The following is a 56,353-nucleotide window of genomic DNA, read 5'->3' on the forward strand; positions in this document are numbered from 1 at the left end:
GGCAGCGCCGGGAAGGCCGATCCCTGTTCCATGAGCGCCGCGGTGAGCACCCGCCCGGCGGCGATGCCGTCGAGCAGCGCGTCCTGCTGGTCGGTCGAGCCGAGCGCGAGCACCGGGAGCACGCCGAAGCCCAGGGTCGCGAGGGCCGGGACCGGCGCGGCGCCGCGCCCGACCTCGGTGAGCATCGTCGCGACCTCGAGCACCCCGAGGCCGTCGCCGCCGAGCCGCTCCGGCACCGCGAGGGAGAGCAGGTCCGCCTTCGCGAGCGCCTGCCACAGCTCGGGGCTGAAGCCGCCGGTGTCGGCGGGATCGGTGTGCTCGCGGGCCAGCAGGCCCACGACGATCTCCGCCACCGTTTCTTGTGTCTGATCCAGAGAGAAATCCACGTTGCCGATCCCGCCTACGATTTAGAACGTGTTCCAGTTGTATCACCTGCAGGGTAACGGAGAAAGTCCCCCGCGATCGAGAACAAGTTCACCTCCTCCCGGACGCCACGGCAACCATCGTTCCGGCCGCGCATTCGGAGAGCCGCCCCGCCGGTCCGCCACCGCTGCCGACAACTCCTGTTCGGAGACGACCCACTCGCGGAGTGGTCGGTGTGACCGAGTCGACAGCACCACTCCCGCGCGGATCCGGTCGATACGCGAACACCCGCCCGGGGCGTCCGGGCGGGTGTCGTTCGCAACGTCGGTCCTCCGTCAGCCGCGGGGCAGCCCCAACAGCTGCTCGGCCGCGACGGTGAGCAGGATCTGGGTGGTACCGCCCGCGATGGACAGGCAGCGAGTGTTGAGGAACTCCCGCGTGAGCGGGCCCTCGACCCAGCCGGCTTCTCCCGCGAGCTCGACGGCGAACTCCGCGACGCCCTGACGGTTCCGCACACCGACGAGCTTGCGCACGCTCGACGCCGGCCCGGGGTCCTGGCCGTCGAGCTGACGCAGCGTCGTGCGGAGCTCGAGCAACGAGCCGACAAGCGCCTCGGAGATCAACGCGCCCAGGTGATCGGCGGTCACCGCGTCGGGCTCGCCCGCCAGCTCGAGCAGCTCCTCGACGGCCTTGCCGAGCGACGACCCGCCGCTCATCGCGACCCGTTCGTTCGCGAGCGTCGTGCGGGCCAGCTTCCAGCCGCCGTTCACCTCGCCGACCACGCACTCGTCCGGGATCACCACGTCGTCGAGGAACACCTCGTTGAACAGCGCGTCGCCGGTGATCTCGCGCAGCGGCGAGATCCGGATGCCCGGGGTCTTCATGTCGAGTAGGAAGTACGTGATGCCCTTGTGCTTCGGCGCGTCCTTGTCGGTGCGGGCCAGGCAGATGCCCCAGTCCGCCTCGCGGGCGAGCGACGTCCACACCTTCTGCCCGTTGAGCTTCCAGCCACCGTCGACCTTCTCCGCGACCGTGCGCAGCGACGCCAGATCCGAGCCCGCGCCAGGCTCGGAGAACAGCTGGCACCACGTGATCTCGCCGCGCAGCGTCGGCAGCGCGAACCGTTCGATCTGCTCCTGGCTGCCGTGTTCGAGAACCGTCGGGACCGCCCACCAACCGATGACGAGGTCCGGTCGCTCGACGCCGGCCGCCGCCATCTCCTCGGCGATGAGGATCTGCTCGGCGGCGCTCGCCCCGCGGCCGTACGGACGCGGCCAGTGCGGCGCGGCGTACCCCGACTCGGCGACCGCGACGCGGCGCTCCGCCTCCGGCACCGCCGCGAGCGCGACGACGTCGTCGCGGATCGCGGACCGCTCCGACTCGAGTTCGGACAGGTCGATCGTCAGGTGGCGGCGTGCGCCGGCGCGGGTCAGCTCGGTCACCCGGGCGCGCCAGACGTTGCTGCCCCCGAGGAACTGCTTGTTCGAGACCGCGCGCCGCAGGTAGTAGTGCGCGTCGTGCTCCCACGTGAAGCCGATGCCGCCGAGGATCTGGATGCAGTCCTTGGCGTTCTGGACGGCCGCGTCCAGCGCGACGGCAGCCGCGACCGCCGCCGCGACGGGCAGTTCGGACGTGCCGGCATGTGCGGCGTCGGGGTCCGGCAGCGCGTCCTCGGCCGCGACGGCAGCGTCCCACGCGACGGCGCGCGCCTGCTCGACGCGGCACAGCATTTCGGCGCACAGGTGCTTGATCGCTTGGAACGAGCCGATCGGCTTGCCGAACTGCTCGCGGATCTTGGCGTACTCGACCGCGGTCCGCAGGCTCCAGCCCGCCACCCCGGCCGCCTCCGCCGCGACCAGCGTGGCCGCGAGGTCACGAACCAGTTCCTGCGCGACACCGGTGACGACCCGATCGGACGCCACGGCGACGCCGTCGAAGCGGACCCGAGCCACGCCACGGCTCTTGTCGAGGATGTCGAGCGGCTCGACCGTCAGCCCCGCGGCCGCACCGTCCACGAGACACCACACGACATCGGAACCGGAGCGTGCCGGCACCAGCACCGCGACGCCGGGCTCACCGCCGAGGGCGTTGCCCCCGTCACCGGACAGGACGAGTCCGCCGTCCGCGTCGGGGGTCGCCTCGAGCGCCGGGGTGTCGAGCACCACCGAGACCGGCAGTTCGCCCTCGGCGATCTGTCCGGCCCACGCCTTCGCGGCGGCGCCGTCGCAACGTCCGAGCACGAGGCCTGCGAGCGCCGTCGGTAGAACGGGTCCGCCCACGAGCTCGACGGCCGACTGCTCCAACATCGCAGCGAGATCCACGATCTGTCCGCCGACCCCGCCGACCGACTCCGGAACACCCACGGCAAAGAGCCCCAACTGCGCCACCGAGGGCCAGGTCCGGCGCCAGAAGTCCGCAGGTCCCTCGCGTAAAATGGCAAGCGGGGCCGCTGAGCGCGCCCACGCCTGAATCGACTCCTGGACGGCCTTCTGTTCGTCACTCGTGGCGATTGTCACAACGGCTACCCACCTTTCGTGGATGACATATTCATTTAGAACGTGTTCTAATATGCTCGGCCGTCAAGAGTCAAGGCGTGAAGGAAACTGTCGATGACCACCTCATCTCGATCCCGCTCCACCGGGGGTTCGGTCTCGACCCTCAGCGAGGACGATCTCAGCTCGAACGCTCAGCGCGAGCGCCGCAAGCGGATCCTCGATGCAACCCTGACGCTCGCGTCCAAGGGCGGCTACGAGGCCGTGCAGATGCGTGCGGTCGCCGAGCGCGCCGACGTCGCCGTCGGCACCCTGTATCGCTACTTCCCGTCGAAGGTGCACCTGCTGGTGTCGGCGCTCGCCCGCGAGTTCGAGCGGATCGAGTCCAAGGGCAAGATCCCCCCGGGCCACAGCCCGCTCGAGCGGATGCAGCTCATCCTCGGCCAGATCACCAAGGCGATGCAGCGTGATCCCCTCCTCACCGAGGCGATGACCCGCGCGTTCATGTTTGCGGACGCGTCCGCGGCGGCCGAGGTCGACCAGGTCGGCAAGCTCATGGACACCCTGTTCGCCCGGGCCATCACCGACGGCGATCCCACCGAGGAACAGCTCGCGGTCGCACGCGTCATCAGCGACGTGTGGCTCTCGAACCTCGTGGCGTGGCTCACTCGCCGGTCCTCGGCCACCGACGTCGCCAAGCGCCTCGAACTGACCGTGGAACTGCTGCTCGGCGACGGGTCGAAGACTCCGTTCTGACCGGTATCGGTGCCCCGGTACCGGAACGCGACGCGCCAGCCCGTCCGCAATCGCTTAGGTTTGAACCTGTGAGCGCTCTGGATCTGCCGATCGAACTTCGCCGGGCCCTGTCCACCGTGGCCCGGACTCCTCGCCTGCTCGTCGCGTCCGACTACGACGGCACCATGGCGCCTATCGTCAACGACCCCGAGAAGGCCTATCCGCACGCGGAGTCGGTGCGCGCACTGCGCGCGCTGGCCGGCCTGGCCGCCACCACCGCCGCCGTCATCTCCGGGCGGGCGCTCAAGGACCTGGCGACGCTGTCCCGGCTGCCCGCCGAGGTGCAGTTGGTCGGCAGCCACGGGTCGGAGTTCGACGTCGGATTCGTGCACGCGATCGACGCGAACGCCCGCAAACTGCTGAGCGAGGTCACCGCGGAGTTGTCCCGGATCGCCGATCTGCACCCCGGCGTGACCGTGGAGACCAAGCCCGCCAGTGCCGCCCTGCACGTGCGCAACGCGAGCCCCGAGGCGGGCGCGAAGGCACTTGCCGCCGTCCACGCGGAGGCCGCGCTGTGGACCGGCGTGCAGGTCACCGAGGGCAAGGCCGTCGTCGAACTCGCGGTCGTCGCGACCGACAAGGGCAACGCCCTCGACATTCTCCGCCACCAGGAGGCCTCCACGGCCGCGGTGTTCTTCGGCGACGACGTCACCGACGAGAAGGCGTTCGGGCGCCTCCAGGGCCCCGATCTCGGCATCAAGGTCGGCGAGGGCGACACCCTCGCCGAGTACCGCGTCAGTTCCACCGAGGACGTCGCGGCCGCGCTGGCCTTCCTGCTCGAGGAGCGGCGCACCTGGCTCTCCGGCGCCGACGCCCCGCCCATCGAGCGGCTGACGATGCTCGCCAGCCCCCGCTCGGTGGCGCTGATCACCCCCGACGCGAACATGACGTGGCTGTGCCATCCCGAGCCGGATTCGGCCGCGGTGTTCGCCCATCTGCTCGGCGGCACCGAGGCCGGCCACTTCAGCGTCGGCCCGCAGCGCGAGGCGCTGCCGCTGAGCCAGCAGTACATCGACGGGACCATGACGGTGCAGACGCGCTGGTCCAGCCTCACGGTCACCGACTACCTGCCGCACGACGTGCAGCCGAGCCGCACCGATCTCACCCGCGTCATCACGGGCCGCGCGAAGGCGGTCGTCAGCTTCGCGCCCCGACCGGAGTTCGGTCAGGTTCCCGTGCAGCTGGAGCCGGAGACCGACGGACTTCGAGTCTCCGGCACGAGCGAGCCGATGGTGCTGCGCTCGCCCGGGGTGCACTGGGACATCACGAGCGACGGCACCCAGCAGACCGCGCATGCGGTCGTCGACCCCTCCCAGGGGCCGGTCGTTCTCGAACTGCGTTGCGGTACCGAGGATCTCGGACCCTCACTGCTGTCCGAGCCGGAGCGCCGGGAGATCGCCGAATCCTACTGGCGCGACTGGGCGCAGACGCTCGACCTGCCGCCGCTCAAGCCGGATCTGATGAAGCGGTCCGCCCTCACGCTGCGCGGGCTGGTGCACGCGCCGAGCGGCTCGATCCTCGCGGCCGCCACGACGTCGTTGCCGGAGGAGATCGGCGGCGTCCGCAACTGGGACTACCGCTACTGCTGGCTGCGCGATGCGGCACTGACCGCGTCGGCACTCGTCAGCCTCGGCTCCCTCGCGGAGGCCGAGAACTATCTCGAGTGGGTGCACGGCGTCCTCGAGACCCTGCACGGCCCGGAGCGACTGCACCCGCTCTACACGCTGTACGGAACCGGGCTACCGCCCGAGGCCGTGATCGACTCGCTGCCGGGGTACGCCGGATCCCGGCCGGTCCGCGTCGGTAACGCCGCCAACCAGCAGGTGCAGCTGGACGTCTTCGGCCCCATCGTCGACCTCATCTCCAATCTGGCCCTGGCCCGGCAGAAGAAGGGCATCACCGGGTCGGACGCACTCACCGACCGCGACTGGGAACTCGTGTCCGCGATGGTCGAGGCCGTCGAACGGCGCTGGAGCGAACCCGACCACGGCATCTGGGAGATCCGCGACAACCCCCGGCACCACGTGTACTCGAAGGTGATGGGGTGGCTCACCGTCGACCGCGCCCTCACGCTGGCCGAGAACTTCGGCCGTCCGGCGCGCGAGACGTGGGCGGCGCTGCGCGAGGAGATCGCCGAGGAGGTGACCGAGAAGGGGTGGAACGCGGACGTCGAGTCCTACACCGCCGCCTACGACGGCACCGACCTCGATGCCGCGACGCTGCACATCGGGCTGTCCGGGCTGATCGACCCGAAGGACGAGCGGTTCGCCGCAACGGTGGTCGCGACGGAGGCCGAGCTGCGCAGTGGCTCCACCGTGTACCGATACCACCACGACGACGGGCTGCCGGGCATCGAGGGCGGCTTCCATCTGTGCGCGGCGTGGCTCGTGGAGGCGTATCTCCTGATCGGCCAGCGGTCCGACGCCGAGGCCCTGTTCAAGCAGTTGGTGAACGCGGCGGGGCCGACGGGACTGTTGGCGGAGGAATACGATCCCGTGGCCGAGCGCTCGCTGGGCAACCATCCGCAGGCGTACAGCCACCTGGGGCTGTTGCGGTGCGCGCAACTGCTGAGTGCCGACGCAACGCGGTAGGGGTCTGTCGCTGTGAAACCTGTTGCTCGGCGGTCGATTCGATCCGGAGGGCGCTACGGCTCGGGCGGAGAGGCCGCGGTGTGACCGCGCACCAATTCGGTCTCGAGCATCTCGACGGTCGTGACACCGGAGTCCGAGCCGGACATCAGTAGCGCTCCGGCCCGCCGGCCCTTGTCCTCCTGCGGCTGACGGACCGTCGTCAGGCCCTCGCGCAGCGCCTCCTCGATCCCGTCGAAGCCGGTGATCGACAGGCGGCCGGGGACGTCGAGGCCCTCGCACCGCGCCCAGTCGAGCGCGCCGAGTGCGAGCACGTCGGTGGTGCACACCAGCGCCGTGATGTTCGGGTTCACCGCGAAGGCCTGCGCCGCCGCGGAATGACCCGACTGCGCCGTGTGCTCGTAGCGTTCGATGACGGCGAGCGACGACGGATCCAGCCCGGCATCGGACATCGCGTCCCGCACACCGGCGATCCGCTCGCGCTGGACGTGGAAGTTGGGGGCGTACAGGCGCTCGCCGGTCACCACCCCGTCCGCACGATCACGACCGAGCCGCATACAGAGGACGCCGATCTCCCTGTGCCCCAGCGAGATCAGGTAGTCGGCAACCTTCCGCATCGCGCCGCGGTCGTCGATACCGATGAGCGAGGCGCCCGGGAGCTCGCGGGGCTGGTCGCAGATGACGGTCGGCAGGTGCCGCTCCCGCACGGCAGCAAGGTAGGGATCGTCGTCGGCCACGGAGTACACGACGAAGCCGTCGACACCGGCCTGCTGCACCACCGCTGCGGCCTCGACGTCGTCGCGCCCGGGCCCCGCCGGAATGAGCAGCAGCCCCTGTCCGGCGGTCTCGCACGATTCGGTGAGGCCCGCGAGGAAGCTCATCGCGGCGGGGTCCCGGAACGAATAGCTGAGGGCCTCGGTCAGCAACAGCCCCACCGCGCCCGCGCGACGGGTACGCAGCGAGCGGGCGACCGGGTCGGGGCCCGGGTATCCGCGGCGCTTCGCGGCCTGGAGCACGCGTTCGCGCAGTTCGGCCGACAGCTGATCGGGACGGTTGTACGCATTCGAGACCGTCGTCCGCGAGACCTTCAGCTCGGCGGCGAGCGACGCCAGAGTGGCTTGGCGACGTGGCTGTCGAGACCTTGGCATAACGGGACGGTAGCGGTTCGGCGGCCCCAGGGCGAACCGGAACTTGCCCCGGAACGATACGACCTGCACGGTTTCCGCTAAAGTGAAACGGAAACGATTACCAATAAGGTTGTGGCCCGGCACCGGGTCGACGCTCATCCGAGTCGTGATCAGGAGAAGAACAAGTGCGCATGCCTCGAAGGTTCCGTGCCTCACGAACCACAGCGGCGGCCCTCGGTGCTGCCCTCACCGCCCTGGCCCTCACGGCCTGCGGCACCTCCCCCGGCTCCGACGGCGAGATCCGTGTCGTCGCGTCCACCAACGTGTGGGGCAGTGTCGCGCAGGCCGTCGCGGGCGACCGACTCGAGGTCACCTCGATCATCACCGAACCGTCGGCCGACCCACACTCCTACGAGGCCAGCCCCGCCGACGCCGCGAAGATCACCGATGCGTCCCTCGTCGTCCTCAACGGCGGCGGGTACGACCAGTTCGTCGAGGACGTCCTGAAGTCGGCCGGGGACAAGCCGACGGTCGACGCGTTCGATCTGTACGAGGAGCGCACCGGCACGCACGCCACCGAGTCCGCCGAGGAGCACGCGGGCCACTCGCACGGTTCGGTCAACGAGCACGTCTGGTACGACGTCCCCACCGTCGACGCCACCGCCGACGCGATCGCCGTCGAACTCGGCAAACTCGATCCCGAGGGCGCCGACGTCTACACCCGCAACGCGGAGGCGTTCCGCGTGCAACTGCGTCAGGTGTCCGAGAACACGGCCGCGATCGCGGCTACCCATCGCGACGCGCCCATCGCGCAGACCGAACCCATCGCGCACTACCTGCTGCAGGCCGCAGCGTTGAAGGACGTCACCCCCGAGGCGTTCACCAGTGCGATCGAGAACGGCACCGACCCGTCGCCGGCGTCGATCGCCGCGACGCGTGAGCTGCTGGCGGACAAGAAGGTGCGCGTCCTCGTCTACAACTCGCAGACCGTCGACAAGGTCACCGAGAACATCCGCGAGAACGCCGAGAACGCGGGCATCCCGGTCGTCGAGGTCACCGAGACCCTGCCCGAGGGCATGGACTTCGTGCAGTGGCAGACCGCTACCGCGCAGTCGCTCGCCGACGCCCTGAACGGGGCGTCGTGAGCGGCACCCCCGCGGTCGAACTGCGCGACGCCTGCCTGGCATTCGGTGAGCGCACGCTCTGGTCCGGCCTGAACCTGGCGGTCGAGCAGGGCGAGTTCATCGCAGTCCTGGGGCCCAACGGCTCGGGCAAGACGTCGCTGCTCAAGGTCCTGCTCGGACAGCTCGCGCCGACGTCCGGCACCGTCCGGATCGCCGGCACCCCGGCCAGGGCCGGTAACGCCCACGTCGGGTACGTCCCGCAGCAGAAGTCCCTCGACGAGGGGCTGCCGCTCCGCGGACGCGACCTCGTCGGGCTCGGTGTCGACGGGCACCGCTGGGGTACCGGGCTGTTCGGGCGCGCCAGGCGGCGCGCGATCGTCGACTCCGCCATCGCGCAGGTCGGCGCCGAGGCGTACGTCGACGCACCCATCGGGTCGATGTCGGGCGGCGAACAGCAGCGGCTGCGGATCGCGCAGGCCCTCGTCGGCGATCCCAAGGTGCTGCTGTGCGACGAGCCACTACTCAGCCTCGACCTCGCCAACCAGCACCGCGTGTCCGAACTGATCGACCGCCGGCGCCGCGACCACGACACCGCGGTCCTCTTCGTCACCCATGAGATCAACCCGATCCTGCCGCTCGTCGACCGCGTCCTCTATCTGGTCGACGGCAAGTTCCAGATCGGGACGCCCGAGGAGGTCATGACCTCCGAGGTGCTGTCCGACCTGTACCGCACCGACGTCGAGGTGCTGCACGTGCGCGGCCGCCTCGTGGTCGTCGGCACCGGCGACGCCATCGATGCGCTCGGCAGCGGCGGCGGCCCCCGCCCCGGCGAGGGCGTCCACCACACCGAGGACCACGCATGAGCAACAAATTCACCGACGCGATGTCACACCTGTTCGACTTCTCCGCGACCGCCGACCTGCTGCGCTACGACTTCGTGCAGCAGGCCCTGATCGCCGGCGCGATCCTCGGCCTGCTCGCCGGCGTCATCGGCCCGCTGATCGTGAGCCGGCAGATGTCGTTCGCGGTGCACGGGACGTCGGAGCTGTCGCTGACCGGCGCGTCGGCCGCGCTGCTCATCGGCGTCGGGGTCGGGATCGGCGCCGTCGTCGGATCCGTCGTCGCCGCCGTGCTGTTCGGTCTGCTGGGAACCAAGGCGCGCGAACGCGATTCGGTGATCGGCGTGATCATGGCGTTCGGCCTGGGCCTGTCGGTGCTGTTCCTGTGGGCGTACGACGGCCGCACCGGCACCAGCTTCTCGCTGCTGGTGGGTCAGATCGTGGCGCCCGGCAACTCGGGACTGGCGCTGCTGCTCGGTTGCGCGGTCGTCGTCCTCGGCACATTGTCGGTGATCTACCGGCCGCTGCTGTTCGCGAGCACCGACCCCGAGGTCGCCGCGGCCCGGGGCGTGCCGGTCCGGGGTCTGTCGATCGTGTTCGCGGTCCTCGTCGGCATCACCGCCGCGCTGGGCGTGCAAATCGTCGGCGCCCTGCTCGTCATGGCGCTGCTGATCACCCCGGCCGCCGCGGCCGGGCACGTCACCGCGAACCCGCTCAAGGCGACGGTCCTGGCGGTGCTGTTCGCCGAGCTGGCCGCCGTCGGCGGCATCCTGCTCTCGCTCGCGCCTGGCGTTCCGGTGTCGACGTTCGTCACCACGATCTCGTTCGTGATCTACCTGGTGTGCCGCGCGATCGGCGCGTCACGGCGACGGTCGGCGGGGCGCGTGGTCGTCCCGGCCGGAGAGCACGTCCACGCCTGACAACGCCCGGACGCGGGAAAGCGCTACCACTCGACGGGTCGTCGGGCGGTAGCGCTTTCTCGTTCAGGGCAGTGCTACCGCTCAGCGGGCTGTGCCTCGTAGGTGACCCAGTTCGTTCGCTTCGCGAGCGTGTCGTAGAGCGCCTGCGCCTGATGGTTGTCCTCGGCGGTCACCCACTGCACCACCGAGCGTCCCTCGGCCGCGGCCATTTCGGTGAGCCGTCCGATCAGGGCCCGCCCCACACCCCGGCCGCGGGCGGCGGGGTCGGTGAACAGGTCGTCGAGGAAGAGGCCGGTGGTGCCGGTGTACGGGGAGGAGAAGCGGCGGTGGTGCGCGAAGCCGAGAACCGCGCCGTTCGATTCCGCGATCAGAGCCTTGCACTCGTGCCGCGGGTCCATCAGCCAGCCCCAGGCGCGGGACACGACCGTCTCGGATTCGGGCAGCTCGTAGAACGCGCGATACGCGCGGAAGAGGACACGCCAGCGTGCCTCGTCGGCAGGGAGGAGAGGCCGGATCGTCGTGGTGGTTGTCATGGGTGTGCTCCTGTCGGTGGTCGAGGTCGATGCGCTGTGGGTGGAACGCCGCGCTACCGGCAGGCGGCAGCGATCAGTTCCCGGAGGTGGGCGGCTTCGGGCTCCCCGAGGGGCAGCTGAGGCAGCCGAGGGGGCCCCGCCTCGACGCCGATGCTGCGGAGACCGGATTTGATCGTGGTCGGGAGACCGCGGCTGACGATCATGTCGAGGACGGGGCGGATCCGGAGGAAGAGTTCGGTGGCCTCGTCGTCCCGCCCGGCGGCGATCGCACGGTGGAACTCGACGATCCGGTCCGGGATCAGACACGGCGCGGCCGTGCACCAGCCCGCGGCACCCGCCCGAAACGCCTTCTGCGCAAGCGGGTTACTGCCGTTGAAGAACGGCAGTTCGCCACCACTGAGGTCGCCGAGCCGGTGCATGCGCGAGATGTCCCCGCTGGACTCCTTGACCATCGTGATGTTCTCGACGGTCGAAACGAGGTCGAACAGGAACTCCGCGGACAGGTCGATACCCGTGGTCGCCGGGTTGTTGTAGACCATCACCGGGATGCCGACCGCGGCTGCGACGGTGGTGAAATGCTGCCGGACCTCCTCCTCGGTGAGACGCCAGTACGAGATCGGCAGCGCCATCACGGCTGTGGCGCCGAGACGCTCCGCGATCTGCGCCCGCCGGACCGTGCCGGCGGTCGTCAGGTCGGAGACCCCGACGACGGTCGGCACCCGGCCGTCGACGTGCCGGACGGTTTCGGCCGCGACGGTGATCCACTCGTTGCGGTCGAGGTAGGCGCTCTCCCCGGTGCTCCCCAGGGGCGCGATCGCATCGACACCCGCGCCGATCATGCGGTCCAGCAGCAGATGCAGGACGTGGACGTCGATCCTGCCGGGGTCGCGAGCGTCGAACGGCGTCACGGGATACGCGACGATTCCACGGATGGTGGTCAAGGTGCACTCCAAGCTGGTTCGGTGATTGTCGGTCGTCGAGTCAGTGGCGGTCGATCGCGTCCGGGTGCGAGCGCAGGGCCTTGCGGGCGTAGTAGGCGAAGTTGGCTTCGCTGCGCCGCGGGGTCAGCGTCCAGTCGTGCGCTTCCTTCGCCAGCCGCGGCGGCAGCGGCTTGATCTCGCCGGCCGCCATGGCGAGCAGTTGCAGTCGCGCCGCACGTTCGATCAGGTGGGCCATCGAACAGGCCTCCTCGACGGTGGCCCCCACGACCAGCTGCCCGTGGTGCGCGAGCAGGATCGCGCGCTTGTCGCCCAGTGCGGTGGAGATGATCTCGCCCTCCTCGTTGCCGACGGGAACACCCGGCCAGTCGGGCAGGAAGGCGCAGTCGTCGTAGAGCGGGGCGGTGTCCATCTGCGAGACCTGCAGCGGGATCTCGAGCATCGACAACGCGGCCGCGTGCAGCGGGTGCGTGTGGACGATGCAGTTCACATCGGGTCGTGCCCGGTAGATCCAGCTGTGGAATCTGTTGGCCGGATTGGCCATTCCGCTCCCCTCGATCACCTCCAGATCCTCGTCGACGAGCAGCAGATTGCCCTCGGTGATCTCGTCGAATCCCAGACCCAGCCGCTGGGTCAGGAACGTTCCCGGCCGGGTGCCGCGCGCGGAGATCTGGCCTGCCAGTCCGGAGTCGTGACCGGCGTCGAACAGAGCGCGGCACGTGAGGGCGATCTTCTGCCGGTCCGTCCACTGTGTCGTCGGCACCTCGGTGAGCATCGCCGCCTTCGCGGTTTCCATCAGCTCGGTCTTGCCGAGGTTCATCGTCGTCGCCATCGTCGGGCTCCCTTCAACCGAAACGAGTGAGTGACACATTGAGCACTATATGACACAAGGTGTCCTATCGTGCAACCGAGTAGATCGATCGTTAGGGTGGGAGGGCGCGCGGAGACGCCTGTCTCCGCCGCGCCGGAGCGAGAGGGAGGTTTCGACGGATGGCGGCGCTACTGAGGTCGCATCGACGCCGGGCAGGCCTGACGTTGGAGGCGTTGGCCGAGGACACCGGCCTGACCAAGAGCTACCTGTCGAAGATCGAGCGGGGAATCAGCACGCCCTCGATCGCGGTGGCACTCAAGATCGCCCGCGCCCTGGACGCCGACGTCAGCCAACTGTTCTCCGACACCCCCGACAACAGCGTGATGGCGATCGAGCGGTGCGACGAGCGCGCGCAGGTCGACGACGGCGACGACGGCGCGGTCTACGATGCGATCGCCACCCGCATGATCGGTAAATCGATGCAGCCGTTCATCGTTCATCCGACAACACAGGCCCGATCCGACTACATGGAGCACCCCGGCGAGGAGTTCGTGTTCGTCAAGGAGGGCACGGTCGAGGTGAGCATCCCCAATCAGGTCATCACCCTCGACGCGGGCGACAGCCTCTACTTCGACGCGAACACGCCCCATCGTGTCCGATCCGTGTCGCCGTCGCGAGCAGTCCTGGTGGTGGTCGTCCACGACCGGGACGGCAGTTCCACGCCGTAGACGCACGCGCCGCCGAACCGGATCCGGTGGTGAAAGCATCTCCGCCTCCGGGGTCGGGTGCTACCACACCGAACTAGGATCGAAGTGTGGGAATGATCGATCTCAACAGTGATCTGGGCGAGAGCTTCGGCGCGTGGACCCTCGGCGACGACGCGGCGATGCTCGATCTCGTCACGAGCGCGAACGTCGCGGGCGGTTTCCACGCCGGCGATCCGGCGACCCTGCTGCGCACCTGTCGGGACGCGACGGAGCGCGACGTGCGGATCGGCGCCCAGGTCGGCTACCGCGATCTCGCCGGGTTCGGGCGCCGCTTCATCGACGTCGCCGCCGCCGACCTCACCGCGGACGTGATCTACCAGGTCGGCGCCCTCGACGCCCTCGCCCGCACCGCGGGATCCGGCGTCACGTACGTCAAACCGCACGGCGCGCTGTACAACGCGATCGTCCACCACCGCGATCAGGCGCGGGCCGTCGTCGACGCGGTGCGTGCGGTGAACCCGTCGCTGCCGGTGCTCGGACTGCCCGGGTCGGTGTTCCTCGAGGAGGCGGAGAAGGCCGGTCTCCGCGTGGTCACCGAGGCCTTCGCCGACCGCGCCTACACCCCGGAGGGCACCCTCGTCCCACGGACCGAACCCGGTGCCGTCGTGCACGATCCGGACGTCGTGGCGCAGCGGGTGCTGCAACTCGTCACCACGGGCACGATCGAGGCGATCGACGGCACCACGATCGTCGTTCCCGCGGAGACGATCTGCGTCCACGGCGATACACCCGCCGCGGTCGCGATGGCCGCGGCCATCCGAAAGATGCTCGACGCCGAGAAGATTCACGTGAAACCGTTCGTGTGATGCGCATCCTCGCCATGGGAGACAGCGCCCTGCTCGTCGAGTTCGACGGACTCGACGCGACACTCGCGCACTATCGCGGGCTGACCGCCGCCCGGCACCCGGCCGTCACCGACCTGGTGCCCGCGGCACGCACGGTGCTCGTGCGGTTCCACGGTGCCCGTCCCGATCGCATTGCCGCGTGGATACGTTCGAGCGCACCGATCGGTGCCGACGCACTGTCGCCCGCGGTTCCCGTCGAGATTGCGGTCCGCTACGACGGCCCGGACCTCGACGAGGTCGGCGAACTGACGGGCCTCGGCCCCGACGGCGTGATCGCCGCGCACACCGGACAGGCGTGGACCGTCTCGTTCGTCGGCTTCAGCCCCGGCTTCGGCTACCTCGTCGGGGAGGACGCGCGCCTGCACGTCCCCCGCCGGTCGTCGCCCCGCACCACTGTCCCGGCGGGCGCCGTCGGGCTGGCCGGAGAGTTCTCGGGGGTCTACCCGCGCAGCTCCCCCGGCGGCTGGCAGCTGATCGGCACCGCCGCCCAACCGATGTGGGACGTCGACCGGGACCCCCCGGCGCTGCTGCAACCGGGCACCGCCGTCACCTTCCGCGCCGTCTGATCCCCCCGCGTTTTGCGCACTTATCGCGCCTCCGCCCCCGGATCCTCGCGATAAGTGCGCAAAACGCGAGTCAGGCGCCGAGCGCGAAGGCGACGAGGAAGCCGAGCGCGGTGGACAGCCCCACCCACCAGCCGCCCTCCCGGTAGGCCTCGGGCATGAGCGAATCGGCGAGCACCGCGATGGTGGCGCCACCGGCGAAGGCCTGGATGACGGCGATGTCGCCGTCGGAGATGTTGTCGGAGATGGCATTCGCTCCGATCACCACCAGCACGAGGACGACCGCGGTGATCGCCCACACCCCGAACGCCCGCCGGGAGTTGAACCCGGGCTGCTTGCGCATCGACGCCGCGCCCGCGACCGACTCGGGGACGTTGCCGACCGCGACCGCCACCAGCAACACCACTCCCCCGCCCTCCATGAGCGAGACACCCAACGCGGTGTTCTCGGGGATGCCGTCGAGCAGCGCGCCGAGCATCAATGCCCACCCGAGTGCCGCAGGCCCCAGTTTGTTCTCGACCAGATGATCGGCCACCACGTACACCAGGGCGCCCGCCAGCAGGGCCGTCCCCGCGACCCACACACCCTCGATGGCGAACGCGGGCGCGAACAGTTCCGACGACACCGCCGCCACCATCGTGCCCGCACCGAATGCCATGAGCGCGGCCAACAGTGGCCGGGGCAGGTTGTAGCGCAGCCCCACCCACGCACCGAACAACAACGGCAGTGCCGTTCCCAGACCGTACAGTGCAGCTGTCAGCATCGATCGATCGTAATGAGCGCCGCCGCCGATGGGCGACAATCGACGCATGGCATGGCTCGAAGTCCTGCGCGCCGGCGCACGCACCACCGTCCAGGACCGCGGACGTCCAGGCCACGCCGCGCTCGGTGTCGGGACCTCCGGTGCCGCCGACGTCGTCGCCCACGACGGTGCGAACCGTCTCGTCGGCAACATCGCCGCCGCCGCGACGCTCGAGGTGACGCTCGGCGGACTGCGGGCACGCGTGCACGGCGCCGCCACCATCGCCGTCACGGGTGCGACGATGCCGCTCACCGTGAACGGCGAACCGCGACCGCGGTACTCGACGCTCCACCTCCGCGACGGTGACGAGATCGTGCTCGGCGTCGCGACGACGGGACTGCGCGCCTACCTCGCGGTCCGCGGCGGCATCGACGTTCCCCCCGTTCTGGGCAGCCGCGCGACCGACACGCTGTCGGGGATCGGCCCCGACCCGATCCGTGACGGGGACCGGCTGCCCGTCGGCGATCTGTGTGCCGACCTGCCCGCAGAGGACCTCATCCCGCCCCCGCCCGCGCCGAATGATCCCGTCGAACTCCGGGTGCGGATGGGACCGCGCGACGACTGGTTCACGCCGGCCTCGCACGCCGCGCTCGTGGAACGGACGTGGACAGTGAGCACCGACACCGACCGCGTCGGCGCCCGCCTGGACGGAGCAGGCCCGCTACACCGCAGCCGCCACGGCGAGTTGCCGAGCGAAGGCATGGTCACCGGGGCCCTGCAGGTACCGCCGAACGGCATGCCCGTGCTGTTCCTCGCCGACCACCCGGTGACCGGCGGGTACCCGGTGATCGCCGTCGTCCTGGAAGACGACATCCCGGCCGCAGCTCAGCTGCGACCGGGATGTCGGATCAGATTCCGGAAGGTGATCTGACGATCAGCCTCGGCGCTGACGCGCGATCTCGGAGAGCACGACGCCCGCGGCGACGGACGCGTTGAGCGACTCCACCTCACCGGACATCGGGATGCTGAGGATCGAATCGCACGTCTCGCGGACCAGGCGCGAGAGGCCCTTGCCCTCGGAGCCGACGACGATCACGACGGGGCCGGTGCCCTCGTAGTTGTCGAGGGTGGTGTCGCCGCCCGCGTCGAGGCCGACAACCTGAACACCCTTCGCCTGCCAATCCTTGAGCGTACGAGTCAGATTGGTCGCGCGCGCGACGGGCAGACGAGCCGCGGCACCGGCGCTGGTGCGCCAGGCGACGGCCGAGACGCTGGCGCTACGACGCTGCGGGATCACCACGCCGTGGCCCCCGAAAGCCGCCACCGACCGCACCACGGCGCCGAGATTGCGCGGATCGGTGATGTTGTCGAGCGCCACCAGCAGCGCCGGCTCCTGGCGGGTACGGGCCGCGGTCAACAGATCGTCCGGATGCGCGTACTTGTACGGCGGCACCTGCAGGCCGATGCCCTGGTGCAGCCCGTTGGCGCTCATGCGGTCCAGGTCGGTGCGCGGAACCTCGAGGATCGAGATGCCCTCGTCCGCAGCCCGCTGCACCGCCTCCTTGAGCCGGTCATCGGACTCCGCCCCCACCGCGACGTACAGCGCCGTCGCGGGCACGCCCGCGCGCAGGCACTCGACGACCGGGTTGCGGCCCAGCACCATCTCGGGACCGTCCTCGGCTTTACGGCCGGCCGGCACACGACCGCCGCCGGGGCGACCGGTGGGGCGCTGCTGGGCGGCCTTCGCCGCGGCCCGGGCGCGCTTCGCGGCGGGGTGCTTGGTGCGCGCCTCCGCGGGAGGAGTGGCGCCACGGCCCTCGAGTCCCCGGCGGTGCTTGCCACCGGACCCGCTGACCTGCCCCTTCTTGGTGCCGTCCTTGCGGATCGCGCCGCGCCTGCTCGAATTTCCAGCCATCACTGTCCCGATTCGTTAGAAGCTTGCTTGAGGGCCCACGCGGCCCCGTTCGCGGTGTCCGTGACCTCGACGCCCGCCGCGGCCAACCGGTCGCGGACCTCGTCGGCCACCGCCCAGTTCTTGTCGGCCCGCGCCTGCTGGCGCCGGTCGAGTTCGGCCTGCACGAGCACATCGAGCGCGCCCATGGCGGCCGTGTCGTCCGATGCGGCGGTCCACTGCTCGTTCAGCGGATCGACGCCCAGGATCCCCAGCATCGCGCGGACCTGTCCCGCGAGCGCCCGCGCCCCGTCCGCATCGCCGGACTCGAGCGCGATGTTGCCCTCACGCACCCGGCCGTGGATCTCCGCAAGCGCCGCCGGCACGTTCAGGTCGTCGTCGAGCGCGGCCGCGAACTCCTCGGTCCACTTGCCGACCTGGACGTCGCCGGCCCGTTCGACCGTCCGCTGCACGAACGACTCGCAACGCCGGTACCCCGCGGCGGCCTCCTGCAGCGCCTCCTCGGAGTACTCGAGCATCGACCGGTAGTGGGCACTGCCGAGGTAGTACCGAAGTTCCTGCGGGCGAACGATTTTGAGCACGTTCGGCACCGACAGCACGTTGCCGAGCGACTTCGACATCTTCTCGCCCGACTTGGTGACCCAGCCGTTGTGCAGCCAGTACTGCGCGAAGTCGTCGCCCGCGCACTTGGCCTGCGCGATCTCGTTCTCGTGATGAGGGAAGACGAGATCCAGTCCGCCGCAATGGATATCGAACGCCTGCCCGAGGTAGAACACCGCCATCGCGGAGCACTCGAGATGCCATCCCGGCCGGCCCGGACCCCACGGCGTGGGCCACGACGGCTCGCCCGGCTTCGCGGCCTTCCACAAGGTGAAGTCCCGCGGATCCCGTTTGCCCGCACCGGCACTCTCGCCCTGGTGGACGTCGTCGAGCTTGTGCCCGGACAGCCGGCCGTACTCGGGGAAACTGCGGACGTCGAAGTAGACGTCGCCGCCGGACGCGTACGCGTGCCCGTTGTCGATGAGCCGCTGCATCATCTCGACCATCTGCGTGACGTGCCCGGTCGCGCGCGGTTCCACCGACGGTGGCAGCACACCGAGCTGCCGGTACGCCCAGTCGAACGAACGCTCGAACGTCGCGGCCCACTCCCACCACGGGCGGCCTGCCTCGGCGGCCTTGTTGAGGATCTTGTCGTCGATGTCGGTGACGTTCCGCACGAACGCGACGTCGTAGTCGTGCGCGAGCAGCCAGCGGCGCAGCACGTCGAAGGCGACGCCGCTGCGGACGTGGCCGATGTGGGGTTCGCCCTGGACGGTGGCGCCACACAGGTACACCGAGGCATGTCCGGGGGTCAGCGGGACGAAGTCACGCGGAGCCCGTGTCACGGTGTCGTATAGGCGCAGGGTCACGACGAGCGATTCTACCGGGCGCTATCAGCGGGGATGATCAGCGCGGTCGCCACCGCGGCAATGCCCTCACCGCGACCGGTGAGCCCGAGGCCGTCGGTGGTCGTCGCCGATACCGAGACCGGTGCGCCGAGGACGTCGCCGAGGACCCGCTGGGCCTCCTCGCGCCGTGGACCGATCTTCGGCCGGTTGCCGATCACCTGGACCGATGCGTTGCCGACGGAGTAGCCGGCGTCGCCGAGCAGACGCCGGACTTCTGTGAGCATTCGCACGCCGGACACCCCGTCCCACTCGGGTCGACCGGTACCGAACACCGAACCGAGATCGCCCAGGCCCGCCGCCGACAGCAGTGCATCGCACAGCGCGTGGGCGGCGACGTCGCCGTCCGAGTGCCCGGCGCAGCCGTCGGCGTCCTCGAACAGCAGCCCGGCCATCCAGCACGGACGGCCCACCTCGATCGGATGGACATCGGTGCCGATTCCGACTCGCACGCTCTCGAGCTCCTTACTCGGGACCGGCCTGCCCGAGCAGTACCCGGGCCAGCGCGAGGTCCCACGGTGTCGTGATCTTGAATGCCTCGGGTTCGCCGACGATGGTGCGGACCTGTTCGCCCAGCCGCTCGACGAGGCCCGCGTCGTCGGTCGCATCGCCGTTGACGTCCCGGTATGCACGACGCAGCAGGTCGGCGTCGAAGCCCTGCGGGGTCTGCACCGCCCGCAACTCCGAACGCGGCGGGGTACCCGTCACGGTGCCGAGCACGTCGACGGTCTTGATGGTGTCGCTGACAGGCAGTACCGGCACCACAGCGGTGCGTCCGGCCTGCAATTCCGCGACCACGCGCGCGATCAGCGACGGCGGGGTCAACGCCCGCGCGGCGTCGTGCACCAGCACCAGGGCGGCGTCGGGCGCCGCGGCCAGACCCGCACGGACCGAATCCGCGCGCTCCTCACCGCCGACGACCACGAGAACCCCGTCTGGCAGGTCTGCTCGGGCGGCCTCGACGAGCGCGTCCGGCACGATCACCACGACGGTGTCGACGACGCCCGAACCGAGGAGCCCGTCGACGGCACGGCGCAGCATGCTGCGCCCGCCGAGCTCGACGAACGCCTTCGGAACGGGCTCACCCAGCCGGACTCCGCGCCCGGCTGCAGGGACCAGCGCGACGACCGGTCCCTCGTTGCCACTCACTGTCAGGACGCTGCGGCCAGAACCTCGTCGAGGATGATGTCTGCCTTGGCGGCGTCGGTGCCTTCCGCCAGGGCGAGCTCACCCACGAGGATCTGACGAGCCTTGGCCAGCATCCGCTTCTCGCCGGCGGACAGGCCGCGATCCTGCTCGCGCCGCCACAGGTCACGCACGACCTCGGCGACCTTGTTCACATCACCCGAAGCCAGCTTCTCCAGGTTCGCCTTGTAACGGCGAGACCAGTTCGTCGGCTCTTCGGTGTGCGGCGCACGAAGCACCTGGAACACCTTGTCGAGACCCTCCTGGCCGACCACGTCACGCACACCGACGTACTCGGCGTTGTCCGCGGGAACGCGGACGGTGAGATCACCCTGCGCGACCTTGAGAACGAGGTATTCCTTCTGTTCACCCTTGATGGTGCGGGTTTCGATCGCCTCGATCAACGCCGCTCCGTGATGGGGGTATACGACGGTGTCTCCGACCTTGAAAATCATCTGTCCCGTGCCCCTTTCGATCTTCCGAGTTTAACACGTGACCAAACGATCGTCCCATCAACGACGCAGGTCAGGGGCATCGTTACCTGATCTTAGGGCTTGACAGAGTGCTCCAACCGTGCATTTCGACCCCCTCCGGAGACCCCTCCCGGGGACCCCCGCGGACGCCCGATCCTGTACTCCGCCAACCGTTGCGCGCCCGATACGACCTCGTAACGAGTACCCAGCGTGCGGCGCCTCGAGGCTGACTACTACTCTGCCTAGTGGATTGTGAACCTGACCCATGGAGGACAACCCGTGACTGCTCTCACTGCGTCGCCGACTCGCCGAGTCATGGCGGCCGTCGCCCTCGCCGCCGGCGCGACGCTCATGCTGTCCGCGTGCGGGGCGGGTCAGATCTCGCAGACCGCGACCCAGGTCGCCGCCATCAACGGCAACCAGGCCACGAGCGGCGACATCGCGCTGCGCAACGTGCACGTGGTCTACCCGAACTCCGAGGAGTTCAGCATCGAGCCCGGTGGCGACGCCCAGCTCGCTTTCACCGCCGTCAACCTCAGCGAGTCGAAGTCGGACCGCCTGAAGGACATCAAGACGGACTTCGCCGGCTCGGTGAAGATCGACGAGAAGGACGGCACCCGCGAGGTCAAGCCGCAGTCGGCCCTCGGTGCGGGCAACCCGGACGTCTCGGTGCCCGAACAGGCCCCCGAGCACGTCAGCCTGATCGACGTCACCCTCGAGGACATCCGTGAGGGCGTCCGCCCCGGCCTGACCTTCCCGGTCATCTTCACGTTCGAGAACGCCGGCGACATCGTCGTCCAGGTTCCGGTCGACGCCGGCCCGACGACCGAGCGCCACGAGTCGGAGAAGTCCCCCGACGTGGCCGAGGGTCACTGATCCCCCGCACGTGACGGAAAGGCCCGGGCGACACTGTCGCCCGGGCCTTTCTGTCTGTGGCAGCCACTAGGATTCGCGGGTGGCCAAACCCAAATCCAGCTTCAGGTGTTCGTCGTGCCAGCACACGGTGGCCAAGTGGGTCGGCCGCTGCCCGGAGTGCGGAACGTGGGGCTCGATGGACGAGGCCCCGGTCCTCGCCGCGGTGGCGTCCCGCCCCGGAGCCTCGCTGGCCCGGGCCGGCGCGGCCGCGCTGCTCCCGTCCACCCCCGCGACACCCATCACACAGATCGACGGCAGGACGACCCGGGCCAAGGCGACCGGGGTCGACGAACTCGACCGCGTGCTCGGCGGCGGTGTCGTGCCCGGGTCGGTGGTGCTGCTCGCCGGTGAACCGGGAGTCGGCAAGTCGACGCTGCTGCTCGAGGTCGTGCACCGGTGGGCCACCCGCAGCGCCGACGACCGTGCGCTCTACGTCACCGGCGAGGAGTCGGCCGGACAGGTGCGCCTGCGTGCGGACCGCACCGGTGCCGTGCACGAACGGGTGTATCTCGCCGCCGAGTCCGATCTCGCGACGGTCCTCGGTCACGTCGAACAGGTCCGCCCGACGCTCCTGATCGTCGACTCGGTGCAGACCATGCTCGCGGCCGATGTCGACGGCGTCGTCGGTGGCGTCACCCAGGTACGCGCGATCACCAGCGCACTGACGTCGCTCGCGAAGGCCAGCGGCGTGCCGGTGCTGCTCATCGGCCACGTCACCAAGGACGGCGCGGTCGCCGGTCCGCGGTCGCTCGAGCACCTCGTCGACGTCGTGCTGCACTTCGAGGGCGACAAGCACTCCACCCTGCGCATGATCCGCGGCATCAAGAACCGGTTCGGTGCGGCCGACGAGGTGGGCTGCTTCGAGCTGCGCGAGGACGGCATCGTCGGCGTCAGCGACCCGTCCGGCCTGTTCCTGCACCACCGGCTGGACGAGGTGCCCGGCACCGCCGTCACCGTCACGATGGACGGCAAACGGCCCCTGCTCGGCGAGGTGCAGGCGCTCGTGGCGCCCACCCAGAATCCGTCTCCGCGACGGGCGGTGAGTGGGCTCGACTCGGCGCGCGTGTCGATGGTGCTGGCCGTCCTCGAGCGACGGCACTCGATCAAACTGTCCGACAAGGAGGTCTACGCCGCGACGGTCGGCGGTATGCGGATGACGGATCCGGCGTGCGACCTCGCGCTCGCGATCGCGGTGGCGTCGGGCAGCAAGGACCGGCCGATCCCCGCCGGCACCGTCGTGCTGGGCGAGGTCGGCCTGGCCGGTGAGGTCCGCCGGGTCAGCGGCGTTGCCCGTCGGGTCGCCGAGGCCGCGCGCCTGGGGTTCACGCGCGCGGTGGTACCGGTCGACTCCGGCGATCTCCCCAAGGGCCTGCGCGCGATCGAGGTCGCGAACGTCGGAGATGCCTTGCGGGCGTTGAGTCTTCGCTGAGCGTCAGACCGCGGACGTACCGAACGGCGACGACGGTTCGCCGTCGACGAAGGCCGCGGTGGGCGCGAAGTGCTCCGGGTTGACGGTCAGGAACAGGCCCCGCGACGTCGCGACAGGGGTGTTCGGATCGGCTCCCGGTCCCTCGACGATGAACGCCTCGGACGTCGTGTAGGCCTTGCGGCGGACGGTGCCCTCGATACGTGCGCGGAACTCGAGGATCGAGCTGAGCGGGATGGGCCGGGCGAAGTCGATCTCGAGGTGCGCCGTGACGACCGGGCCGCCGAGCACCATGCACGCCATGCCCTGAACCTCGTCGAACGCGGTCGACAGGATGCCGCCGTGGATCACGCCCGGGCCACCCTGGTAGCGGTTGGCCACCTCGAGTCGGCCCGTGACGGCCAGCTCCTCACCGGCCTGGAAGCTCATCGCCATACCGGCGGGCTGATCGTCGCCGCAGCCGAAGCACTTGGACCAGTGCTGCGGGAGGGGTTCCCCGGGAGCGGGGTACCAGTCCGGCACCTCCGGAAGAACGAGGTCATCGGGCAAGGTCCAAGTACTGCTCACAACTAGGTAATGTAGATGCGGCCCGACCGCGGCCCGAATGCGGCACGGCAAGATGTGACGTCGACCGCACCAGGGGGGAATCGCGATGAACGATGTGCCGGCGTCGACGGCCCCGCGCGACACGCGCGAGACCCTCGCCCGCCTCGCTCCCGGCACCGCCCTGCGGGACGGCCTCGAGCGGATCCTGCGGGGACGCACCGGCGCGCTGATCGTGCTCGGGTACGACGACGAGGTCGAGGAGCTGTGCGACGGCGGCTTCGAACTCGACGTCGACTTCGTTCCCACCCGCCTGCGGGAGCTGTCGAAGATGGACGGCGCCGTCGTGCTGTCCACCGACGGCACCCGCATCCTGCGCGCCAACGTGCAACTGGTTCCGGACCACCGGATCCCCACCGTCGAGTCCGGGACCCGGCACCGTGCCGCCGAGCGCACCGCGATCCAGACCGGATATCCGGTGGTGTCGGTGAGCCAGTCGATGAGCATCGTCAGCGTGTACGTCGGCGGGATCCGGCACGTCATCAACGCGTCGGAGACGATCCTGTCGCGCGCCAACCAGGCCGTCGCGACCCTCGAGCGGTACAAGTCCCGGCTCGACGAGGTCACCCGGCAGCTGTCGGTGGTCGAGATCGAGGACTTCGTGACACTGCGGGACGCGCTGACGGTGGTCCAGCGGCTCGAGATGGTGCGCCGCGTCTCGGTCGAAATCGAGCAGGACGTCCTCGAACTCGGCACCGACGGCCGACAGCTCGCGCTGCAGCTCGAGGAACTGGTCGGCGACAACGACGCCGTCCGGCAGCTCATGGTCCGCGACTATCTGGCCGGCAGCGAGCCTGCGTCCACGACGGCGGTGGACAGCACGCTGGCCGCACTCGACAAGCTCACCGACGTGGACCTGCTCGACCTCACCACCCTCGCCCGGGCGTTCGGGTATCCCGGCACGATCGAGGCCCTCGACGCGCCCATGAGCCCCCGCGGTTACCGCGTACTCACCCGGGTACCGCGCCTGCAGTTCATGCAGATTCATCGCCTCGTGAGCTCGTTCGGGACGCTGCAGGGACTACTGGCGGCGACCGCCGCGGACCTGCAGTCGGTGGACGGCATCGGCGGTCTGTGGGCCCGGCACATCCGGGAGGGCCTGTCGCGGCTCGCGGAGGCGTCGATCAACGGTCCGTACGACTAGTTCGACCGGCCGCCGTCAGTTCACGCGATGTTGAACGGCTCGGGGCTGCTCTTCAGCGAGCCCAGCTGCCCCACCACGGTGTATCCGCCGGGGGCGACCGCCTCACGCGGCGCCGTACAACCTGGCGCCGACGTCTTCGCCGACCACTTGACGGTGAACCGTGCCTGCCCGCCCGGCTCCAGCGTCCGGACCTCCGGCTCCGAGGACGGGAAGCAGTCGACGTTGGACCACAGGCGGTTCGCGCCGTCGAGCGAGTACACGAGCACCTGCTGCAGGCCCGACCCGAGGTCGCGCTCGCACGCGTTGGTGCCGATGTTCGTGATGGCGATCGTGAAGCCGGGCTCCTCGCCCGCCTTGTACTGCGGCTGATCCGGTGTCACCTTGAGCGCGAGCGACTGGTCGGCGCAATCCTTGGACGGGTTGGCCGCCGTGGTACTGCTCGCCGACGTCGTCGTGGAGGACGAACCGGCGTTCGAGGTTTCCGACGGGTCCGCGGATTCCGACGTCGCCGGCGGCTCGCTCGATTCCGTCAGCTCGGACGTGGCCGCGGCAGCGGTCGACTCGGAGTCGTCGTCCCCACCACCGATGGACAGGACGATCCAGACGATCAGCGCGAGCACCACGACGGCGGCGCCGATGGCGAGCGCCCGCCGACGCCAGTAGATCTCCGGGGGCAACGGTCCGTTCGGTTCAAGCACGAGTCAACCGTAATTGCCCCCGCCCGGTCCCCGCCTCAGCAGCCCCGGCGTGTCGCTCCACCGACGCTGCCGGACCGTGTATTAGGAGGTTCCGGCTGCCGTACCGGGGCCGTGCCGAGGGCCCGACGCAGACAACCCCGGAGCGGACGAACCACTCCGGGGTTGTTTCGACGGAAATGTCAGTCGACGGTCTCGCCGACGTCGCCGACGACGCTCTGCAGCTTGATGTCGCCCTCCGCGAGCTTGTACGTGACACCGACGATGGCGCACTTGCCGGCCTCGACGGCCTCGGAGATGATCCGCGACCGCTGCATCAGCAGCGACCCGGTCTCCACGACGTGGCGGCCCTCGAGCTCGTCGACCGTGGTCAGGCCCTCGCGGCGGCCCATCAGGATCGACGGCGAGACACGCTCGACGACGTCGCGGATGAAGCCGGCGGGAATGGCGCCGGTGTCGAGGGCGTCGAGGGAGGCCTTCACGGCGCCGCAGCTGTCGTGGCCGAACACGACGATCAGCGGAACGTCGAGGACCGCGACGGCGTACTCGATCGAGCCGAGAACCGCGCTGTCGATCACATGACCGGCGGTGCGGACGACGAACGTGTCGCCGAGGCCCTGGTCGAAGATGATCTCGGCGGCGACACGGGAGTCGCCGCAGCCGAAGATCACCGCGGTCGGATGCTGGGCGTCGACCAACTTCGCACGGTCGGCAATACCCTGGCTCGGATGCAGCGGGGTACCGCTGACGAAACGCTCGTTACCCTGCTTGAGGGCTTTCCAAGCGGAGATCGGGTTGGAATTGGGCATGAGGCAATTGTGCACCCTCCGCCGTCTGCCGTCTCGGTTGGACCGACGACGAAAGCTCGATAGTCAACGGAGAAGGGTGAGAGTTTCGGTGTCTTCGGCCTCGGTGGACAGTGCGGCGCTGCTGCGGTGGTACGACGAACAGGCGCGGGATCTGCCCTGGCGCCGCGACGGCGTCACCGCCTGGCACATCCTCATGAGCGAGATCATGCTGCAGCAGACGCCGGTGGTCCGCGTCGCCCCGATCTGGGAGGAGTGGGTGCGCCGCTGGCCGGTGCCGTCGCTGATGGCGGCGTCGAGCCAGGCCGACGTCCTGCGCGCGTGGGGCAAGCTCGGCTACCCGCGGCGGGCACTGCGCCTGCACGAGTGCGCGGGCGTGCTCGCGAGCGCGCACGGCGACGTGGTGCCGACCGACGTCGACGTTCTGTTGAGCCTCCCCGGCATCGGCGACTACACCGCCCGCGCGGTCGCGTGCTTCGCGTACGGGCAGCGGGTTCCCGTGGTGGACACCAATGTTCGACGCGTCGTCGCCCGCGCCGTTCACGGCCGGGCGGATCAGGGTAACCCGTCGGCCAAGCGCGACATGGCCGACGTCGACGCACTGCTGCCCCGCACTCGTGAGCGCGCCGCCCGATTCTCCGCCGCACTGATGGAACTCGGCGCGACCATCTGCACCGCCCGCACTCCCGACTGCGGCGGTTGCCCGCTGCCGCGGTGCGCCTGGGTGGAGGCGGGACGTCCCGCGTACACCGGCGAGCCCAGAAAGGTGCAGAAGTTCGCGGGCACCGATCGCCAGGTCCGCGGGAAGCTGATGGACGTACTCCGGGGCAGCAGCGGCCCGGTCGAGCGTGCACTACTCGACCTGGTGTGGCTCAGCGACCCGGGACAGCGCGACCGGGCCCTGGATTCACTGCTGGTCGACGGTCTGATCGAACAGACCGAGGACGGACTGTTCGCGCTGGCCGGCGAGGGCGGTCGCTGACCGCTGTCAGCCGAGCGAGGCGAGGAATTCCTCGACCGCGGCCCGGAACCGTTCGGGCTGGTCGTCGTGGACGAGATGACCTGCCTGTGCCACCCACACGTACCGGGCGTCGTGGCCCTCGAGCATCCGGCGCATCTGCCCCTCGGGGGTGATCGTGAACTCGCCCTCGATCAGCAGGGCGGGCGCCCGGACCGCGTCCCACTGCGCCCAGAAGTCGCGGGTGCCCCACTCCTCCGAGATGTCCCGGAACGTCTCGACGGTGCCGTGCAGATACCAGCCGTCGGGGCGCCGGTCGAACGAGTCGAGGAAGTAGCGGCCCGCGACCTCACCGAAGTACTCGAGCACCGACTCCTCGGTCGGGAACGGCTGCGGCCACGCAGAAACCATTGCCGCCCAATCCTGTGCGGTGCGACCACGGAAATCCGGTGCCATGTCCTCGATGACCAGGGCGCGAATCCGATCGGGGTGTGCGGCAGCGAAACACCACGCGTGCAGCGCGCCCATCGAATGCCCGATCACGGTGAGAGGCTCGTCCATTCCGTCGAGATCACCGAGCGCCGCGGCGAGGTCGTCGACGAACAACTCCGTCGTCGGCTCGCCGTCGATCGGACGCCCGTGCCCGGCCGCGTCGAACGTGTACACGTGGCCGTGCTCGCGCAGCCACGGAACATGCCGCGACCACGTCCGCGAACTGCCCATCAACCCGTGCAGGAGCAGTATCGGCCGCCCCGTCCCACCCTCGTCGTGCAACACGGGATCGACGGTAGCCGAACGTCCGCCGTCCGGGGACTGACATGCGCCCGCCCGGAGTACCCTCGCGGGCATGGCAGTCGTGAAGATCAACGCAATCGAGGTCCCGGAGGGCGCCGGCCCCGAACTGGAGAAGCGGTTCGCGAACCGCGCCCACGCGGTCGAGAACTCCCCCGGCTTTCTCGGGTTCCAGCTCCTGCGTCCGACCAAGGGCGAGGCCCGCTATTTCGTGGTGACGCAGTGGGAGTCGGACGAGGCGTTCCAGGCGTGGGCGAACGGCCCGGCCCGCGAGGCCCATGCCGGCGAGCGCGCGAAGCCCGTCGCGACGGGGGCCTCGCTGCTCGAGTTCGAGGTGGTCCTCGACGTGGCGGCGAAGTCCGAATCCTGACCCACCACACTCGGTTCGGACGCAGACAGCGTCGATAACGGACATAACGGTCACGGTGTCGGTCCTCCGATTGACACCGTGACCTGCGGGGTGCCAAAGTTCGCTCGACAGAGCGATGGAAGACGGTAATCCGGTGCCATTCCGGAGCGGTCGCGCCACTGTGATCGAGGGTCCGCCCTCGAAAGCCAGACACCCCGGCCATCGCATGGACCTAGCGGGACGCGTAATCCCCAGGAGGCACCGATGGCAATCGCCTATTCACCCGACAAGTCGGCCGATTCGGCCACTGTCGCACTCATCGCGGCAGCAGTAGTACTGCTCGCCATGCTCGCGCTCTACCTGGTCGGGTTCGACCAGGGCGCAATCTCCCGCAGCGGCATGTACATGCACGAATTGATGCACGACGGCCGACACCTGCTGGGCCTGCCGTGCCACTGAACACACTGACGCCCGTCACCGACAGCCTCAGGACCCTCCTTCTCCGCGGACTGCTGGCCGGCCTGATCGCCGGCCTGCTGGGCGGCGTCGTCGCATTCGCGCTCGGCGAGCCGCACGTACAGGCCGCGATCGAGATCGAGGAGTCCGCTGCCGCCCCGGTCGAGTCGGATCACGCTGCGGGCGAGACCGCCCCACACGGCCACGAGACGGAATCGACGGAGCCGGAGGGTCATTCACACGGCGACGACGCCCTTGTCAGCCGTACCGGTCAACGCGTGGGATTGTTCCTCGCCACCGGTCTCGCCGGGCTGGCGCTGGGGGCGATCTTCGCGGTAGTCGTGCACTACGCACGCCGGTTCACCACGATGGCGGGTACCCCCCTCGCCATCGTGGTGGCTGGATGCGGTTGGCTCGCAATCGAAGCCGTACCGTTCTTCAAGTACCCCGCCAACCCACCGGCGGTGGGCGACCCGGACACCATCAACGAGCGGACCCTGCTGTGGCTCGCCTCGGTGCTCCTCGGCCTGCTCGCCGTTGCAGCGGCCGTCTACGCCGGGCGTGCGCTGCGGGATCAGGGCCTGGTGACGACCCGTGTCATCGGACAGGTTGCCGCGTTCCTCGCGGTGGTCACCGTCGGCTACCTCGCGCTGCCCGGCATCGACGAGGTCGGTGAAGACTTCCCCGCCACGCTGCTGTGGCAGTTCCGTATCTCGTCGCTCGCCACCCAGGCAGCACTCTGGCTGGCACTGGGACTGGCGTTCGCGTTCCTCACCGAACGTGCTGGGCGGCGGGCGATCCGCTAGCTCAGACCGCGCACGAATCGTCGGTGCAGCCCTCGGCATCCCCGCCGGGGGCTGCACCCGCATCCATGCCTTCGGCGTCGGCGTCCTCGAGTGCCCGACGCAGCAACTCCGTGAAGACGTCCTGCGGCTGCGCGCCCGACACCGCCAGGCGGCGGTTCGCGACGAAGAAGGGCACGCCCGACACCCCGAGCTGTCCGGCCGCCGCGAGATCGGCCCGCACCAGGTCCGCGCCGGCATCGCCGTCGAGCGCCGCGGCCACCTCGTCGGCGTCCATCCCGACGCTCGCCGCGACCTCGACCAGGTCGGCGCGGTCGTCGATCACCTTCCCGTCAGAGAAGTGGGCGCGGAACAGCGCCTCCAGCAACGCGTCCCGCCGCTCCCCCGCCAGATGCAGCAGACGGTGCGCGTCGAACGTGTTGGCGGCGATCACCGTGTCGAAATCCATGGCCAGCCCGTCGGCCGCCGCCGTCGCGGCGACATGCTGGAACATCTGACGGACCTGGTCGGCGGGCATGCCCTTGTGCTCGACGAGAGCCTCGAGCTCGCCGCGTCGCGCCCCCACCGGGGTGTCCGGTGCGAGCTGGTACGAGCGCCACACCACCGACACCCGGTCTCGCTGCGGGAACCGGTCCAACGCCGCCGTGAAGCGGCGCTTCCCGATGTAGCACCACGGGCAGGCGATGTCCGACCACACCTCGATCAGGGCGGTCGGCGCGGCGGACTCGGACTCGGCGGTCACGGCGCCGACATTGCTCTCGATGGTCACGAGGCATTCGAACACACGGTGGGCGCGTCTTGTTCCGCGCCCACCGCCGGACCCGGTCAGCCCCGTTCGAGTTCCCGTCGCAGAACGCGCTTGAGGATCTTTCCCGTGCTGCTCCTCGGCAACCCCGCGGGCCCCTTCGCGATGACGAGGCGCTGCGGTGTCTCGCCCGGATCGATACCGCGATCCTCGAGGAACCGCCCGATCTCCTCGAGGCTGATGGCGGCCCCCGGCAGGCACGACACGACCGCGACCACCTGCTCACCCAACCGGCCGTCGGGGCAGCCGACCACCGCCACGTCCGACACCGCCGGATGCTCGGCGATCAGCGCCTCCAGATCGACCGACCCGATTCGCACCCCGTTGCGGCGAATGATGTCCGACGCCCGGTCGACGAAACGCAGGTACGCGTCGTCGGGCCCGTCGATCACGAACAGATCGCCGGTCATCAGGAAACCGTCCGCATCGAACGGGTCACGGTCACGGGCGGGATTGAGGTAGCCGGAGAATACCGTCGGACCCTTTACTCGCAGCTCACCCAGTACGCCGGGCTCGGTGATCTCGGCACCGGTCTGCTGATCCACCAACTTCAGCACGGACCCTCCGCCCGAGCGCGGATACAGCAGCGAGTGCGGCCGCTCCACCGAGCGCGCGGCCGGGTCCGACCGCAGGCTCACCCCTTCGATGGTGCCGAAGAAGTTCACCAGGTCGACGCCGTGCCGCTCCCGCCAGCGCTGGACGGTCTCCGGGGTCAGGTGTCCCGCGCCCACCCCCACCCGGGTGAGGGTGGACAGGTCGACCGCCCCGCCCTCCCGCAGTTCCACGGCTGCGAGCATCGACGGTCGTCCGGCCGTGTACGTGACCTTCTCGTCGGCGATCTGGCGCAGGAACACATCCAGCCGGAACGGCTGGTGCTGGACCAGGACGCACCCGGTCGACAGCCACGGCAGCATCGTCCCGATGATCCCCGCGGCGGTCGTCATCGGGAACGGATTGAGAACGACGTCGCCGGCGGTGAGACCGGCCGCCTCGACGACGCCGCGCGCGTGGGCGAGGGACTCACAGTGAGCGTGCGGAACCCCCTTGGGGAGACCCTCCGTACCGGAGGTCCAGCAGATCGCGATGCAGTCGTCGATCGCAACGTCGGTGGCGGCGACATGCGCGGCGACCTCGGCCGCGTCCGCGGCGGTCGGCACGCCGTGACCGATCCGGACGACGCCGTCCGGTACGCCGACGCCGTAGGAGAGCACCGTCCGCAGTGTCGGAATCTGCGTCCGCACCGAGACCACCTGTTCGGCAACGTGATTGGAACCGATCCTGGACGCGGTGACGAAGGCGCTCACGCAGGATTCGTTGCAGACCTCGACGATCTCGGGTTCAGTCGAGTGAACGGCCAGCAGGGACACGATCGCCCCGATCCGCCAGGCAGCCAGAACGACGGTGATCTGCTCGATGGTGTTGGGCAGCTGGACGCCGATCACCTCACCGGCACGGACATCGGCGTGCAGCAGCAACGCCGCGAGTCGGTCGACCTCGCCGTCCAACTCGGCCCAGGTGATCCGGCCGGGAACCCCGTCCACGTAGTCGGACTTGTCCACGGGGTCGACGATCGCGAGCTGGGTTCCGCGTTCGCGCACCCTGTCTGCCAGTAACTGCTGGACGGTGTCCCGGGTCCAGACACCGGATTTGGTGTACTCGTCGATGCGGATCTGAGGGTGAATCTTCAGGCTCCCCATGTGCCCTCCCTGGTCTCGCGATCCGACGTCCCCGACAGCCGCCACTCCACTGAATGTGTGATCTAGGTCACTAGATTTATCACGGTCCAGTTACTTGCGCGAGTCGCGGACCATCCGATAGCGCACGACCTGCGGAAATCAGACGAACCCCACCTTTCCCGGGCGAGCGTCCAGGTCAGACGACCAAGCCCGCCCGGTAGGCCTGGAGCGCGGCCTCGACCCGATTGCGCACCCCGAGCTTGTCGAAGATCGCCGACACGTGCGACTTCACCGTCGTCTCCCCCAGGAACAGCCGGCGGCCGATATCGGCATTGGACTCCCCCTCCGCCAGCACGGTGAGGACTTCACGCTCACGCTCGGTGAGCCTGCTCAGATCCGGGCCCGCAGCCTGCGTCGCACTACCCACCCCGCCGCCCTCGGAAACTATGCGCCGCAACGCTTCCGGACTGAACAGGGTGTTTCCCGATGCCACCACCCGAACCGACTGATGGAACGTGAGCGGTGCCTCGTCCTTGCTCAGGAAGCTGTGTGCACCGGCCGCGACCGCCTGCACCACGAGATCGTCCACGTCCATCGCGGTCATCGCGATGACCTTCGGCGGCGACTCCAGCTCCATCAGGCTGCGCGTCGCCTCGAGACCTCCGGTCCGGCGCATCTTCAGATCCATCAGCACGACGTGCGGCCGGAGCGACGCGACGGCGCCCGGAACTTCGTCGCCGTCACCGACGCACCCCACGACCACGATGTCGTGTGCAGGCTCGAGAATGTCTGCTACCCCCCGTCGAACGAACGGATCGTCGTCGACGATCAGAACGGTGATTCCCCCAAGGTCTTCCATAATGTCGACAGATTAGCCGCCGACACCGACAAACCCGACCGATCAGGCGGTCCACGGGATCCAGCAACTCACCACGAACTCCGACTCGAGCCGCCCCGCCTCGAAGCTCCCGCCGATCTCGCGCGCCTGTTCCGCCAGACCCCTCAACCCTGCCCGTGACCCGACCCCCGCCTCGCTGGACTTGCCGCTCAACAGGTTCCGTACCAGGATTCGGATTCCCCGCTCGGGTGCACCGTCGAGCGAAATCGCGACGACCTGATCCGCCGCATACTTCTGCGCATTGGTCAGCGACTCCTGCACCACCCGGAAGCAGACGTGTCCGGAGAGCACGCCCACGTCCCCCGGTGCCAGGTCGGTGGACAGCGTGCAGTGCATCCCGGCGGCGCGTGCCGACTGGACCAGTTGGGGCACGGCGTCGATGCCCTGGTGCCGCGCCGCATCCGGCGACCCGCCGGTGCCGCGGAGCACCCCCACGATGCTCTTGAGGTTGTCGAGCGATTCGTGCGCTGTGGCCCGGATCTGCGCCGCCGAGTTGACGACCTTCTCCGGGTCGTCGGCGGCATTGACCTGCAGCGCGCCCGCGAACAGCGAGATGCGGCTCAGACCGGCGGCCAGGGTGTCGTGCATGTCCCGCGCGATGCGGGTGCGTTCCTCGGCCCGGATCATCTCGTCGCGCATTACGTCGCTCCGCTCCGTCGCCGCGTCCCGCACCTGCTCCGCCTCCACCAGCGCGCTGCGCGTCCGGATCAACGTCGCCGACGCCAGTACCAGCCCGACGAGGACCGCCGCCACCAGCAACGGGATCCACGCGGCGACGACGTACTGATGCATCTGGCTGCCGTCCTCGGGTTTCGCCGATCCGATGGTCAGGACCGAGTAGTCCCGCAGGCGGTGCGCGTCGTACAGAAGCGATACCGCACAGGCCACCCAGACAGCGACTGCCGCACCGGCCAACCGGTATCCGCGCGCGGACCGCGCCACCGCGAAGAGCGCGAAGAGCGCTGCCGTGGCGTCGGTCTCGAACAGGATCGGCCCCACCAGTGCGAGCGCCAGCACGAGCCACGGCCGCTCGTGCCGCCACACCAGTGCCGCGGCGGCGACGAGATTGAGTGCCAGTCCGATCGAGTGGTTCCAGGCCGGCGTGTTCGCGGACGTCGACGCGAGGCCCACCGTCAGGAGCGAGCAGAACGCGCTGAAGGACACCGCGAGAACGGTCCAGACTCGACGCCGGATCCCCACGGCTCTCTCGGAATTCACGAGAAGGACGGTACGCAACTTCACCGACATCGGGACATCCGACGAACGTCGGATCGTCGGACGTCCGGGACGGTACGAAATGAGGAGCCGACTCCTCCCCGGGGAGGAAGACGGCGAAGGTGTCACTGCGGTGTGCTCGATGCAGATCGACGGTGCTCGGCCGCCCGGCAGCGCACCACGGACATCGAAAGGAAGCTCGGTGAGCGCTCCACAACAGTTCCCCCATCCGCAACAGCCCGGCTACGCGCCCCCACAAACTGCCCGCAAGAACTGGTTCGGTCGGCACAAGGTGCTGACGGGGCTCGGCGTGGCCGTCATCGCAATCATCGCCATCGTGGCCGCGACCGGCGGGTCGGACGGGCCCACGCAGGAGGCACGCGAGGCCGGTGCCGTCGTCGACCAGCCCTCGGACGCCCGGATCGGGACGCCCGTTCGCGACGGCAAGTTCGAGTTCGTCGTGCACGGTGTGGAGGCCGGAGTGCCCACCGTCGGGACCAACGAGTACCTCACCGAGAAGGCCCAGGGACAGTTCGTCCTCGTCCGAATGACCGTCCGCAACATCGGCGACCGCGAACAGAGCTTCACCACCTCCGCTCAGAAGCTGGTCGACGCACAGGGCCGGCAGTACTCGGTGGACGACATGGCCACCATCACCCTCGACCAGGGTGTGTCGTTCGAGCAGATCAATCCCGGCAACTCCCTGGACGCCACGATCGTGTTCGACGTACCGTCCGGCGTCGTCCCCGCGGTACTCGAAGTGCACGATTCCGTCTTCTCCGGCGGCGAATCGGTTCTGCTGCAGTAGTCGCGGGGCCCTCGGCTCAGGTCGCCGGCGCCCCGAGGCAGCCCTGGAGAGCCCCCTGTCGACTGTTTGTTTCAATCTCGTTAGCAGCCGTAAGAATGCTGTTACCGTGCACGATTTCGGCTCCGGCCCGCCCTAGCATCAGCGTGTCCGCCGAACCGTCGTCTCGAGGTGTCAAGTGAAGTCTGTCCAGCGTAAGGTAGTGGTACCCGTTCTCGCCGTTGCCTTTTCCGGAGCAATAGCGCTCTCCACATCGATCGGCTCGCCGGCTCTGGCGGCAACGTCCAGCACCCCGGGTTGGCTCGGCTCCGTCGGATCCCTCGGATCCTCGGCGGACGACTCGTATGCGGCTGTCGCACAGCGGATCAGCGCTGTCATGGCCGAGCAGGGTATTCCCGGCGCCCAAGTCGTCTATTCGGACCGACATTCCGAGAGTGCTTTCGACTATGGGCTGTCGAGCGTCGCGACCGGAAGCCCGGTGACTTCCGACACCGTATTCGAAGCGGCATCGCTGACGAAAGTGGTGGCCTCGTACGTCGTGCTCCAGTTGGTGGACGAGGGCGTACTCGATCTCGACCGTCCGCTGTCGGACTACTTCGACTATTCACGGATCGCAGCCGACCCGGCCGCGAAGCGGATCACCGGGAGGATGGTGCTCACTCACACCTCCGGCCTGCCCAACTGGGCGACCGGACCGTCGAGTCCGGAGTTCGAAACCACGCCGGTGAGTACCATTTTCGAGCCCGGGACCCAGTGGTCGTACTCGGGAGAGGGTTTCTACTACCTACAGAAGACCGTCGAGGCCCTCACCGGGACGCCGTTCGAACAACTGGTCCGGGAGCGGGTATTCGACCGGTTCGGGATGGAGGGAAGCGACCTCGTCACCAATCCCGCCTTCGACACGGTCACGTCCGTCGGCCACACTGCGGACGGAACCCCGAAGCCCGTCCGGAACTTCCCCCGGGCGAACGTCGCGTACACGCTGCGGACCACGGCGGCCGACTACAACAGGTTCATGCGCGGTGCACTCATCGGCGGAGAAGGACTCACGCCCGGCACCCGCGACATGATGTTCACCCCCGCCGGCAGTGCCGACCACGGCGGTAGCGACAAGGAGGCGATCGACCACATCGAGTGGGGGCTCGGTATCGGGCTGCAGAACAACGAACTCGGGGACGCGATCTGGCACTGGGGTGACAACGGCCCCTACAAGGCCTTCTTCATCGCGTACCCCGAGACCGGCCGCAGCCTCGTGATCATGACCAACAGTGAAAACGGCTTGAACGCGGTAGACGACGTCGTCCGCGAGTTCTTCGGCCCCAGCACGATGTACGCGACGCGGTGGATCAAGGAGGCCGAATAGGTGGTGCGGAGCCCCCGCGCGCACGATTGCCGTTCGTTCGGAGACTGACGCGCGGACGCAGCCCGAGCCGAACTCGGCCCGTTGATCGGGTCGGACGGCTCGGGCTGTGTCGGCGTGGAGCCTCGATCCGCTCATGCCCGCCAAGACGGGCGCGTTTCCGGGCCGTTTCGGCGTCGCGTTGTGGGAAGTCCACAATCTCGAAGCTCGGCGGGTCCGGCCGGGTAACGTCGGACACGGCTTCGAGCCGGCGGCACGTGGTTCACTCCGTATCGCTCGCTGATCGGGTGATGTCGCCCAAGACCGTTCGCTGCCCCGGATCCTGGCTCCGCTGCGCCACTCACCCGGTTCGGTGCGCCAGGCACGTCCTCCGACCCGGCTCTCCGGGGCGCCACCCCAGGAGGAACCATGACTCTCGCCCACAGTCCCGACAGAGCAATCGAATCGCTCGGCATCGCACTCGTCGCGATCGGCGTCGTGCTCCTCGCCCTGCTCACCCTCTATCTCGTCGGATTCGACCAGGGCGCGATCTCGCGTAGCGGGATGTACATGCACGAGCTGATGCACGACGGTCGGCACCTCCTGGGGCTCCCATGCCACTAGCGGGGTCACTCGAGAGCCTGCTGCGCGGCCTCCTGGCCGGGCTGATCGCCGGCCTGCTGACCGGTGCGGTCGCCTTCGCGCTGGGTGAACCGCACGTCGCCGCGGCGATCGCCATCGAGGAATCGGCGCCGGCCGCCGACGCGGCGGGATCCCACGAGCACGCTGCCGGAACGGCCGCGCATTCGCACGACGACGACGCGCTCGTCTCCCGGGACGGCCAACGCGCCGGGTTGTTCCTGGCGACCGCCCTCGCGGGTATCGCGATCGGAGCCATCTTCGGGGTCGTCGCGCACTACGCGAGACGGTTCACGACGCTGCCCGGTCCGCTGCTGGCGATCGGTCTCGCGGGGGCCGGGTGGCTCGCCGTAGAGGCTGTGCCGTTCTTCAAGTACCCGGCGAACCCACCGGCTGTGGGCGACCCGGACACGATCAACCAGCGAACCTGGCTGTGGCTGGCGGCGCTCGCACTGGGACTCCTGGCGGTCTGCTCGGCGGTGTTCATCGCCAAAGCACTTGCTTCCCAGAGGTACTGGACGGTCCGCGTCGGCGCCTCGGTCCTGACGTTCCTCGTGATCGTGACCGTCGGCTATCTGCTGTTGCCGGCCGTGAACGAGGTCGGTGAGGACTTTCCCGCCGCCCTGCTGTGGGAGTTCCGGATCTCGTCGCTCGCGACGCAGGCGACGTTGTGGCTGTGCCTCGGTCTGGCGTTCGCCTTCCTCGCCGAACGGGCACAGCGCACACCGCGATCCGAGCCGATCGCTTCGGGCGTCGTGCACACCCAGGCGGCCACCAGGACTACGCGACCGTAGGAGGGCACTGGCGAGGATTCGGAAGCGACCAGGACACACCCCGAACCCATGGAAGGGAGACCTCCATGACCACCGCAGATCAGGCTCGATTCCAGACGCTCACCGACGGTCTGGCGAAGATCGCCCCCGCGGAGCACGACGTACAGGATTCGCCGTACACGATCACCAACGCGCAGTACGACGTTCTGCGGCACGTCCTGCACGACGTCGGCGGACAACCCGCTCTCTCGGTTCCGTACCTGGAGAAGGGCGAAGAAGCGTGGGAGATGAACACGTACGTCACGTGCGAGTGCCTCGGCTGGCGCGGCGCCTGGAACTCGGAGATGCGCCGCCGAGCCGAGGTCGATCTCGGCGAGACGCAGTACTTCGGCTATCCCTACTACGCCCGGTGGCTCACCGTTGCCGCGAAGGTGATGGTCGACAAGGGTCTCATCCCCCTCGACGAACTCTGCGACCGCATCGACCAGGTGCGCGACCGCCTGCAGGAGGAGCGGAAATGACCCCCAAGTTCAAGGTCGGCGACCGGGTTGTCGTCAAAGACCAGACGAGCCTCTTCCACACCCGCACACAAGCTTTCGTCCGTAACCAGGAGGGCACCGTCGTGGAGCACCGTCCCGACTGGGTGATCCCCGAGGACGAGGCGTTCGACAAGCTCGAGACCGGGCGGAAGGAACCGTTCTACGTCGTCCGTTTCAAGCAGACCGACCTGTGGCCGCGCTACACGGGATTCGCCGTCGACACGCTCGAGACGGAGTGCGCCGAGGGCTGGCTCCGGCCGGCCGGAAAGAACGAGTGAGGAGGAGACGTGAGCGATCCACACAAGCCCATCCAGGCTTCCGAGGAGATCAGCGAGTTCGAGGTCCTCGAACTCGCCCTACGGGAGCTCGCCATCGAGAAGGGACTCTTCTCCGCGGAGGACCACCGTCGCTTCTCCGAGTGGGCCGAGTCGATCGGGCCGTCGAACGGCTCGAAGATGGTCGCCAAGGCCTGGACCGACCCGGAGTTCAAGAAGCGCCTTCTCGAGAACGGCACCGAGGCCAGCAAGGAGGTCGGGATCGACTGGACCGACCCGACGGGCACCGGCACTCCGAGCGACTACACCTTCTTCTACGTCCTCGAGAACACGCCGCAGGTGCACAACGTGATCGTCTGCACCCTGTGCTCGTGCTACCCGCGTCCGGTACTCGGCATGTCTCCGGACTGGTATCGCACCCCCAACTATCGGCGCCGCATGGTTCGGCGTCCACGCGAGGTCCTGGCCGAGTTCGGGCTGCACTTTCCGTCCGATGTCGAAGTGCGGGTGCACGATTCGAACCAGAAGTCCCGCTTCATGGTGATGCCGATGCGTCCCGAGGGTACCGACGGTTGGACCGAGGAACAGCTCGAGAAGATCGTCACGCGGGACACGATGATCGGAGTGGCGCTCCCCTCGGCCGATTGGGACGCGTCCGAGGCCCCCTCGGCTGGAGGTGGCAAGTGACGGCGACTCAGGGCTACGAGGTCATTCTGCGGACACTGAAGTCCGGGGGCGAACGCGTCGGGGACCTCGACGACACCGACCGCAAGCCGGATCCGTGGGAGTCCGCGATGCAGGCCACGTGCGAGTGCCTGTCGTGGCGCGGATCGTGGGACAACCTCGAGCGCAGGCACACCGAGGACGAACTCGGCGAAACCATCTACGACCAGTTTCCCGTCCACTCCCGGTCCGCGATCACCACCGCGCACACCTTCCTCGATCGCGGCATCGTGAGCCAGGACGAACTGCAGGAGAAGATGTCCCAGATCCGGGCGAGGCTCGAACGTAGTTGAGCCGGAACAGCCTCCGCCCCAATACGTTCGAGCGCTCACAACCAGGGGCTACTCGAGCGCGGCGTCGAGCGTGATGGCGACGCCGGTCAGAGCCTTGCTCACCGGGCAGGACTCCTTGGCGGCCTGGGCGACGCGGGCGAACCCCGCAGCGTCCAGGCCGTCGACCTCTGCCCGAACCGTGAGCACGATGCCGGTCAACTTGAACCCCGGATCGTCCGGCCCGAGCGAGACGTCGGCGCGGATGTCGAGGCTCTGCGGTGTGCCGCCCGCCTCCCCGATCAGCGCCGACAGCTGCATCGCGTAGCAGGACGAGTGCGCCGCCGCGATCAGTTCCTCGGGGCTGGTGGTGCCTCCGGCATCCTCCGCCGCCCGCTTCGGGAAGGACACCTCGAAGGTGCCGACTCCCGAGCTGGTGAGTTCCACCTGACCCGAACCCTTTTCGAGCGTGCCGTTCCAGGCGGTGCGCGCTGTGCGTGTGGGCATTGCAGATCCTCCTGTGTCGATCGGTCCACGTCCTCTTCGCAAACTACCCCCTGTCGTGGGTGTCTTCAGGACAGCCGGTCGGCGCGCTCGGTCGCTTCGTCGATTTCCCGATAGTGCTCGAGCAGTTCCCGCTCCTGATCGCGGCGTGGGTACGCGAAGAAGACGAGCGCGGCGCCGACCAGAACGATCGCGATGGCCGCGGCGTACGCCCGCGTGTCCCCGTCGAGGAAGGCAGTCCGGGCGGCGGCGGTGATCGCGTCGGCATACTGCGGGTACCGCTCCGCGACGTTCTCGGCGCCGGCGAAGGACTTCTCCAGCGCCGCCTGGGTCTGATCGCTGATGTCGCCCGAGTCCCCGCTGGCGGCGATGGCCGCGGCGAACGAGGCCGCGTAGCCGGCGGTGAGCAGCGCGCCGAGCACCGACTGCACGATGGCACCACCGAGGTCGCGCTGCAGGTCTGCGGTGCCCGACGCCATTCCCGCACGCCACACCGGCACCGACCCGGTCAGCGAATGCGATGCCGGTGTACCGGCCAGGCCGACGCCCGCGCCGAGGAACATGTAGCCGAGCGCGATCTTCCAGTACTGCGCGTCCTCCTTCCACAGCAGCAACGCCACCACCAGGCCGAGGACGATCGCCGTGTAACCGAGCAGCAGCGTGAACCGCGCGCCGTGCGACTCGACCAGCTTCGCCGACTGCGGGGCCACCACCACCATGACGGCCGCCGCGGGCAGACCCGCGGACCCTGCCGCGAGCGTCGAGTATCCGAGCACGTTCTGCATGAATTGCTGACCGATGAACAGGGTCCCCATCAGCGTCCCGAACACCACGATGCCCGCGACCGCCGCGACCCAGAAGATCCGCCGTCGGGCTACTCGCAGATCGAACAGCGGGAACTTCGCGCGCAGCTGCCGGATTCCGAAGGCCACTCCCGCGGCCAGCGCGACCAGCAGCATCGACAGAGCCGTGGTGCGCATTCCCGCGACAGGAGCGAAGTTGATGCCCAGCACCAGCGCCGCCACGAGTATCACCGAGACGATCCCGCCGAGGTGGTCGACGGGATCGGTCGACTCGTTGACGTGGCTCGGCACGAAGTACGCCGCGAAACCCAACGCGATCAGCGCCAACGGCACGGTCACCAGGAACACCGCTCCCCACTCGAACGACTTCAGCAGTGCCCCGGACACCAGCGGACCGAGCGACGAGATGCCGCCGCCGATCGCGGACCACAGCGCGATCGCCCGGGTCCGGCCCGGCCCCGACCAGAGCGCGGTGATGAGCGCGAGGGTGGTGGGGAAGGCCATACCGGCCGCGACGCCGCCGAGCAGACGCGCGAGAATCAACACCTCGACGCTCGGCGCGAACGCGGCGATGACGGACGCCGGCACGGACAGCACCATGCCGAGCACCAGCATCATCTTGCGCCCGTACCGGTCGCCGAGAGCCCCCAGGTAGAGCACCGAACCGGCGAGCCCGACGGAGTATCCGACGGCAATGAGGTTCAGTTGCGTCTGGCTCGCATCGAAGGCCTTGCCGATGTCGGGCAGCGCGACATTGGCGACCGCCAGGTTCAGATTCGCGACGGCGGCGACGAGGATCAGCGCCGTCAGGACGAGCGGGGCCCGGGTGGGACGGGTGCCGGCCGCTACGGAAGTCATGCGGCCAGTCCACACCATCGTGTCCGGTCACGTGGCCCGAAATGCCGATGCTGCGGAAACGAACCCGACAACTGGAATAGCGTGCTGATCATGACCGTCGACACCGATCGGACCCTCCCGGTACTCGCCGAGAGCGCATCCCGAATCGTCACCCTCGCGCATGCCGCGCACCGACGACATCTCAGACAACGCGGTCGCGGGCCGATCCTGATCGGCATCGACGGTCCCTCGGGCGGCGGGAAATCGACACTGGCCGCTCGGATCGCCGCGGCGCTGGACGACGCGCCGATACTCCGGATGGACGACCTGTACCCCGGCTGGGACGGCCTCGCCGCATCTGTTCGACAGCTCGTCCGGTGGGTCCTTTCCCCGGCCCGGCACGGCCGGGTACCGCGCTACCGGCGTTACGACTGGCATCACGGCGACTACGCGGAGTGGCGCGCGGTCCGACGGCACCGATACCTGATCGTCGAGGGCGCCGGGTCCACATGCGGCGCCGCGCGCCCGTTCTTCGCGGTCCGCGTGTTCGTCGACGCCGACCCGGACGAGCGGATGCGTCGCGCCCTGGAGCGCGACGGCGAGATGTTCCGGCCGCACTGGGACCGCTGGGCGCAGCAGGAAGCGGCACTGTTCGGGCCGGACCGGACCCGGCGCGCCGCACACGTCACGGTGTCGACGAGCTCGGCCGGCACCGCCATGTGACGATCACCGCGGAGAAACGACGACGCCCCGCGAGCCGGAAGCTCGCGGGGCGTCGTTCTGCGTGAACCTACTCGGCCGAACCGCCCTCGGACGGGGTCGTGTCACTGGCACCGGCCAGCGCCTCGGCCGGCGAGTCCGGAACCTTGACCGGCTTCGGGGATCCGTGGAACGTGAACTTCGCGTTCTCGCCGGCGCCCTCGCCGTCCCAGCCCTCGACGTCGACCAGGACGATCTGGCCCGGGCCCAGCTCGTTGAAGAGGATCTTCTCCGACAGCTGGTCCTCGATCTCGCGCTGGATGGTGCGACGCAGCGGACGCGCACCCAGCACCGGATCGAAGCCGCGCTTCGCGAGCAGCGACTTGGCCTGCTCGGTCAGCTCGATGTCCATGTCCTTGTTCTTCAGCTGCGTCTCGACGCGACCGATCATCAGGTCCACCATCTGGATGATCTCGTCCTGAGACAGCTGGTGGAAGACGATGATGTCGTCGATACGGTTGAGGAACTCGGGGCGGAAGTGCTTCTTGAGCTCGTCGTGAACCTTGAGCTTCATGCGCTCGTAGTTCGACTCCGTGCCGGTTCCCGAGGTGAAGCCCAGGCCCACGGCCTTCGAGATGTCCGAGGTACCGAGGTTCGAGGTGAAGATCAGCACGGTGTTCTTGAAGTCGACCGTGCGACCCTGACCGTCGGTGAGACGGCCGTCCTCGAGCACCTGCAGGAGCGTGTTGTAGATCTCCTGGTGTGCCTTCTCGATCTCGTCGAACAGGACCACCGAGAACGGCTTGCGGCGCACCTTCTCGGTGAGCTGACCGCCCTCTTCGTAGCCGACGTAGCCGGGAGGGGCACCGAACAGACGCGACGCGGTGAACCGGTCGTGGAACTCGCCCATGTCGATCTGGATGAGCGCGTCGTCGTCACCGAACAGGAAGTTCGCGAGCGCCTTGGACAGCTCGGTCTTACCGACACCGGACGGGCCGGCGAAGATGAACGAGCCGGACGGACGCTTCGGATCCTTCAGGCCGGCACGCGTACGACGGATCGCCTTGGAGACGGCCTTGACGGCATCCTCCTGGCCGATGATCCGCTTGTGCAGCTCCTCCTCCATGCGGAGCAGACGCGTGGTCTCCTCCTCGGTGAGCTTGAAGACCGGGATACCGGTCCAGTTGCCCAGCACCTCGGCGATCTGCTCGTCGTCGACCTCGGCGATGACGTCCAGGTCGCCCGAACGCCACTGCTTCTCCCGCTCGGCGCGCTGCGCCACGAGGGTCTTCTCCTTGTCGCGGAGGTTCGCAGCCTTCTCGAAGTCCTGCGCGTCGATCGCGGACTCCTTCTCGCGACGGGCGTCGGCGATCTTGTCGTCGAACTCGCGCAGGTCCGGCGGTGCGGTCATGCGGCGGATGCGCATTCGGGCACCGGCCTCGTCGATGAGGTCGATGGCCTTGTCCGGCAGGAAGCGGTCGTTGATGTAGCGATCGGCCAGGGTGGCCGCCGCGACCAGTGCGCTGTCGGTGATCGAGACGCGGTGGTGCGCCTCGTAGCGGTCGCGCAGACCCTTGAGGATCTCGATGGTGTGCTCGACCGTGGGCTCGCCGACCTGCACCGGCTGGAACCGGCGCTCGAGGGCGGCATCCTTCTCGATGTACTTGCGGTACTCGTCGAGGGTGGTCGCGCCGATGGTCTGCAGCTCACCTCGGGCCAGCTTCGGCTTGAGGATCGAGGCCGCGTCGATCGCGCCCTCGGCCGCGCCCGCACCGACGAGCGTGTGCAGCTCGTCGATGAACAGGATGATGTCGCCGCGGGTGTTGATCTCCTTGAGGACCTTCTTCAGGCGTTCCTCGAAGTCACCGCGGTAGCGGCTGCCGGCGACCAGCGAGCCCAGGTCCAGCGTGTAGAGCTGCTTGTCCTTGAGGGTCTCCGGAACCTCGCCGTTGACGATGGCCTGCGCGAGGCCCTCGACGACGGCGGTCTTGCCGACACCCGGCTCGCCGATGAGGACAGGGTTGTTCTTGGTGCGGCGGCTCAGCACCTGCATGACGCGCTCGATTTCCTTCGAGCGGCCGATGACCGGATCGAGCTTGCCTTCGAGGGCGGCCTGGGTGAGGTTGCGGCCGAACTGGTCGAGGACCAGCGACGTCGACGGGGTGCCCGCCTCGCCGCGGCTGCTACCGGCCTCGGCCGGCTCCTTGCCCTGGTATCCCGACAGCAGCTGGATGACCTGCTGGCGGACGCGGTTGAGGTCGGCACCCAGCTTGACGAGCACCTGGGCGGCGACGCCCTCGCCCTCGCGGATCAGGCCGAGCAGGATGTGCTCGGTGCCGATGTAGTTGTGGCCGAGCTGCAGCGCCTCGCGGAGGCTGAGCTCGAGGACCTTCTTGGCACGCGGAGTGAAGGGGATGTGCCCGGACGGGGCCTGCTGACCCTGGCCGATGATCTCCTCGACCTGGCTGCGGACACCCTCGAGGGAGATACCCAACGACTCCAGCGACTTCGCCGCCACGCCTTCACCCTCGTGGATGAGGCCCAGCAGGATGTGTTCCGTGCCGATGTAGTTGTGGTTGAGCATCCTGGCTTCTTCTTGAGCCAGGACGACGACGCGCCGCGCGCGATCGGTGAACCTCTCGAACATCGCTCTCCCTCACACTCTCCGGCAATCAGTTCCGAGACCTGCGTCTCGGCCCTCCCGCCGCGTTTCGCTCCGGCACAACAGGCTGACGGCCTCCGGAACCGATGAAGGTTCCACGACCCCACCTCATACTCTAGTGGGCTGCCTTCCGACCTGCCGCTCCTCCACCCGTCAAACGTGCGGAGCGGACCTGCATAAAGTTCTCAACGCCGCAGGTCGCGGAATCGTTTCCCGGAGGCTGTACGCCTGAAGCGAACAGCACACATTCGTCAGCGACGCAGGTCTGCAACCTTGTCCAGCGATCCCAGCTTGTGCGGGTTGCGGATCGCATAGACCCGCGTGATGCGGCCGTCCTCGACGACCACGCTCACCGCGGTGGCCTCGCCTCCGACGTCGATACGGATACCCGGCATGCCGTTGAGCCAGGTCGTGGCCGTGACGAAGTCCGGAAGCATCGCCGCCTTGGACAGGAAGGCCGCCACCCGCCGGGCACCGACGATCGGCTTGCGCGCCGCCGTCGCGATGCCGCCACCGTCGGCGACCACCACGACGTCGGGGGCGAGGACGTCCACCAGCGCCTGCACGTCGCCGGTGGAGACGGCCGCCAGGAACTTCGCGACCACCGCCTCCTGCTCGGCTCGGTCGACCTGCATCCGCGGCCGGCGCGCCCCGACGTGTTCGCGCGCGCGGTGTGCGATCTGCCGCACCGCGGCCGGCGTCTTCCCGACCGCCTCCGCGATCTCCGGGTACGGCGTCTCGAAGACCTCGTGCAGCACGAACACGGCTCGCTCGACGGGACCGAGCGTCTCGAGCACCGTCAGCATCGCGATCGACAGGTTCTCGGCCAGTTCGACATCGTCGGCGACGTCCGGGGTGGTCAGGATGGGCTCGGGCAACCATTCACCGATGTAGTCCTCCCGGCGACGCGAGAGCGACCGCAGCCGGTTCAGCGCCTGCCGGGTGACCGTGCGCACCAGGTAGGCGCGCGGGTCACGCACCTGGTCCTGGTCGACGTCCGCCCACCGCAGCCACGTCTCCTGTACGACGTCCTCCGCGTCGGCGGCCGAGCCGAGCATCTCGTAGGCGACGGTGAAGAGCAGACTGCGGTGTGCGACGAACGGGTCGCCGGTCATGTCGTCGAGCGTACGGTCAGCGGCTCGAGCCCACACGAGGCCGCGAATCCCTGCGATTCGATGCCGAACGCCGTATTGGTGCGGGTCATGAGGTTCGCGACGGCGACGAACGCGGTCAGTTCCACGAGCGCCGCCGGACCGAGCGCGTCGAGTAGTCGCGCCGACAGTTCGTCGGTGACGGTCGGCGGGGTCACCGTCATCGCCTCGGCGTACTCCAGCACGTCGCGCTCGAGCGGGGTGAAGACGTCCGACTCGCGCCAGCGCGGCACCTCCCGCGCCTTGGCGAGATCGAGCCCCTCGTTGTGGGCGTGGAAGTAGCCGAAGTCCAGGCAGAAGCTGCAGCCGACGAGGCCGGCGACCGCCATGTGGGCGAACGACTTGAGGTTCTCGTCGCACCGGTTCCACTTCTGCGCCTTGCGACCGACGGTGAAGCTGAAGTTCAGCACCTTCCGGTTGTGCCACGTCACCTCCACCGGTTCGGCCACGTCGCCGAGCATCCTGCGCGACATCCGCTTGACCACGGCGCCGTAGATGCCGGTCATCTCTGCCCTGGGGATCCGGGTATTGCCGGTCATGATTCCTCCTGCGGTTCGTGTGCTCTCGACATGGAGACACCGGCGGGCAGGCGGTTGTGACATCCGGTCAGTCGACGCGACTCGGTTCCGGCAGATCGGCGGCGTCGTTGCCGTCGTCGCGGCGGACCACCGTCATCGACCGCCGCTCGACGCGCGGACCGGAGGGGATCACGCGTTCGAGCGTTCGGTGCAGCGCCCACGCGATCGGAACGGAGAACGCCACGGTGACGACGAAGACGCCGACGGTCGAGCCCTGGAACGTCCGGTAGCCGAGCATGTCGACGACGAACTCCATCACCACGAGGTGCACGAGGAAGAGTTCGTAGGAGATCTCCCCGAGCCACACCATCGGGGCCGACGAGCACAGTCTCCCCAGCGGGCCCGGGCGATCTCCGATCACGAGCGGTGCCATCAGTGACATCGCGAACGCCAGGTACAGCGCCGATTTGGTGATCGCCTCGGTTGCGTCCGTCGGCACGATCGTCGCCTCCCCGGCCAGCGGCGTGCAGGCGAGCAGCAGGAAGTAGAGCGCCAGCAGTCCCATTCCGTAGGGGTTGCAGCGCTTGACGGTGGCCGACGCCACCGCGAGCAGCATGCCGCCCGCGAACCACGCAACGAATCCGGGCAGCCACAGTCGGGCGGTGAAGGTGATGTCGGTGTGGTGGGTTACGAGGGTCCACAGCGGGGTGATCGCGACGAGCGCGAGCAGCGCGACCGCGAGCCGCACCGGCCGCCACTGCCGTCGGCAGACGACGACCACCAGCAGCCAGCCGATCACCGGCAGCAGCAGGTAGAACGTGACCTCGACCGCGAGACTCCACATCTGGGTGAGGCCGGTGTGCAGATGCCCCGGGCCGTAGATCTGGGTGAGCGTCATGTTCCGCAGGAACCCCGACCAGCCCAGCCCGGTCTCCCCCGCGTCGTCCCGGAACAGGTAGATCGCGTACGTCGCGACGACGGTGATCCAGTACGCCGGCAGGATGCGTCGCGCCCGGTGCCACAGGTAGGTGCGCGTCGACGGCAGTTCCCGCTCCCCCGCCGCGGTCTGCAGCCACGGCCGGAACAGCAGGAACCCGGACAGGACGAAGAAGACCGCGACCCCGATCTCGAGCCTGGAGAACGCGCCACCGGCCAGGTCCGGCGTGTACCGCCCCGTCCAGAACGCCGCATGGGCGCCGACCACGAGCAGCGCCGCGACCGCGCGCAGACCCGTCAGCGACCGGATGTAGCCCGGCTCGCTCACGATCCCGCCTTCGGCGCACCGACGACGGAACCGACCGGTCCCGCGCCCACGCACAGTTCCAGCCCGGGCGTCTCGGGCGTCATGCGCAGCCCCTCCCCGGGGCCGTAGAGCCGCACGAACACCTGATTGAGTCCGGCCTCGACGGGCACCGCCACGGTGTCGTCGCTGCGGTCGAGGCCGACCTCGACCACGCCGTCCGCGCTCGCGAAGTAGTTGAGCTGGGCCGTCCACTCCCAGTCGATCAGCGGACCGTCGAGCGGCAACACCGCGCCGTCGCCCTCCACCCGGTAGCCACAGCCCGGCTCGGGGCCCTGCCCGAGATTCCGGGTCGGGGTCACCGCGGCCGGGATCAGACGTCCGGTGTCGTCGAGCAACTGCAGATAGTCGGTGTGCCGGGCGAACTCGGGGCGGTCCCGCAGCGGCGCGAAGAGGTGGCTGGTGGTGTTGTGCGGGTAGGCGACGGGCAGCAGCACCCAGATCGAGACTGGCTGGTCGAGCAGCGGAGTGTCGGGATTCGCGGCCAGCGACTGGCGGGCGTGCGCGAGGTAGTCGACCGTCGGGTTGTCGCGCCACCGCTGGACGAAGGTGACCGTCGACCACAGGCTGCTCGCCACGAACAGCACCACCAGCCCGGCCACCACTGCGGGCGACGACTTCGGTAGCGCCCGCACATGTTCGCGGCGCTGCGCGCGCACGATCAGCGCCCACCCGATGGCGAGCACGACGGCGCTGTCCGCGACGTACCGGAGCGTCTGCGCGAGTTCGTACGCGGTGCCCGGCCCGGACCGGGTCAGCACCATCGCGGCCTCGGACGCCGCGACGTACGCGACCATCGCCGCCCATACCCATCCGGTGCGCCGGCGGTAGCGCAACGACCACGCGAGCGCGGCCGCCACCGCCAGCCACCCCGCCACGACGAGCACGATCGGCGGGGTCGCCCACGGCGGGCTCGGCGGCCAGCGGTCCCACGCCCACGGGCCCCCGAGCAGCGTCGGGACCAGGCCCAGCGACGTGCCGTGGTGGAGCAGACCGGCGGTCTGGGTGGCGCTCGGGAAAACGAACCGGGACTCGGTGAACACCAGGTACGACGCGGCCCAGCAGGCGACGACCGCTGCGAGCGGGACCCACAGCGCGCGTCCCTTCGCCAGCGCCGTTCGCAGCGGCCGGTCGATGCCCTCGACGCGGTACATCAGCACCACCACCGCGAACGCGACGATCGGTACCAGTACGGACTTCTCGAAGAACGCCAGCGACAGCGCGGCGACGACGGCGCCGGACACCGCGAACCGCGGTCGCCCGGTCCGGCACAGCCGGATCGCGTCGCCCGCCACCCACGCGAGACCGATCTGCATCGGCAGCGAGTTCAGGCCTGCGGCCCACCACGCGAACGACGGAAGCGTCAGCGGCGAGAAGAGATAGAAAGTGAGGGGCAGCAGCATGACGGCGCGGGTGCCCAGCAGCAGACGCAGCACCCGCAGCACCGCGAGCGAGGCGCCCGCCTGCAGCACGATCAGCATGATCGCCGGCACCGTCCAGTTCAGCGGCGCCACGGTCGTCGCGATCCAGGCGGTCAGGAACGCCGCCGGCATGAAATGCCCGTCGTGGTCGTAAAACAGGAACGTGCCCGACGGCAGCGAGAACTGCCCGGACCTACTGACCAGGATCAGATCGTCCCAATAGAAGTCCCCCGCGAACGCGACGATGCCCCGCACCACCAGTTGCAGTCCGACGAGCCCCGCGGCGAGCGCGAGCACGTTCCGCGGCGAGAGCGGCCACCACCGGTTCCGAGCCGGGGCGGCCCCGGACTCCGTCCGCTCGCCCGTGCCTGCCTCCGGAACAGCTCGCACTCGCTCACTCCTTCCCGCACGCCCCGATCACCGCGGAGGAACCTTACCCACGCAAATTAATGCGTTTCTGAGGGTGCGACAGCCGCTCCGAGCGGTCAGCCGCCGACGATCGACGCCTCGACCACGCGCCATCGACCGCGGAGGATCCGGAGCCGACACGTTCGACACGGGGGTTGCGGCAAATGGTTCCGCGGTCATGATGTTCGGGTGGACGACCTGCGGTGAATCGATACCGTCAGCCTGCCACGCCTTCAGGAATTGAGGGCCGCTACCCATTTGCGGGCAGGCCTCATCCAGGGCCTCGATCCCGTTGTCGATCGACTGTCCGACGTTCTCCTCGAAGGACTTCGTGCCGCCCATACCAGAAATCGGCTGGGGTCGATCAGCGAAAGCCTTGAAGGCTGACGTGTGGACACAATAACCCTCGGCGAACGAGGGCGGCGCATACCCGCCCCAATTGCTCTGCACGTTGCCGCCCAGGCCGTGCACCCACAGAACACGATTAAGATGCGCCGCCGACGGTTTACACGTCCGGTCTCTCGACACCGGGGTCGACTCACCCTGATTGCCCAATTCCAGCGGTATTCCGGCAAGCCGGTTACAGGAAACCGGACGGTCCTCTCGGGCCTCTGCAGGAGCCGTGACACAAACCAGCGGGATATTCGCAAGCGCCACGCCCGCAAAGACTCGCCTCAGCTGCACATTGCGGACGCTATCAGCGAGCCTTTACGGACGGAACCGATTCGTCCGAGCCGTGGCCGGGCCGTGATCAGTGCGCCTTGTTGTACGCCTCGGTGATTTCGGCGGAGATGCGTCCCCGCGAGGAGACCGTGAACCCGTTGCGCCGCGCCCATTCGCGAATGGCTGCACTCTGCTCACGATCCACGGACGGCCGGGTCGACGTGGCGGCGGCGCCGGCCGCGCTCTTTCCGCCACGACGGCGATTGGTCACCTTGCGCGCATGCGAGACCCATACCTCGAGCTGCTCGCGCAGTTTCGCAGCATTCTCCGAGGACAGATCGATCTCGTACAGAACCCCATCCAGGCCGAACTCGACAGTTTCATCGGCAGTCGCGTCCTGATCGACGTCGTCGATGAGCGTTACGGTGACCTTCTTTGCCATGGGGTCAATTCCTTCCGAATCACACGCCCCACTCGGACGCGAAGCGCCTGACCGGCAACTCGAAAGCAATAGTACCCCGAATCATCGAATTCGATGACTTGGCAATAGGGATATTAATAAAACCGCCGGTCAGCGCGCGGAAGGCCGGACAATTGGGAACAGGATCGTTTCCCGGATTCCCAATCCGGTGAGGGCCATGAGCAGTCGATCGATTCCCATACCCGTTCCGGTGGTGGGGGGCATACCCTGCTCCATCGCCGCCAGGAACTCCTCGTCGAGAACCATTGCCTCGTCGTCACCGGCCGAGGCCAAACGGGCCTGATCCATGAAACGCTCGCGCTGAATGATCGGATCGACCAGCTCGGAGTAGCCCGTGGCCAACTCGAATCCGCGGACGTACAGGTCCCACTTCTCCGTGACGCCCGGCAGGCTGCGGTGCTGACGCGTCAGCGGCGACGTCTCGACCGGGAAGTTGCGCACGAACGTCGGCTCGAACAGCTGATCACCGCACTGGTGCTCCCACAGTTCCTCGACGAGCTTGCCGTGGCCGTAGCCCTTGTCCTTCGGAATCTCGAGACCCACCCGGGCGGCCAGCGCCAGCAGTTCCTCGACGGAGGTGTCCGGGGTGACCTCGACGCCGATCGCGGCGGACAGCGACGGATACATCTCCATCGTCTTCCACTCACCGCTGAGGTCGTACTCGGTGCCGTCGGCAAGGGTGACCACCTGCGTGCCGAATGCCGCCTGCGCGACCTCCTGGATCAGCTCGCGGGTCATCTTCGCCGAGTCGTCGTACGTGCCGTAGGCCTCGTACGTCTCGAGCATCGCGAACTCGGGCGAGTGCGTCGAGTCCACGCCCTCGTTGCGGAAGTTGCGGTTGATCTCGAAGACCTTCTCGATACCGCCGACGACGCAACGCTTGAGGAAGAGCTCCGGCGCGATCCGCAGGAACAGATCGATGTCGAGCGCGTTCGAGTGCGTGACGAACGGGCGGGCGGCGGCGCCACCGTGCAGGGTCTGCAGCATCGGCGTCTCGACCTCGAGGAAGCCGCGGCGCTCGAGCGCGTTACGCAGCTCGCGTACGACGGCGACGCGCTTGCGCGCCATGTCGCGGGCCTCGGGCCGGATGATCAGATCCGCGTAGCGCTGACGCACGCGGGACTCCTCACTCATCTCCTTGTGCGCGACCGGCATCGGGCGCAGCGACTTCGCCGCCATCTGCCAGGCGTCGGCCATGACGCTGAGCTCACCGCGACGCGAGCTGATCACCTCGCCGTGGACGAACACGAAGTCGCCCAGGTCCACGTCGGACTTCCATGCCGCGAGTGCATCCTCGCCGACGTTCGCCAGGCTCAGCATCGCCTGCAGCTGAGTGCCGTCGCCCTCCTGCAGCGTCGCGAAGCACAGCTTGCCGGTGTTCCGGACGAAGATGACACGGCCGACGACGCCGACCTGCTCGCCGGTACTCGAGTCCGGCTCGAGATCGGGGTACTTGGCGCGAACCTCCGCGAGGCTGTGGGTGCGCGGAACCGAGACCGGGTACGGCTCCTGCCCCTGAGCGAGCAGACGCTCCCGCTTCTCGCGGCGGATCCGGAGCTGCTCGGGGGTGTCGTCTACTGGCTGGGCGGGTGCGTCACTCACGGGATACAAGACTATAGGGCGGCACTCGTCGAGCACGGCGCCGGTATCACGGAGACGCCTCGATCCAGAGGACAGGGCTCACCCACGGAGCAGCCGGATGGTTTCCTTCTGCGCGCCGGCCACCGCAACCTCGGCCGAATGTCACGCGCGTTCAGTCGAACTGAACCGATGTGACATTCGGCCGGACGTGGAGCTCAGTGCGCGGAGACCGACGCCAGCTCACGGGTGCAGTGACGCTCCCCCATGAGCGCGCCGAGCAGACCGGCCGCCTTGATCGCCTTGTAGCCGCCGACCAGATCCGTGGCCCTGTGCAGCCCGAGCTGACGCAGCGACGCCGCCGCCAGGCTCGAGGTGTAGCCCTCCGAGCACACGATCACCCACTCGACGTCGTGGTCCACCGCGAGCGCGAGGTGCGCGCTGCTGGTCGGGTCGAGCCGCCACTCGAGCACGTTGCGCTCGACCGCGAGCGCGCCGGGCAGCGTGCCCTCGAGCGCGCGCTGGGCCTGCGGGCGGATGTCCACGAAGATCGCGCCGCGACGGTGCGCCTCGACGAGTTCGAAGACGTACATGCGGTCGAGCTGGGAACGAGCGTCGTCGAGCATCTGGTCGATGGTCACTTGGAGCCCCCTTCGGGCAGATCGGTCAGCTCGGTGCGCGAGCGGCGCAGTGCGCCGTGCTCGGTGACCTCGTAGTAGGACATGGCGGTGAGCGGCGGCGAGTACGCGTGGACGCTCAGCGTGGGTTCGGAGATGTCGGTGACGGGTCCGGGCGCACGCATCACGTCGTGTACCCACCCGAGTGGGAAGGAGGCCTGATCGCCCGCGTCGAGCGTGCGCCGACGCAGTTCACCGCTCACCCAGCGGTACTCGGCGAGACTGCCACTGAGCACGGTCAGCGCACCGAAAGACCCTGCGTGGTCGTGCAATTCGGTGGAACGGTCCGGAACCCAGCTGATCAGCCACACGTCGACGTCGTCGTCGGAGTGCAGCCGCGTGGACCACCGCTCCGTGGTCGGGAACGCCGCGGGGAGCAGATGATCGTGCCGGCCCTCGATGACGTCGGCGGCACCCTGATCGGTGATCCGCAACAGGTCGGCGGGGCGCAGTCGCGTCGGCAACGAGGAACCGAGACGACGGACGTCGGGGTGAGCGGAGAGGTCGAGCGCAGACGTGGAGACGTCAAAGGAAAATGCAGAATGCATGAGCAAAGCTCCAGGAAGTGAAATTGGTCAAGGCAGCGTTCAGCCTCGACAACACTCCTGGGCGCTCATGCAACGGAACATGTCGAACAGTGTGACACAACATCGCCGCCGGCGGAACCCCGCCCGCGAGGTGACGTCGGCGACCCGGCCTCTCAGACCTCGGTGCGGCGGGCGCCGCGCCGGGCAAGATTGCGCTCGTACACCAAGCGCAGTCCCTCGAGCGTCAGTTCGGGTTCGTGGTGTTCGACGGTCTCGCACTCGGGCATGATCAACGGCGCGCTGTCACCGGTGGCGATGACCGCGACGTCGGTGCCGCCGAAAGCCGTGAGCTCCGCGCGAACTCGACGCACCAGTCCGTCGACCAGCCCGGCGAATCCGAACACGGCGCCGGACTGCATGGCTTCGACGGTGTTCTTCCCGACCACCGACCGGGGGCGGACGAGTTCGACCTTGCGCAGTGCCGCCGACTGCGATGCCAAGGCGTCCGTGGAGATCTCGAGCCCGGGTGCGATGGCGCCGCCGAGGAACTCCCCCTTCGCCGATACGACGTCGATGCACGTCGACGTCCCGAAGTCCACGACGATGCACGCGCTGTCGTAGAAGTGATGCGCGGCAAGACTGTTGACGATGCGGTCGGCCCCGACCTCCTTGGGGTTGTCGACCAGGAGCGGGACACCGGTGCGCACCCCGGGCTCCACCACGACATGCGGGACGTGGTCCCAGTAGCGGGCGAGCATCACGCGGATCTCCCGCAGTACCGACGGCACCGTCGAGAGGGCCGAGACGCCCGTGACCTGTTCGGCGTTCGCGCCGAGAAGACCGCGGAACTTGAGGGCCAACTCGTCGGCGGTCATTCGCGGATCGGTACGCATCCGCCAGTCCTGCACCAGCTTCGAGTGCGACCCGATGCCGGTGAACAGTCCGAGAACGATGTTGGTGTTTCGGACGTCGACGGTGAGGAGCACCGTCCTACACCAGACTGGAGAGCATCCGCGGCGTGATCAGACCGGAACCCTCGGGTGCGTGAGCGGGATCCGAACCGAGCTCGACCGGCTTGTTGTCGCCGTCGACGAACACGACGCGCGGCGCGTACTCGCGGACCTCCTGCTCGTTCATCACTCCGTAGGCGATGAGAATGACGAGATCACCCGGGTTCACCAGATGCGCTGCAGCACCGTTGATCCCGATGACACCCGTGCCGCGCTCGCCGGTGATCACGTACGTCTCGAGGCGGGCACCGTTGTCGATGTCGACGATCGTCACCTGCTCGCCCTCGAGTAGGTCGGCCGCCTCCATCAGATCCTGGTCGACGGTCACCGAACCCACGTAGTGCAGGTCGGCGTGCGTGACCGTCGCCCGGTGGATCTTCGACTTCATCATGGTGCGCAACATGTTCGGCCCTTCGATATTTCTGTGGGAGTGGAGGTCAGTAGATGTCCGCGACGGCCGGATCGCCCGCCTGCGGGTCACGTTCGAGGAATCCGGTGCCCACGGCGACACCGACGTTGTCGATCAGCCGCGTGGTGCCGATGCGGGCGGCAACCAGGAGACGGCCGTCGCCGCGCTCCGGCGCCGGGCCGAGATCCACGCCGCGGACCTCGAGGTAGTCCACATCGATCTCGGGGACGGCGTCGAGCACGGCACGTGCGGTGGCGAGGATCGCCTCCGCACCGCCGGCCGCTGAGTGCGCGCCCGCGACGAGCGCAGCCGACAGCGTGGTGGCCAGCTGACGCTGGTCCGGGTCGAGGTAGCGGTTGCGCGACGACAGCGCCAGGCCGTCCTGCTCACGCACCGTCGGCACGCCGACGATCCGGACGTCGAAATTCAGGTCGCGGACCATCTGCCGGATCAGCGTGAGCTGCTGGTAGTCCTTCTCACCGAAGAACGCGGCGTTGGGCGCGGCGATCTGCAGCAACTTCGCGACCACGGTGAGCATGCCCGCGAAGTGCGTCGGACGGCTGCCACCCTCGAGTTCCGCACCGAGCGGGCCGGGCAGCACCGTGGTGCGCGGCCCGTCCGGGTACATCGCGGACGCCGTCGGCGCGAACACCAACTCGACGCCCTCCGCACGCAGCAGTCCGAGGTCGGCGTCGAGCGTGCGCGGGTAGGCGTCGAGATCCTCGCCCGCGCCGAACTGCAGCGGATTGACGAAGATCGACACGACCACGACCGCGCCGGTCAGCTTGGCCTGCCGGACGAGCTCGATGTGACCGGCGTGCAGGGCCCCCATCGTCGGGACGAGCGCGACCTGGCGCCCGACACCGCGCAGCGCCTTCGACACCCGCGTGAGGATCGCCGGGTCGTGGTGCACGGTCAGTTCGCCGCGCTTGTATCCGCCCTGCAGTGCAGAAGCTTCGGTCACAGTGCTCACCTTCGGTCCTCGAGTACTTCCATCAGTTCGGGCTTGGATCCGGTGCGCTGCGCGGTCCGCAGCGACAGCGCGCGATAGCCGGCGGCCAGTTGCGGGTCGACGTCCTCGAGCACCTCGAGGTGCTTCGCGACGGCCGCCGCGTCGCCGCGGGCGACGGGGCCGGTCAGCGCGGACTGACCGCGGCGCAGGGCGTTGTCCAGCGCCGCCGACAGCAGCGGCTGCAGCACCCGCTCGGGCAGGCCGTTGGGGTCGGCGCCCACCAACTCCTGCCCCAGCAGTTCCTGGCCCTCGAGCGCGGCGCGCAGCGCCTCGACGGCGTCCACGACGAGCGTCACCAGATGATTGCTGCCGTGCGCGAGCGCGGCGT

Annotated in this window: 61 protein-coding genes and 1 riboswitch (2 of these 62 running past the window's edge); of the genes, 25 read left to right on the plus strand and 36 right to left on the minus strand. The window is 68.8% G+C overall.

Annotation, left to right across the window (positions count from 1 at the left end; translation table 11 throughout):
• Together ABEU20_RS14100 and ABEU20_RS14105 are read right to left on the minus strand one after the other, a co-directional pair.
• On the minus strand, window positions 1–386 hold the start of the coding sequence (locus tag ABEU20_RS14100) for an acyl-CoA dehydrogenase family protein (protein WP_420165025.1). 688 nt of this gene lie to the left of the window's left edge; the window shows 386 of its 1,074 coding nt (coding positions 1–386); the start codon lies at window positions 384–386; its stop codon lies off the left edge, out of view.
• Window positions 387–698: 312 nt separating this feature from the next.
• Complete coding sequence (locus ABEU20_RS14105; RefSeq protein WP_420165026.1) at window positions 699–2,879, minus strand: acyl-CoA dehydrogenase family protein; 2,181 nt, start codon at window positions 2,877–2,879, stop codon at window positions 699–701.
• A 93-nt stretch (window positions 2,880–2,972) separates the two neighbouring features.
• Between ABEU20_RS14105 and kstR the strand changes: the two genes are divergently transcribed.
• The gene (gene kstR / locus ABEU20_RS14110; RefSeq protein WP_420165027.1) at window positions 2,973–3,611 is read left to right on the plus strand and encodes a cholesterol catabolism transcriptional regulator KstR; all 639 of its coding nucleotides are present in this window, start codon (window positions 2,973–2,975) and stop codon (window positions 3,609–3,611) included.
• Window positions 3,612–3,679: 68 nt separating this feature from the next.
• The gene (gene otsB / locus ABEU20_RS14115; RefSeq protein WP_420165028.1) at window positions 3,680–6,241 is read left to right on the plus strand and encodes a trehalose-phosphatase; all 2,562 of its coding nucleotides are present in this window, start codon (window positions 3,680–3,682) and stop codon (window positions 6,239–6,241) included.
• A 53-nt stretch (window positions 6,242–6,294) separates the two neighbouring features.
• Here otsB and ABEU20_RS14120 read toward each other — a convergent pair whose 3' ends face one another.
• Complete coding sequence (locus ABEU20_RS14120; protein ID WP_420165029.1) at window positions 6,295–7,386, minus strand: LacI family DNA-binding transcriptional regulator; 1,092 nt, start codon at window positions 7,384–7,386, stop codon at window positions 6,295–6,297.
• A gap of 170 nt (window positions 7,387–7,556) precedes the next feature.
• Between ABEU20_RS14120 and ABEU20_RS14125 the strand changes: the two genes are divergently transcribed.
• The 3 genes from ABEU20_RS14125 to ABEU20_RS14135 are packed head-to-tail and all read left to right on the plus strand — an operon-like array spanning window position 7,557 to window position 10,248.
• Window positions 7,557–8,510 carry a metal ABC transporter solute-binding protein, Zn/Mn family gene (locus tag ABEU20_RS14125; RefSeq protein WP_420165030.1) on the plus strand — a complete coding sequence of 318 codons (954 nt, stop codon included), beginning with the start codon at window positions 7,557–7,559 and terminating at the stop codon, window positions 8,508–8,510.
• Window positions 8,507–9,352, plus strand: coding sequence for a metal ABC transporter ATP-binding protein (locus tag ABEU20_RS14130; protein WP_420165031.1), 846 nt, complete (start codon window positions 8,507–8,509; stop codon window positions 9,350–9,352). Before ABEU20_RS14125 ends, ABEU20_RS14130 begins: the two co-directional genes overlap by 4 nt.
• Window positions 9,349–10,248 (plus strand): metal ABC transporter permease, encoded by a 900-nt coding sequence (locus ABEU20_RS14135; RefSeq protein WP_420165032.1) that lies wholly within the window; start codon window positions 9,349–9,351, stop codon window positions 10,246–10,248. Before ABEU20_RS14130 ends, ABEU20_RS14135 begins: the two co-directional genes overlap by 4 nt.
• 74 nt (window positions 10,249–10,322) lie before the next feature.
• Here the strand turns inward: ABEU20_RS14135 and ABEU20_RS14140 are convergent, their stop codons facing one another.
• From ABEU20_RS14140 to ABEU20_RS14150, 3 genes are read right to left on the minus strand one after another with little or no spacing between them, the layout of a single operon-like run.
• A complete protein-coding gene (locus tag ABEU20_RS14140) occupies window positions 10,323–10,781 on the minus strand; it encodes a GNAT family N-acetyltransferase (RefSeq protein WP_420165033.1) in 459 nt (152 codons plus the stop codon).
• 53 nt (window positions 10,782–10,834) lie between these two features.
• Entirely contained in the window at window positions 10,835–11,722 is an 888-nt protein-coding gene (locus tag ABEU20_RS14145) for a dihydrodipicolinate synthase family protein (protein ID WP_420165034.1), read from the minus strand.
• A gap of 40 nt (window positions 11,723–11,762) precedes the next feature.
• On the minus strand, window positions 11,763–12,551 hold the full coding sequence (locus ABEU20_RS14150) for an aldolase (RefSeq protein ID WP_420165035.1): 789 nt from the start codon (window positions 12,549–12,551) through the stop codon (window positions 11,763–11,765).
• Window positions 12,552–12,709: 158 nt separating this feature from the next.
• Between ABEU20_RS14150 and ABEU20_RS14155 the strand changes: the two genes are divergently transcribed.
• The 3 genes from ABEU20_RS14155 (at window position 12,710) to ABEU20_RS14165 (ending at window position 14,708) form a co-directional block, all read left to right on the plus strand.
• The gene (locus tag ABEU20_RS14155; protein ID WP_420165036.1) at window positions 12,710–13,258 is read left to right on the plus strand and encodes a helix-turn-helix domain-containing protein; all 549 of its coding nucleotides are present in this window, start codon (window positions 12,710–12,712) and stop codon (window positions 13,256–13,258) included.
• Between the two features lie 86 nt (window positions 13,259–13,344).
• Window positions 13,345–14,103 carry a LamB/YcsF family protein gene (locus ABEU20_RS14160; protein ID WP_420165037.1) on the plus strand — a complete coding sequence of 253 codons (759 nt, stop codon included), beginning with the start codon at window positions 13,345–13,347 and terminating at the stop codon, window positions 14,101–14,103.
• Window positions 14,103–14,708, plus strand: a complete 606-nt coding sequence (locus ABEU20_RS14165) for a 5-oxoprolinase subunit B family protein (RefSeq protein WP_420165038.1) — start codon at window positions 14,103–14,105, stop codon at window positions 14,706–14,708. The genes ABEU20_RS14160 and ABEU20_RS14165 overlap by 1 nt, the downstream gene beginning before the upstream one ends.
• A gap of 70 nt (window positions 14,709–14,778) precedes the next feature.
• Here ABEU20_RS14165 and ABEU20_RS14170 read toward each other — a convergent pair whose 3' ends face one another.
• Complete coding sequence (locus ABEU20_RS14170; protein ID WP_420165039.1) at window positions 14,779–15,468, minus strand: ZIP family metal transporter; 690 nt, start codon at window positions 15,466–15,468, stop codon at window positions 14,779–14,781.
• Window positions 15,469–15,514: 46 nt separating this feature from the next.
• Here ABEU20_RS14170 and ABEU20_RS14175 point away from each other — a divergent pair, with 46 nt between their 5' ends.
• Entirely contained in the window at window positions 15,515–16,378 is an 864-nt protein-coding gene (locus ABEU20_RS14175) for a 5-oxoprolinase subunit C family protein (RefSeq protein ID WP_420165040.1), read from the plus strand.
• Window positions 16,379–16,381: 3 nt separating this feature from the next.
• On the opposite strand, the gene rlmB is transcribed toward ABEU20_RS14175, so the two are convergent.
• Genes rlmB through carD form a run of 5 tightly spaced genes read right to left on the minus strand, consistent with a single transcriptional unit; the run spans window position 16,382 to window position 20,444 of the window.
• Window positions 16,382–17,362 carry a 23S rRNA (guanosine(2251)-2'-O)-methyltransferase RlmB gene (gene rlmB, locus ABEU20_RS14180; RefSeq protein WP_420165041.1) on the minus strand — a complete coding sequence of 327 codons (981 nt, stop codon included), beginning with the start codon at window positions 17,360–17,362 and terminating at the stop codon, window positions 16,382–16,384.
• Window positions 17,362–18,768 (minus strand): cysteine--tRNA ligase, encoded by a 1,407-nt coding sequence (gene cysS, locus ABEU20_RS14185; RefSeq protein ID WP_420165042.1) that lies wholly within the window; start codon window positions 18,766–18,768, stop codon window positions 17,362–17,364. Before cysS ends, rlmB begins: the two co-directional genes overlap by 1 nt.
• 11 nt (window positions 18,769–18,779) lie before the next feature.
• The gene (ispF, locus tag ABEU20_RS14190) at window positions 18,780–19,256 is read right to left on the minus strand and encodes a 2-C-methyl-D-erythritol 2,4-cyclodiphosphate synthase (RefSeq protein ID WP_420165043.1); all 477 of its coding nucleotides are present in this window, start codon (window positions 19,254–19,256) and stop codon (window positions 18,780–18,782) included.
• Window positions 19,257–19,269: 13 nt separating this feature from the next.
• Entirely contained in the window at window positions 19,270–19,953 is a 684-nt protein-coding gene (gene ispD / locus ABEU20_RS14195) for a 2-C-methyl-D-erythritol 4-phosphate cytidylyltransferase (protein WP_420165044.1), read from the minus strand.
• 2 nt (window positions 19,954–19,955) lie between these two features.
• Window positions 19,956–20,444 (minus strand): RNA polymerase-binding transcription factor CarD, encoded by a 489-nt coding sequence (gene carD, locus ABEU20_RS14200; protein ID WP_107984697.1) that lies wholly within the window; start codon window positions 20,442–20,444, stop codon window positions 19,956–19,958.
• Window positions 20,445–20,741: 297 nt separating this feature from the next.
• Between carD and ABEU20_RS14205 the strand changes: the two genes are divergently transcribed.
• Entirely contained in the window at window positions 20,742–21,338 is a 597-nt protein-coding gene (locus ABEU20_RS14205) for a copper chaperone PCu(A)C (protein ID WP_420165045.1), read from the plus strand.
• 79 nt (window positions 21,339–21,417) lie between these two features.
• Window positions 21,418–22,806: a DNA repair protein RadA gene (radA, locus tag ABEU20_RS14210; protein ID WP_420165046.1), complete on the plus strand. Its 1,389-nt coding sequence runs from the start codon at window positions 21,418–21,420 to the stop codon at window positions 22,804–22,806.
• 3 nt (window positions 22,807–22,809) lie between these two features.
• On the opposite strand, the gene ABEU20_RS14215 is transcribed toward radA, so the two are convergent.
• Complete coding sequence (locus tag ABEU20_RS14215; RefSeq protein WP_420165047.1) at window positions 22,810–23,370, minus strand: PaaI family thioesterase; 561 nt, start codon at window positions 23,368–23,370, stop codon at window positions 22,810–22,812.
• A gap of 85 nt (window positions 23,371–23,455) precedes the next feature.
• Here ABEU20_RS14215 and disA point away from each other — a divergent pair, with 85 nt between their 5' ends.
• Complete coding sequence (gene disA, locus ABEU20_RS14220) at window positions 23,456–24,550, plus strand: DNA integrity scanning diadenylate cyclase DisA (RefSeq protein WP_420165048.1); 1,095 nt, start codon at window positions 23,456–23,458, stop codon at window positions 24,548–24,550.
• 20 nt (window positions 24,551–24,570) lie between these two features.
• Here disA and ABEU20_RS14225 read toward each other — a convergent pair whose 3' ends face one another.
• Window positions 24,571–25,248: a hypothetical protein gene (locus tag ABEU20_RS14225; protein WP_420165049.1), complete on the minus strand. Its 678-nt coding sequence runs from the start codon at window positions 25,246–25,248 to the stop codon at window positions 24,571–24,573.
• Window positions 25,249–25,427: 179 nt separating this feature from the next.
• The gene (locus tag ABEU20_RS14230; protein WP_420165050.1) at window positions 25,428–26,054 is read right to left on the minus strand and encodes a carbonic anhydrase; all 627 of its coding nucleotides are present in this window, start codon (window positions 26,052–26,054) and stop codon (window positions 25,428–25,430) included.
• Window positions 26,055–26,142: 88 nt separating this feature from the next.
• On the opposite strand from ABEU20_RS14230, the gene ABEU20_RS14235 reads away from it, so the two are divergent.
• On the plus strand, window positions 26,143–27,033 hold the full coding sequence (locus tag ABEU20_RS14235) for an HhH-GPD family protein (protein WP_420165051.1): 891 nt from the start codon (window positions 26,143–26,145) through the stop codon (window positions 27,031–27,033).
• Between the two features lie 6 nt (window positions 27,034–27,039).
• Here ABEU20_RS14235 and ABEU20_RS14240 read toward each other — a convergent pair whose 3' ends face one another.
• Window positions 27,040–27,786 (minus strand): alpha/beta fold hydrolase, encoded by a 747-nt coding sequence (locus tag ABEU20_RS14240; protein WP_420165052.1) that lies wholly within the window; start codon window positions 27,784–27,786, stop codon window positions 27,040–27,042.
• A gap of 70 nt (window positions 27,787–27,856) precedes the next feature.
• On the opposite strand from ABEU20_RS14240, the gene mhuD reads away from it, so the two are divergent.
• The 3 genes from mhuD (at window position 27,857) to ABEU20_RS14255 (ending at window position 29,412) form a co-directional block, all read left to right on the plus strand.
• On the plus strand, window positions 27,857–28,171 hold the full coding sequence (gene mhuD, locus ABEU20_RS14245; RefSeq protein ID WP_420165053.1) for a mycobilin-forming heme oxygenase MhuD: 315 nt from the start codon (window positions 27,857–27,859) through the stop codon (window positions 28,169–28,171).
• A 79-nt stretch (window positions 28,172–28,250) separates the two neighbouring features.
• Window positions 28,251–28,468, plus strand: a riboswitch (cobalamin riboswitch).
• Between the two features lie 27 nt (window positions 28,469–28,495).
• Window positions 28,496–28,609, plus strand: coding sequence for a CbtB domain-containing protein (locus tag ABEU20_RS24835; RefSeq protein ID WP_456300336.1), 114 nt, complete (start codon window positions 28,496–28,498; stop codon window positions 28,607–28,609).
• Window positions 28,600–29,412: a CbtA family protein gene (locus ABEU20_RS14255; protein ID WP_420165055.1), complete on the plus strand. Its 813-nt coding sequence runs from the start codon at window positions 28,600–28,602 to the stop codon at window positions 29,410–29,412. The genes ABEU20_RS24835 and ABEU20_RS14255 overlap by 10 nt, the downstream gene beginning before the upstream one ends.
• Window position 29,413: 1 nt before the next feature.
• Here ABEU20_RS14255 and ABEU20_RS14260 read toward each other — a convergent pair whose 3' ends face one another.
• The 4 genes from ABEU20_RS14260 to ABEU20_RS14275 form a co-directional block, all read right to left on the minus strand.
• A complete protein-coding gene (locus tag ABEU20_RS14260) occupies window positions 29,414–30,172 on the minus strand; it encodes a DsbA family oxidoreductase (protein WP_420165137.1) in 759 nt (252 codons plus the stop codon).
• A gap of 62 nt (window positions 30,173–30,234) precedes the next feature.
• Window positions 30,235–31,911 (minus strand): class I adenylate-forming enzyme family protein, encoded by a 1,677-nt coding sequence (locus ABEU20_RS14265; RefSeq protein WP_420165056.1) that lies wholly within the window; start codon window positions 31,909–31,911, stop codon window positions 30,235–30,237.
• Between the two features lie 175 nt (window positions 31,912–32,086).
• Window positions 32,087–32,749, minus strand: coding sequence for a response regulator (locus tag ABEU20_RS14270; RefSeq protein WP_420165057.1), 663 nt, complete (start codon window positions 32,747–32,749; stop codon window positions 32,087–32,089).
• 42 nt (window positions 32,750–32,791) lie between these two features.
• Complete coding sequence (locus ABEU20_RS14275) at window positions 32,792–34,036, minus strand: sensor histidine kinase (protein WP_420165058.1); 1,245 nt, start codon at window positions 34,034–34,036, stop codon at window positions 32,792–32,794.
• Window positions 34,037–34,205: 169 nt separating this feature from the next.
• Here ABEU20_RS14275 and ABEU20_RS14280 point away from each other — a divergent pair, with 169 nt between their 5' ends.
• The 8 genes from ABEU20_RS14280 to ABEU20_RS14315 all read left to right on the plus strand — a co-directional run bounded on the left by ABEU20_RS14280 (window position 34,206) and on the right by ABEU20_RS14315 (window position 39,389).
• On the plus strand, window positions 34,206–34,811 hold the full coding sequence (locus ABEU20_RS14280) for a DUF4352 domain-containing protein (protein WP_420165059.1): 606 nt from the start codon (window positions 34,206–34,208) through the stop codon (window positions 34,809–34,811).
• Window positions 34,812–35,010: 199 nt separating this feature from the next.
• Complete coding sequence (locus ABEU20_RS14285; protein WP_420165060.1) at window positions 35,011–36,171, plus strand: serine hydrolase domain-containing protein; 1,161 nt, start codon at window positions 35,011–35,013, stop codon at window positions 36,169–36,171.
• A 405-nt stretch (window positions 36,172–36,576) separates the two neighbouring features.
• Entirely contained in the window at window positions 36,577–36,771 is a 195-nt protein-coding gene (locus ABEU20_RS14290) for a CbtB domain-containing protein (protein ID WP_420165061.1), read from the plus strand.
• Complete coding sequence (locus ABEU20_RS14295) at window positions 36,762–37,580, plus strand: CbtA family protein (protein ID WP_420165062.1); 819 nt, start codon at window positions 36,762–36,764, stop codon at window positions 37,578–37,580. The genes ABEU20_RS14290 and ABEU20_RS14295 overlap by 10 nt, the downstream gene beginning before the upstream one ends.
• A gap of 65 nt (window positions 37,581–37,645) precedes the next feature.
• On the plus strand, window positions 37,646–38,080 hold the full coding sequence (locus ABEU20_RS14300) for a hypothetical protein (protein WP_420165063.1): 435 nt from the start codon (window positions 37,646–37,648) through the stop codon (window positions 38,078–38,080).
• Window positions 38,077–38,376: an SH3-like domain-containing protein gene (locus ABEU20_RS14305; protein ID WP_420165064.1), complete on the plus strand. Its 300-nt coding sequence runs from the start codon at window positions 38,077–38,079 to the stop codon at window positions 38,374–38,376. Before ABEU20_RS14300 ends, ABEU20_RS14305 begins: the two co-directional genes overlap by 4 nt.
• Before the next feature lie 9 nt (window positions 38,377–38,385).
• Window positions 38,386–39,060: a thiocyanate hydrolase subunit gamma gene (gene scnC, locus ABEU20_RS14310; protein WP_420165065.1), complete on the plus strand. Its 675-nt coding sequence runs from the start codon at window positions 38,386–38,388 to the stop codon at window positions 39,058–39,060.
• A complete protein-coding gene (locus ABEU20_RS14315; RefSeq protein WP_420165066.1) occupies window positions 39,057–39,389 on the plus strand; it encodes a ScnB in 333 nt (110 codons plus the stop codon). The genes scnC and ABEU20_RS14315 overlap by 4 nt, the downstream gene beginning before the upstream one ends.
• Window positions 39,390–39,437: 48 nt before the next feature.
• On the opposite strand, the gene ABEU20_RS14320 is transcribed toward ABEU20_RS14315, so the two are convergent.
• Both ABEU20_RS14320 and ABEU20_RS14325 read right to left on the minus strand, forming a co-directional pair.
• Window positions 39,438–39,872 (minus strand): OsmC family protein, encoded by a 435-nt coding sequence (locus tag ABEU20_RS14320; RefSeq protein WP_420165067.1) that lies wholly within the window; start codon window positions 39,870–39,872, stop codon window positions 39,438–39,440.
• Window positions 39,873–39,937: 65 nt separating this feature from the next.
• Window positions 39,938–41,530 (minus strand): MFS transporter, encoded by a 1,593-nt coding sequence (locus tag ABEU20_RS14325; protein WP_420165068.1) that lies wholly within the window; start codon window positions 41,528–41,530, stop codon window positions 39,938–39,940.
• 90 nt (window positions 41,531–41,620) lie between these two features.
• Between ABEU20_RS14325 and ABEU20_RS14330 the strand changes: the two genes are divergently transcribed.
• A complete protein-coding gene (locus ABEU20_RS14330; RefSeq protein ID WP_420165069.1) occupies window positions 41,621–42,232 on the plus strand; it encodes an AAA family ATPase in 612 nt (203 codons plus the stop codon).
• A 67-nt stretch (window positions 42,233–42,299) separates the two neighbouring features.
• Here the strand turns inward: ABEU20_RS14330 and ABEU20_RS14335 are convergent, their stop codons facing one another.
• The 14 genes from ABEU20_RS14335 to ABEU20_RS14400 form a co-directional block, all read right to left on the minus strand.
• Window positions 42,300–44,855: an ATP-dependent Clp protease ATP-binding subunit gene (locus ABEU20_RS14335; protein ID WP_225023723.1), complete on the minus strand. Its 2,556-nt coding sequence runs from the start codon at window positions 44,853–44,855 to the stop codon at window positions 42,300–42,302.
• A gap of 266 nt (window positions 44,856–45,121) precedes the next feature.
• A complete protein-coding gene (locus ABEU20_RS14340) occupies window positions 45,122–45,985 on the minus strand; it encodes an RNA polymerase sigma-70 factor (protein ID WP_420165070.1) in 864 nt (287 codons plus the stop codon).
• Complete coding sequence (locus ABEU20_RS14345; RefSeq protein WP_420165071.1) at window positions 45,982–46,560, minus strand: carboxymuconolactone decarboxylase family protein; 579 nt, start codon at window positions 46,558–46,560, stop codon at window positions 45,982–45,984. The genes ABEU20_RS14340 and ABEU20_RS14345 overlap by 4 nt, the downstream gene beginning before the upstream one ends.
• Window positions 46,561–46,627: 67 nt before the next feature.
• Window positions 46,628–47,803, minus strand: a complete 1,176-nt coding sequence (locus tag ABEU20_RS14350; RefSeq protein ID WP_420165072.1) for an acyltransferase family protein — start codon at window positions 47,801–47,803, stop codon at window positions 46,628–46,630.
• Window positions 47,800–49,650: a hypothetical protein gene (locus tag ABEU20_RS14355; protein WP_420165073.1), complete on the minus strand. Its 1,851-nt coding sequence runs from the start codon at window positions 49,648–49,650 to the stop codon at window positions 47,800–47,802. Before ABEU20_RS14355 ends, ABEU20_RS14350 begins: the two co-directional genes overlap by 4 nt.
• 27 nt (window positions 49,651–49,677) lie before the next feature.
• Complete coding sequence (locus ABEU20_RS14360; protein ID WP_420165074.1) at window positions 49,678–50,325, minus strand: hypothetical protein; 648 nt, start codon at window positions 50,323–50,325, stop codon at window positions 49,678–49,680.
• Between the two features lie 94 nt (window positions 50,326–50,419).
• Window positions 50,420–50,773, minus strand: coding sequence for a histone-like nucleoid-structuring protein Lsr2 (locus ABEU20_RS14365; protein WP_420165075.1), 354 nt, complete (start codon window positions 50,771–50,773; stop codon window positions 50,420–50,422).
• 129 nt (window positions 50,774–50,902) lie between these two features.
• Window positions 50,903–52,414, minus strand: a complete 1,512-nt coding sequence (lysS, locus tag ABEU20_RS14370) for a lysine--tRNA ligase (protein ID WP_420165076.1) — start codon at window positions 52,412–52,414, stop codon at window positions 50,903–50,905.
• A gap of 194 nt (window positions 52,415–52,608) precedes the next feature.
• A complete protein-coding gene (locus tag ABEU20_RS14375) occupies window positions 52,609–53,031 on the minus strand; it encodes a rhodanese-like domain-containing protein (protein WP_420165077.1) in 423 nt (140 codons plus the stop codon).
• Window positions 53,028–53,615, minus strand: a complete 588-nt coding sequence (locus tag ABEU20_RS14380) for a cysteine dioxygenase (protein WP_420165078.1) — start codon at window positions 53,613–53,615, stop codon at window positions 53,028–53,030. The genes ABEU20_RS14375 and ABEU20_RS14380 overlap by 4 nt, the downstream gene beginning before the upstream one ends.
• Before the next feature lie 152 nt (window positions 53,616–53,767).
• Entirely contained in the window at window positions 53,768–54,580 is an 813-nt protein-coding gene (locus tag ABEU20_RS14385; RefSeq protein WP_420165079.1) for a type III pantothenate kinase, read from the minus strand.
• Between the two features lie 4 nt (window positions 54,581–54,584).
• Window positions 54,585–55,007 carry an aspartate 1-decarboxylase gene (gene panD / locus ABEU20_RS14390; RefSeq protein ID WP_420165080.1) on the minus strand — a complete coding sequence of 141 codons (423 nt, stop codon included), beginning with the start codon at window positions 55,005–55,007 and terminating at the stop codon, window positions 54,585–54,587.
• 34 nt (window positions 55,008–55,041) lie between these two features.
• On the minus strand, window positions 55,042–55,986 hold the full coding sequence (panC, locus tag ABEU20_RS14395) for a pantoate--beta-alanine ligase (RefSeq protein ID WP_420165081.1): 945 nt from the start codon (window positions 55,984–55,986) through the stop codon (window positions 55,042–55,044).
• On the minus strand, window positions 55,983–56,353 hold the 3' end of the coding sequence (locus tag ABEU20_RS14400; RefSeq protein ID WP_420165082.1) for a Rossmann-like and DUF2520 domain-containing protein. It continues 556 nt past the right edge of the window; the window shows 371 of its 927 coding nt (coding positions 557–927); its start codon lies off the right edge, out of view — the gene reads right to left on this strand; it ends in the stop codon at window positions 55,983–55,985. Before ABEU20_RS14400 ends, panC begins: the two co-directional genes overlap by 4 nt.

The sequence above is a fragment of the Rhodococcus parequi genome (genome assembly GCF_046042785.1).
Lineage (GTDB): Bacteria > Actinomycetota > Actinomycetes > Mycobacteriales > Mycobacteriaceae > Prescottella > Prescottella parequi.

Coding starts and splice junctions, on each gene's coding strand:
- kstR (WP_420165027.1), top strand. CDS start 2,973: ATGACCACCTCATCTCGATCCCGCTCCACCGGGGGTTCGGTCTCGACC.
- ABEU20_RS14120 (WP_420165029.1), bottom strand. CDS start 7,386: ATGCCAAGGTCTCGACAGCCACGTCGCCAAGCCACTCTGGCGTCGCTC.
- ABEU20_RS14125 (WP_420165030.1), top strand. CDS start 7,557: ATGCCTCGAAGGTTCCGTGCCTCACGAACCACAGCGGCGGCCCTCGGT.
- ABEU20_RS14135 (WP_420165032.1), top strand. CDS start 9,349: ATGAGCAACAAATTCACCGACGCGATGTCACACCTGTTCGACTTCTCC.
- ABEU20_RS14140 (WP_420165033.1), bottom strand. CDS start 10,781: ATGACAACCACCACGACGATCCGGCCTCTCCTCCCTGCCGACGAGGCA.
- ABEU20_RS14150 (WP_420165035.1), bottom strand. CDS start 12,551: ATGGCGACGACGATGAACCTCGGCAAGACCGAGCTGATGGAAACCGCG.
- ABEU20_RS14155 (WP_420165036.1), top strand. CDS start 12,710: ATGGCGGCGCTACTGAGGTCGCATCGACGCCGGGCAGGCCTGACGTTG.
- ABEU20_RS14165 (WP_420165038.1), top strand. CDS start 14,103: ATGCGCATCCTCGCCATGGGAGACAGCGCCCTGCTCGTCGAGTTCGAC.
- ABEU20_RS14170 (WP_420165039.1), bottom strand. CDS start 15,468: ATGCTGACAGCTGCACTGTACGGTCTGGGAACGGCACTGCCGTTGTTG.
- ABEU20_RS14175 (WP_420165040.1), top strand. CDS start 15,515: ATGGCATGGCTCGAAGTCCTGCGCGCCGGCGCACGCACCACCGTCCAG.
- rlmB (WP_420165041.1), bottom strand. CDS start 17,362: ATGGCTGGAAATTCGAGCAGGCGCGGCGCGATCCGCAAGGACGGCACC.
- carD (WP_107984697.1), bottom strand. CDS start 20,444: ATGATTTTCAAGGTCGGAGACACCGTCGTATACCCCCATCACGGAGCG.
- disA (WP_420165048.1), top strand. CDS start 23,456: ATGAACGATGTGCCGGCGTCGACGGCCCCGCGCGACACGCGCGAGACC.
- ABEU20_RS14230 (WP_420165050.1), bottom strand. CDS start 26,054: ATGCCCAATTCCAACCCGATCTCCGCTTGGAAAGCCCTCAAGCAGGGT.
- mhuD (WP_420165053.1), top strand. CDS start 27,857: ATGGCAGTCGTGAAGATCAACGCAATCGAGGTCCCGGAGGGCGCCGGC.
- ABEU20_RS24835 (WP_456300336.1), top strand. CDS start 28,496: ATGCTCGCGCTCTACCTGGTCGGGTTCGACCAGGGCGCAATCTCCCGC.
- ABEU20_RS14265 (WP_420165056.1), bottom strand. CDS start 31,911: ATGGGGAGCCTGAAGATTCACCCTCAGATCCGCATCGACGAGTACACC.
- ABEU20_RS14270 (WP_420165057.1), bottom strand. CDS start 32,749: ATGGAAGACCTTGGGGGAATCACCGTTCTGATCGTCGACGACGATCCG.
- ABEU20_RS14275 (WP_420165058.1), bottom strand. CDS start 34,036: ATGTCGGTGAAGTTGCGTACCGTCCTTCTCGTGAATTCCGAGAGAGCC.
- ABEU20_RS14290 (WP_420165061.1), top strand. CDS start 36,577: ATGACTCTCGCCCACAGTCCCGACAGAGCAATCGAATCGCTCGGCATC.
- ABEU20_RS14295 (WP_420165062.1), top strand. CDS start 36,762: ATGCCACTAGCGGGGTCACTCGAGAGCCTGCTGCGCGGCCTCCTGGCC.
- ABEU20_RS14300 (WP_420165063.1), top strand. CDS start 37,646: ATGACCACCGCAGATCAGGCTCGATTCCAGACGCTCACCGACGGTCTG.
- ABEU20_RS14305 (WP_420165064.1), top strand. CDS start 38,077: ATGACCCCCAAGTTCAAGGTCGGCGACCGGGTTGTCGTCAAAGACCAG.
- ABEU20_RS14320 (WP_420165067.1), bottom strand. CDS start 39,872: ATGCCCACACGCACAGCGCGCACCGCCTGGAACGGCACGCTCGAAAAG.
- ABEU20_RS14325 (WP_420165068.1), bottom strand. CDS start 41,530: ATGACTTCCGTAGCGGCCGGCACCCGTCCCACCCGGGCCCCGCTCGTC.
- ABEU20_RS14330 (WP_420165069.1), top strand. CDS start 41,621: ATGACCGTCGACACCGATCGGACCCTCCCGGTACTCGCCGAGAGCGCA.
- ABEU20_RS14335 (WP_225023723.1), bottom strand. CDS start 44,855: ATGTTCGAGAGGTTCACCGATCGCGCGCGGCGCGTCGTCGTCCTGGCT.
- ABEU20_RS14340 (WP_420165070.1), bottom strand. CDS start 45,985: ATGACCGGCGACCCGTTCGTCGCACACCGCAGTCTGCTCTTCACCGTC.
- ABEU20_RS14345 (WP_420165071.1), bottom strand. CDS start 46,560: ATGACCGGCAATACCCGGATCCCCAGGGCAGAGATGACCGGCATCTAC.
- ABEU20_RS14365 (WP_420165075.1), bottom strand. CDS start 50,773: ATGGCAAAGAAGGTCACCGTAACGCTCATCGACGACGTCGATCAGGAC.
- ABEU20_RS14380 (WP_420165078.1), bottom strand. CDS start 53,615: ATGCATTCTGCATTTTCCTTTGACGTCTCCACGTCTGCGCTCGACCTC.
- panD (WP_420165080.1), bottom strand. CDS start 55,007: ATGTTGCGCACCATGATGAAGTCGAAGATCCACCGGGCGACGGTCACG.